Raw genomic sequence first — 54624 nt, 5'->3', positions numbered from 1 at the left:
GCGTCGATCACCTTGGCCGTCTCGTCGGGGCGCTGCCAGTAGCCGCGCATCACCTGCGGGCCGCGCACGCACAGCTCGCCCGGCTCGCCGACGGGCGCCCAGGTGCCGTCCTCACGGCGAAAGCGCACGACGGTGGACGGCGCGGGCAGGCCGATCGAACCGCTGAACGCGGCCATGTCGTTCAGGTTGACGGGGTTCATCGTGACGATCGGCGAGCATTCGGTCAGGCCGTAGCCTTCGACGACCGGCCGGCCCGTCACCTGCTGGAAGCGTTCCGCGACCGCGCGCTGCATCGCCATCCCGCCCGCCATCGCGAGCTTCAGCTTCGAGAAATCGCGCTTGCGGAATTCCTCGTTGTCGAGGAATGCGTTGTACAGCGTGTTGATGCCGGTGATCCCGGTGAACGTCTCGTTGCGGATGATCTTCATCACCATCGTCATGTCGCGCGGGTTCGCGATCAGGATGTTGCGCCCGCCGAGCCCCATGAAGATGAATGCGTTCACCGTCAGCGAATAGATGTGATACAGCGGCAGCGGCGTGAGCACGGTTTCGACGTCGCCCGATACCTGGTCGGCGATCCAGGCCTTCGCCTGCAGCAGGTTCGCGATCAGGTTGCCGTGCGTGAGCATCGCGCCTTTCGCGACGCCCGTCGTGCCGCCCGTGTATTGCAGGAATGCGAGGTCGTCGCGCGTCGTCTGCACGGGTTGCGGCTTGCTTCGCTCACCGAGCGCGAGGGCGGAGCGCAACCGGATGGCCTGCGGCAGGTGGTAGGCCGGCACGAGCTTCTTCACGTGCTTCAGCACGAAATTGATCAGGCGTCCTTTCGCATTGAAGCCGTCGGCGAGGAGGTCGCCGAGCGCGGTGACGACGATGTTCTTCACCTGCGTTTCCGGCAGCGCATCCTGCAGCGTGCGCGCGAAATTCTCGAACACGACGATCGTCTGCGCGCCGCTGTCCTTCAGCTGGTGCGCGAGTTCGCGCGCGGTATAGAGCGGATTGACGTTGACGACGATCGCACCGGCTTTCAGCGTGCCGAACAGCGCGACCGGGTACTGGAACGTGTTCGGCAGCATGATCGCGACGCGGTCGCCGGGTTTGACGCCGAGGCTTTGCAGATACGACGCGAACGCGTCGACTTTCTGCGCGAGCGTGCGATAGGTCATCGATGCGCCCGCGCTCACATAGGCGACGCGCTCGGCGAAGCGGCTCGTGCACTCGTCGAAGAACTGCACGAGCGATGCGTATTGCGTGACGTCGATGTCGTGCGGGACGCCGGGCGGATATGACGCGTACCAGATGCCGTCGGTGTTCGGCGGAACCTGGGCCGCTGCGGTTGCTGCGGAAGATGACATGACATGTCTCCGGTCTTTGCTCTCGGCGAAGGCCGGCGCTTCAGCGCCGGCCCGTGCCCCGTGCCGCACGGTCGATCGGCGGGGCGCCTCGGCGCTCCGCATGACCGCGCGTTTCAATCAAATCGTGAACAGGAAGCCGCGCGTGGCCTCGCGCGCTCAGTTCGTGGAATGCAGCGTCGCCGTATCGGCGGTGGCCGCGCCCGACGACGGCAGCCCGAACGCTTCGCTTGCGCCTGCATCGTCGAGCACGGCCGCGAAGATCGACAGTTGCGCGCTGTCGGGCATCGGCGCTTTCAGCGCGGCGACGATCAGCGACGACAGTCGCGCGATCATCTGCACGTCGTTCATCGTGCGGCCTTGCGAGAACTCGTCGATCAGGCTTTCCGTTTCGGCGCCGGCGAGCGCGCCGGAGAGTGCACCGATCGCGAAGTGCAGCCGCCAGCCGAGCTCCGTGCGCGGCAGGTGCGGCAACGCGCGCTGGAATGCGTCGAAGAAGCGGCCCGCGACGCTTGCGTAGTGCGCGGTCAGGAAGTTGCGCACGAACGGCGACGGATCGGTGTACGCGCGGCCGATCAGCCGCAGGAACCCGGGCCCGCCGCGTTCGGGATTGCGCGATGCCTTCAGCGCGGGAATGAACATCGCGCCGAGCACGTGCTCGCAGGTGATGTGCGTGCCGAGTTGCGCATCGAAGCGGTCGAGGATACCGAGGCGTTCCTGGTTGAGCTGGTCGAGCCGGCGCGACAGCATCGCGTGGATCAGCGCTTCCTTGCTGCCGAAGTGGTAGTTGACCGCGGCGAGGTTGACCGCCGCGCGCGAGGTGATCTGGCGCATCGACATCGCCTCGAAGCCATGCTCGATGAACAGGTCCTCGGCCGCATCGAGGATGCGCGCCTTCGTCCCGCCGGTCTGCCGAGTGCCGGATGACCGTGCCCCGGACGGCCGTCCCGCGGATGGCCGCCCCTCCTGACTTACTGCCATGTCCCGCCTCCCATGCCGGTCGCCCGGCCGCGAACTGGTGATTTGATTATCTGATTCAAACAGTCGTTTTTATTAAGATAAAAAAGGGCGAGCGGAGCGGGCAAGCGGGGAATCTGGACAAATTCCTCTAGTTCGATGTGCGAATGCGGAAAGTATCGCGCGCGCCTTCGACAGGGCGGGGCACGCGCGATGGTGCAATGCGGCAATGCGCGGGATCAGGCGACCGTGCTACGCGTATTGACCGATTGCGTCATGTCGATGCCGCGCCGCTCGCGGCTGAACAGGATCAGCACGGCGATCACGACGGCGACGATGCCGGCCACGAGCGCGAGCGCGAAGCTGTAGTTGTTGTTGTGCGAAACGGCGAGCGAGGCCTGCATCGTCGCGTTGCCCGACGCGAGCAGGTTGCCGAGCTGGTAGACGACGCCGGGGAAGGTCGCGCGGATCTCGTCGGGCGAGATCTCGTTCAGGTGAACCGGGATCACGCCCCACGCACCCTGCACCGAGATCTGCATCAGGAACGCCCCCGCGGCGAGGGCGACCGGGCCGCTCGAGAACGCCCACAGCGGCAGCACGGGCAGGGCGATCAACGCAGCGATGAAGATGGCACGACGCCGGCCGATCCGCTCCGAGATCGAGCCGAACGACAGGCCGCCGACGATGGCGCCGATGTTCAGCACGATCGTGATCCACGACACGGTATGCGGATCGAAATGATGCTGTTCGCGCAGGAACGTCGGATAGAGATCCTGCGTGCCGTGCGAGAAGAAGTTGAACGCGGTCATCAGCACGATCGCGTAGATCGTGAGCTTCCAGTTCTGCTGCAGCGTGGCCCCGAGGCTCGGGCGCGGACGCTTCTCCATCTGCTTCCACGCCGGCGATTCGGGCACGTGCGCGCGCACGTACAGCACGAGCAGCGCGGGCAGCACGCCGACCATGAACATCCCGCGCCAGCCGATGTACTGGTAGAACAGGCCGAACACGACGGACGCGAGCAGGTAGCCGCTCGGATAGCCGGCCTGCAGCAGCCCCGACACGAAGCCGCGTGCATGGGTCGGCACGGTTTCCATCGTCAGCGCAGAGCCGACACCCCATTCGCCGCCCATCGCGACGCCGAACAGCGCGCGCAGCACGAGCAGCGCGGTCAGGCTCGGCGCGAAACCCGATGCGAGTTCGAGCAGCGAGTAGCACGCGATGTTGACCATCAGCGTCGGGCGGCGGCCGAAGCGGTCGGCGAGCCGGCCGAAGATCAGCGCGCCTAGCGGACGCATCGCGAGTGTCAGCGTGAGCGCGAACGCGACGGCGGGAATCGTCGATCCGAATTCGGCGGCGATGTCCTTCAGCACGAAGACCATCAGGAAGAAATCGAACGCATCGAGTGTCCAGCCCAGGTAGGCGGCGATCGTCACGTTGCGTTGTTCGCGGGTCCAGCTCATGTCCGAAGTCTCCTCGTTGGCTTGCGCGCTTACGATGTGCATGCGGATGCCGGCCCGGCTTGCGCGCGGTGCGGGGGCATGGATCGAGTGTAGGCCGCGGCGCTTGGCGATGTGGGGCGCGATAACGCCGAATCGGGAATAATCCCTAGGAAATGAACTGTTTCGGATTCGGCAACGGCGCTGCGCGAAACCGGCGGCAGGCATCTGTATCATTCCGGAAGGCTGTTTGTATCTGTTTTGTAATGCGTCCGGTGAGCATCGTCACCGAATCAGGAGTCCAGATGACTGAACCTTCCGCCGCCACGCTGCCCGTGCTCGAAACTGCGCGGCTGTGGCTGCGTCCACGCGTGCTGGCCGATCTCGACGCCTGCATCGAGATGGATCGCGATCCCGAGGTCACGCGGCACATCGCGGGCCCGTGGCACGATCCCGTCGAGCATCGGCGCTTCGTCACGCACCGGATCACGCGCGACTATCCGCCGGGCCTCGGCTACTGGTCGATCTTCGAGAAGGCCGCGCCCGATGCGTTCATCGGCTGGATCCTGCTGATTCCGGACTATGCGGATGGCGCGCGCGACGTCGAGATCGGCTGGCGGCTGGTGCGTGCAACATGGGGGCGCGGCATCGCGAGCGAGGCCGCGTCGGCCGTCGTGCGCCACGCCTTCGACACCGTGCGCCTGCCGCGCGTGATCGCCGATATCGCGGAGGCCAACGGCGGCTCGTTGAACGTCGCGCGCAAGCTCGGGATGCGCCGGGTGAGCGTCGTGCACGATGGCATTCCCTACATTCGACATCGTCTCGAACGCAACGACCTGCGCGTATAGCGCGGCGCGCGCGTACGCGGGCAGTTGTCGTGGATCGTCAACCGGATGCGTATCGAGGTCATGACGTATTAACGGCTCGTGCGTTCAGGAGTATCGTTGCCGGAATTTCGCAACATGGGGTACGACCATGGCACTCGGCACCGATGTTCACCTGATTCCCGTCAAGCTGGAAGAACTGCGTCCCACGCAGATGACGGTCGGCTATCGCGAAGTCAAGGCGAAGCGCAAGCACTGGAAGGGGCTCAGCAAGCGCGCGCGCAAGACCGCGATCGAATCGCACTGGTTCCCGGCCGTGCTCGGCCCGGGCGGGTTGCACTACATCACCGATCATCATCATCTCGGCCTCGCACTGATCGAGGAAGGCGAGGCGCGCGTGAACGCGATGCTGCTGAAGGACCTGTCGTGGCTCGACGACACGATCTTCTGGCGGATGATGGAACACAACCAGTGGGTGCATCCGTTCGGCGCGGACGGCACGCGCCGCGACTACGCGAATCTGCCGAAGGTGCTGACGGGGCTCGTGGACGATCCGTACCGCAGCCTCGCCGGCGAGCTGCGCACCGCCGGCGGCTACGCGAAGGACGCGACGCCGTTCAGCGAATTCCTGTGGGCCGACTACCTGCGCCAGCACGTGTCGCTCGACCAGATCCGCAAGAACTTCGCGAAGGCGCTCGATATCGCGCTGCATCGCGCACACGAGCAGGATGCACGCTATCTGCCCGGCTGGTCGGGCGTCATCGCCGTCAGGCCCTGAGCACCTCATGACGACTGCCCCGATCCGCCCCGATGCCGGCCCGCAGCATGCCGAGCATTTCTCCGCGCTCGACGCGGCCTCGCCGCCGCCGACGCGGCGCATCGGCCTCGACGCGCTGGCCGGCCTGTCGATCGCGGGCTTGCTGATCCCCGAGGCGGTCGCGTACGCGGGGCTGGCCAACCTGCCGCCGCAGGCCGGTCTCATCGCGTTGCTGTCGGGGCTCGTCGTCTATGCGCTCACCGGCAGCAGCCGTTTCGCGATCGTGTCGTCGACGTCGTCGTCGGCTGCCGTGCTCGCGGCGACCGTGCTCGCGGAGTCGGGAATGGCGCTTGCCGCGCAGCTCGCGCTGGCGGCGGCGCTCGTCGCGATGACGGGCGTGCTGTTCATCCTGGCGGGTGCCGCGCGGCTCGGCGGCATGTCGGATTTCGTCGCGCGGCCGGTGTTGCGCGGCTTCACGTTCGGCCTCGCGCTGACGATCGTCATCAAGCAGTTGCCGAAGATTCTCGCGATTTCCGTGCAGCACAGCGATGCGCCGCATGTCGCGCTCGACCTGATCAGCGGTGCGCCTCACGCGAATCTCGCGAGCGTCGTGCTCGGCGCGACCGCGCTGGCGTTGCTGTTCGCACTCGGACGGAGCACGCGGGTGCCCGCGACGCTCGTCGTGATCGTGCTGTCGATCGCGGCCGGTTACGCGGTCGACTGGCAGCGATACGGCATTGCGATCGTCGGCCACATCGACTTCCGGCATATCGAGTTCGGCCTGCCGACCCTCGACCGCAACGCGTGGATGCAGACCGTCGAGCTTGCGTTCGCGCTGATGCTGATCCTGTATGCGGAGTCGTACGGATCGATCCGCAACTTCGCACTGAAGCATGGCGACAGCGTGTCGCCGAACCGCGACCTCGTCGCGCTCGGCTGCGCGAATCTCGTGTCCGGCCTGCTGCACGGGATGCCGGTCGGTGCCGGTTATTCGGCGACCTCGGCGAACGAAGCGGCCGGCGCGCAGTCGCGTTTTGCGGGCCTGTGGGCGGCGGGCGTGGTCGCGCTGATCGTGTGGCTGCTGCTGCCGCAGCTCGCGCGCACGCCGGAGCCCGTGCTCGCGGCGATCGTGATCTTCGCGGTCAGCCACTCGCTGCATCCGTCGGTGTTCCGGCCGTACTGGGCCTGGCATCGCGACCGGCTCGTCGTGATCGCCGCGCTGCTCGCGGTGCTCGTGCTCGGTGTGCTGCACGGGCTGCTCGCGGCCATCGGCGTGAGCCTGCTGCTGACGCTGCGCAAGTTGTCCGAGCCGAACGTCAGCGTGCTCGGCAGGCTGCGCGACAGCCATGATTTCGTCGACGTCGCGAGCCACGCCGACGCGAAGCCGGTGCCGGGCGTGCTGATCGTGCGGCCCGAGGCGCAACTGTTCTTCGCGAATGCGGACCGGATGTTGAACCGTGTGCGTGCGTTGATGAAGGCTGCGCCGGACACGCATACCGTGATGCTGAGCCTCGAGGAAACGCCGGATGTCGACGGCACGACGATCGAATCGTTGCGCACCTTTGCGGCCGAATGCGCGGCGCGCGGGTTGCGGCTCGCGCTCGTGCGGCTCAAGATGCACACGCTGCATGCATTGCGCCGCGCGGCCGACGATACGCTTCACGACGATGCGATGTCCGAACTGAGCGTCGACGAGAGCCTGCAGCTGCTGCAGGCCGGGACGCCGCCGGACGGCAGCGGCGGACCGACCGCCGCGTGACGGTGCGGTGCGCCGGTAGGTGCTATTGCGAAACTGCAGTGTCGGCAGTGCGATCGATCATGTCGGTCACCTCGGCCGCCGTCGGCGCGTAGGCGCCTGCATGTGCACAGGCGACCGCCGCGCACGCGGCCGCGTAGCGCAGATGCTCGGCGGCTGACGCGTCGGGACGCGCCAGCTGGCTTGCGAGCCAGCCGCCGATGCTCGCGTCGCCGCAGCCGACGGTGTCGGCCACCTCGGTCGGGAACGCAGGCTGGAACAGCACGGTGTCGCGATGCAGGAGCTGCATGCCCGACGCGCCGCGCGTGACGAGCATCGTTGCGTCGGGCGCCCACGTGCGCAGTTGCGCGAGCGCGGCGGCTTCATCGAGTTCGGGAAACAGCCCGCGCAGGTCCTCGTCGGACACCTTGATCCAGTCGGCGAGCCCGGCCAGCCGGCGCAGCGTGTCGCGATACGACGGCGCGGCCATCGGCGCACGGAAGTTCGGGTCGAACGAGATTCGCTTGCCGGCCGTTCGCGCGGCCTGCGCGACTTCGATCAGGCGCGCCGCGAGCGGCTCGCGCACGACGCCGAGCGAGCCGACGTGCACGATCTCGGCCGCATCGAGCGCACCGGCGGGCAGGTCCGCCGGATCGAACGCGAGATCGGCGCTGTTCTCGCCGATGAAGAAATAGTGGGGCGGCTGCTTCGACACGACCATCGCGAGCAGCGGCGCACGATCGACCTGCCGGATGAAGCGCAGGTCGAGCCCGGCGTCGGCACTCTTGCGCATCAGTTCGTCGCCGAAGATGTCGCGGCTGACCGTGCCGGCGAAGGCCGTCGGCACGCCGAGTCGCGCGCCGACGCGCGCGACGTTCCAGCATGAGCCGCCGGCGATGCTGTGCCAGTGCTGCGCGTCGTCGCGGATGAAATCGGTCAGCGCTTCGCCGAATACGATCAGGCGGGGGAACGTCGTCGTCATGTCGAAACCTTGTGCCGTGGCGTTGCGCACGGCCGTACAGCGGTTGATCCGAAAAGGCGGGCAGCTCGGGGCCGTCGCGCATGGCGACACGGCCCCGCACCGCCCGGTTGCGCGGGCGGACAGGCAGCGCGATCAGCGCGGCGAGCTCCAGCCCTTGTAGGTCTTCACGTTGTCGCGCGTGATGAGCGTCGGCTCGATCAGGATCATCGGATTGGCCGGCTTCTGGCCGTTCATGATCCCGTAGCCGACGTTGACCGCCTGCTGCGCCATGGCCCAGGGATCCTGGCTCGACGACGCCTGCACGAGCGTGTTGGACTTGAGCGCGACCTCGATGTCGGGTGCGCCGTCGACCGACGTGATCACGATGCCCGGACGGTTCAGCTGCTTCGCGGCGAGGTCGCTGCCGATCGCCTGCGGGTCGTTGATCGTGAACACCGCGTCGAGCTTCGGAAAGCGCGTCAGGTAGCCTTGCATCGCATTCATCCCGCCTTCGCGCGAACCCTTGCCGTCCTGGTCGCTCGACAGCACCTTGATGCCGGCGTTTTTCGCGAGCACGGCCTTGCAGCCGTTGACGCGATCGATCACGGCCGATACCTGCGGGCCGTTCTCGATGATCACGTTGCCCTTGCCGTTGAGTTTCTTCACGATGTAGTCGCACGCGAGTTCGCCGGCCTTCACGTTGTTGGTTTGCACGGTCGCGTTTGCGCCCGCCGCGGCGACGTCGACCGCGACGACCGTGATGCCGGCCGCCTGCGCCTTCTTCACCGCCGGCTCGATCGCCTTCGGATCCGTCGCGTTGAGCAGGATCATGTCGACGTGCGCGGAGATGAAGTTGTCGATCTGCGTGAACTGCTTGTTCAGGTCGTAGTCGGCCGAGACGGCCGTGACCTTCGCGTTCGGGTTGAGCTGCTTGGCGCGTGCTTCGGCACCCTTGACGATCGTGACGAAGTACGGATTGCCGAGCGACCCGACCGTGACGCCGATCGATTTGAGCGGCTTGTCGGCCGCGTGTGCGGCGGAAGCGCCGAAGGCGAGTGCGCAGGCGACGGCGGTCAGGGCGGCTTTGTGCTTGAGCATGTCGTTGTGTCTCCGAGAGGTTTGTTGGTGAACGGGCGCAGGCGAACCGGCCAGCGCCGCAAGGTTGAATCGACGGGAAGGGTCAGGTGCGCGCCGAGTCGCGCTGGCGATAGCGATCGAGCGCAACGGCGCCGATGATCACGAGGCCCTTGATGATGTACTGCCAGATGTCGGACACGCCGAGCAGTACGAGGCCGTTCGTCAGTACCGCGATGATCAGCGCACCGATCAGCGTACCGACGATCGAGCCGACGCCGCCGACGAAGCTCGTGCCGCCGAGGATCACCGCGGCGATCGCGTCGAGTTCGTACGACTGGCCGAGCTGCAGGCCGTTTGCCGCATAAAGCCGCGCGGCCGACATCACCGCGCCGAGCCCGGCGAGCAGGCCCGACGCCGCATAGACGAACATCTGGATCGCCCGCACGTTGATGCCCGACAGGCGCGCGGCTTCCGGATTGCCGCCCACCGAATAGATGCGCATCCCGAGCACCGTGCGGCGCAGGATGAACCACGAGATCGCGATGACCGCGCACGCGATGACGACGAGCCAGGGCACACCGAGGATCGTGCCGTTGCCGATGAACGCGAACGGCAACTGCGGATTGAACACGGTGGTGTCGTTGCCGATCAGGCGCGCAACGCCGCGCACGGCCGTCATCGCGCCGAGCGTGACGATGAACGGCGGCAGGCGCAGGAACGAGATCAGGCCGCCGTTGATCGCGCCGAACACGAGGCCGACGACGAGCGCGAACGGTACGCCGAGCCAGCCCCAGCCCGGAATGGTCGACGCGAGCAGCGCCGCGACGGCCGCGGCGGCGAGCACCGAGCCGACCGACAGGTCGATGCCGCCCGTCAGGATCACGAAGGTCATGCCGGCGGCGAGCACGATGTTGATCGACGCCTGCTGCGTGACGATCGACAGGTTCTGCAGCGTGAAGAAGCCGTCGGTCAGGAAGCCGAAGCCGATGCACAGAACCAGCAGCACCGGCAGCATGCCGGCGGTGCGGATGAGCGACTGCATGCGGGCGCGGTGATCGGCGCCGCGCAACAGCGGCGTACGGTTGCCCACCGGATGGGCCGTCGCGGAAGCGAGGTTCCGCTGCTTGGTCGGGTTGATCATGTCGGTAACCTGAATGTAAGAGTGAACTGAAAGGGCGGGCTCAGTGCGCGTCGGCGAGTTCGGCCTGCGAGCCGGTGGCGAGCGCGATGATGGCTTCCTGCGTGATGGGCGTATGCGTGTGGCCGCCGAGCTCGCCCGCGATCTCGCCTTCGCGCATCACGAGCACCCGGTCGGCGACGCCGATGATCTCCGGCAGTTCGCTCGAGATCACGATCACACCCACGCCGGCGCGGGCCAGTTCGTTGATGATCCGGTAGATCTCGGATTTCGCGCCGATATCGACGCCGCGCGTCGGTTCGTCGAGGATCAGCACGCGCGGCTTCGTTTCGAGCAGGCGCGACAGCAGCACTTTCTGCTGGTTGCCGCCTGACAGCGCGCCGACGTTGACGTTCGCGTGGGGGACGCGGATCGACAGCGATGCAATCGCGTCGCGTGCACGTTCGGCGCCGCGCGCGAGGTCGAGCGCACCGAGCCGCGCATCGCGGTTGCAGACCGAGATGTTGATGTTGTCGCGTACGCTCATGTCGAGGAACAGGCCCTGGCGCTTGCGGTCTTCGGTCAGGTAGACGAGGCCGGCGTCGATCGCGTCGCGCGGCGAGTGCGCGCCGAACGTGCGTTCGCCCACCTTCACGTTGCCGCGCACGCGCGGTTCCGCGCCGAAGATCAGCCGCGCGAGCTCGGTGCGGCCTGCGCCGACGAGCCCCGCGATGCCGAGCACTTCGCCGGCGTGCAGGTCGAGGCTGCAGCCGCGCACGCGCGCGCCGTCGGCGATGTCGCGTACCGACAGCAGCAGGTGGCCGGGGTCGTACGGCGCGTGTTCCTTCTTGTAAAAGCCGGAGATGTCGCGGCCGACCATCATCGCGACAAGACGCTCGGCCGAAAGCGATGCGCGCTCGAGCGTGCCGACATACGTGCCGTCGCGCAGCACCGACACACGATCGGACAACTCGTAGATCTCCGCCATCCGGTGGCTGATGTAGATGATCGCGAGACCTTCCTCGCGCAACTGGCGGATCAGGCGGAACAGGTGTTCGGTCTCGCGCGACGACAGCGGCGTGGTCGGCTCGTCCATCACGAGGATGCGTGCGCGGGTGTGCACGGCGCGCGCGATCTCGACGAGCTGCTGTTCCGCGATCGACAGCGTGCCGACGAGCGTGTCGGGCCCGAACGATGCGCCCAGGCGCGCGAGCACGTCCTCGCAGCCGCGTGCCATTGCCGCGCGGTCGATCGTGCCCCAGCGCCGGTTGCCGCGCCGCAATTCGCGGCCGATGTAGATGTTTTCCGCGACGCTCAGGTTCGGGGACAGGCACAGCTCCTGGTAGATCACCGCGACGCCCGCATCGCGCGCGGCAAGCGGGCCGTCGATGTCGATGCGTTCGCCGTCGATCAGGATCTCGCCGCCGGCGTCGGCGCGGTATGCGCCCGACAGGATTTTCATCAGCGTCGATTTGCCCGCGCCGTTTTCGCCCATCAGCGAGTGGATCTCGCCGGGATAGACGGTCAGGCTCACGTTGTCGAGCGCGCGCACGGCCGGGAACGTCTTGCTGATCCCGCGCATCTCGAGCAGCGGACGGGGCGACTCAGATCGCGACATGGTTGACCTCCTGCGAGTCGGTGCGGGCGCCCTTGAGGATGCCGGCCCGCGGGGAGAAGTTGAAATACATCGGCAGCGTGGCTGCGCCGATCGCGCCGGCGTCGGCGCCGAACGTGCCGCGTACGAGCACCGGCGTGCCGCGCGCTTCGGGCGCGGTGGCCACGAGCGCGGCACGCAGGCGCGTTGTCACCGCGTCGAGCAGGCCTGCGTCGGTATCGGCGTCGAGCACGACCACCGGCGCATCGACCACACACAGCACCGCACGCAACGCAGGTGCGAGCGCGTCGACGCAATCGTCGATCCATTCGTCGACGGCGGGCAGGCCGCGAGCGATGCAGGCTTCGAGATCGGCCCGGTTGTCGACCGTCTCGCCGTGATGGCGCAGATGGCGCACGAGCGCATGCAGCGACGCGCGCGCGAGCAGGATGTCCCACGGGCCACGCGGCGGCGGCGCGGAAGCGAGCCGGCTCGGCTGCACGGGAATCACGGCGATGTCGCCCGCGTTGCCGGTCACGCCGCGCAGGCAGTCGCCGTCGATCGCGATGCCGCCGCCGATCGCCGGCCCGATGAATAGATAGACGAAATCGTCGCACTGCCGGCCGTATCCGTAGAAGAGCTCGGCGATCGCGGCCGCATTGCCGTCGTTTTCGCCGAATACCGGAAGCGACAGCATGCGACCGAGGTCGCTTGCGAAATCGACGTCTTCCCACGCGCGGAACGTGTCGGGTGCGAGACCGAGTTCACGCATCCACGCGCCGAGGTTGTAGGGCTGCGCGACACCGATGCCGGTCAGGCGGGCGCGCTCGTGGGCGGGGAGCAGGGCCTGCATCGCTTCGATGTCGTGGCGGACGATCTCGAGCACGTCGGCGGGCGGGGGCAGCAGCGTGTCGTGCGAGCGGCGGCCGAGCACGTCGCCCGCGAAGTTGACGAGCGCCGTTTCGATGCGCATCCGGTCGAGATGGACGCCGATGCCGAACGCGCCGCGCGGGTCGAGGCGAATCAGCGAAGCCGGCTGACCGCGCTGGCCTTCGGTGCGGCCCGCGAATTCGATCAGCTTCGCGTCGGCGAGTGATGTGATGATGCTGCCGACCGCCGTGCCCGTCATGTTCGCGAGGCGGGCGAGGTCGGCCTTTGACGCGCTGCCTGCGCGGCGCAGCGTCTTCAGCAGCAGGCGCTCGTTGTAACGGCGCACGTTGGCCGAATTGCTGCCCTGGCCGAAGTGCGGGCTTCTCATGGCGTCTCCTTCCATGGCGCGCCGTGCAGAGGCGCATTAAATAAATCACGTTGATTTATTTAACCGCGTGAACGCCGACATGTCAGCCTAGGGAAATCCCGGTTTGAGGTGGGAGCGGGGATGGTAGTGCGGGGCATCCGGAATCGAGGATGGATCGCGGAAGCCCGGTCATTCAGGCGGAAGGTGGCGTGGGTGGTGGCATGAACCCGGGGTAGTGGGTTGTCGCCGGATTCGCAGCATGCCGTCGCGGTTTGCTTGCGCTGGCGGCGCAAATCGAAGCGGCTGGGTCTGCTCGCGAAGATGAGGGGGAGGTTTTTCCGGAGCCGGAAATGAAAAAAGGTCGGCTAGAAGCCGACCTTTTTAAAAACAGATGGTGCCCAGGAGAGGACTCGAACCTCCACGATGTTGCCACCGCTAGGACCTGAACCTAGTGCGTCTACCAATTCCGCCACCTGGGCACGTTTTGCAGTAGCTGCTTGCTGCAAAGAAGCGAAATTATAGCGCGTCTTTGGCGGCTGTCAACAGGATTTGAGGTCGCGAACGAAAATAATTTGACGGATTTGTTTGGGCATCGAGCGAGGTGCGCAAACATCGCGGGAGCGACCGACGTGCATCGTTGAACTTGTGATGGGCGGATGTGCGCGGGCTGATCCCTCCGGATGCCGGGAATGCAGGCGGGCCGACTGGAACGAGCTTTTTTAGGAAGTGGAAGGTCAGGCGAGAGGGGCTGGGTCGCACATGTGTAACCCGAGTCGCGCTTGCAAGCGCAGCCCTTCGACGCCCCGCTCGGAGCAAGCAAGCGCATTGCTTCCAGGGCTTGAAATGAAAAAAGGTCGGCTAGAAGCCGACCTTTTTAGAAAACAGATGGTGCCCAGGAGAGGACTCGAACCTCCACGATGTTGCCACCGCTAGGACCTGAACCTAGTGCGTCTACCAATTCCGCCACCTGGGCACGTTTCGCTTGCTGCGATGCGAAGACCGCTATTCTAGCGTGTCGGCGCAGCCTGTCAACACAATTTCATTCAAAGCGATAAAAATATTGCCCCTCGTGCGACGGATTCTCACGCGCCGACCGGAATCGCGCGTTTCGCGTCGAAGTTCCAGCGCTGCGCCTGACTCGTGTCGACTCGCGCCGGCAGCAGTCCGGCCGCGAGGAACGTGTCGGCGATCTTCTGCTGTTCGCCGAAGTTTTGCGCGACCACGGCGCGAACGAGATAACTGCGCCGCGCGTTCGCGCGCGCGATCGTCGCCGCGTCGAGCCCCCAGATCGGCGCAAGCGTATTCGCTGCGTCCTGCGGGTGGTCGCGCAGCCACGTGCCGGCCTGCGACAACTGGTCGAACAGGATCTGGACGACGTCGGGCCGCGCAGTGGCGAAGCTGGTCGACGCAAGGTAGTAGCGCTGGTATGACGCGAGTCCGTTGCCGTCGGCGAGAATCCGTACGTCGGGATTGCGGTCGACCGATGCGACATAGGGATCCCACGTGATCCATGCGTCCACACTGCCACGCTCGAACGCCGCGCGGCCGTCCGCGGGCGTCAGGTAGTGGATCGTCGTATCGGCCGGCCCGAGCTTCGCGCGTGCGAGTGCGGCAAGCAACAGGTAATGGCTGCCGGCCGCCTTCGTGACCGCAATGCGCCTGCCCTTGAGATCGGCGAGCGTACGCAGTGTGCTGTCCTGCTTGACGATGATCGCCTGCGCTTTCGGCGAAGGCGCTTCCTGTGCGACGTACACGAAACGCGCATGGGCAGCTTGTGCGAAGACCGGGACCGTATCGGCCACGTCGGCGCTGAAATCGACGGCGCCGATGTTGAGCGCTTCGGTCAGCGGCAATCCGCTCGCGAATTCATGCCACGACACGCGCAAGCCGAGCGGCGCCAGCGCCTGCTCGAGCGCGCCGCGCGTCTTGAGCAGCGTGATGAGTGTCGACGACTTCTGGTAGCCGATGCGCAGCACATCGGGTGCGTTCTCGGCGCGCACTCGGACGCCGGCGGCAGCGAGGCCTGCGGCCAGCATCGCGCGCGCGAATGCGCGGCGGTTCATCGGCGTCATGGATCGTGCTCCTTGTCTGGTTCGTTGCATTGAAGCGAGCCGGCTAACGTACCAACAGGGCGAGCGGACGATAACCGATAAATTCTGCTATCGATCCTGCTGGCGGGCATAAGGGCGGGGCCGCCCGTGATCGCGGCGCGTCCATGCATGTGCGGTCGATCGATGCCTTCGGGTTGCATTTTATTGCATGGTCAAATATAGTCAGCGCAGAAATATCGAAGTCAGCGATTGACGTAAGCGTGAGCAACACCCGCGCGGCACGGCGATCGCTTTTTTTCAATCACTTATCTGACTTGTCAGTTAATTTTGCTCGGCGCCGGGGCTGTTCGCGTGGCGCCCGATCAGAAGGGCATCCGATGAAGCCGTCCGAAAGTCCGGGTACGCCGGCGCCCCTGACCGGCGCCCGCTTTATGCTGGGAACGCTGGCAGTGGCGCTCGCCACGTTCATGAACGTTCTCGATTCGTCGATCGCCAACGTCGCGATTCCAACCATTTCCGGCAATCTGGGCGTGTCCATCGACGAGGGCACGTGGGTCATCACGCTGTTCTCGGCGGCCAACGCGGTGTCGATCCCGCTGACCGGCTGGCTGACGCAGCGGGTCGGGCAGGTCAGGCTGTTCGTCTGCGCGATCCTGCTGTTCGTGCTGTCGTCGGCTGCGTGCGGGCTCGCGCCCAACCTGACCGTGCTCCTCGCCGCCCGGATCGTTCAGGGTGCCGTGGCCGGGCCGCTCGTGCCCTTGTCGCAGGCGTTGCTGCTGGCTTCGTTCCCGAAGGAGAAGAGTTCGAGCGCGCTGTCCCTGTGGGGGATGACGGCGACCGTCGGGCCGATTGCCGGCCCCGCGCTCGGCGGCTGGATTACGGACAACTACAGCTGGTCGTGGATCTTCTACATCAACGTGCCCGTGGGGTTGTTCGCGGCAGCCGTGATCTGGGCGCTCTATCGCAACCGGGAAACGCCGGCCCGCAAGCTGCCGATCGACAAGGTCGGGCTGATCGCGCTGGTCGTGTGGGTCGCCGCGCTACAGGTCATGCTCGACAAGGGCAAGGATCTCGACTGGTTCAATTCGTCGACGATCTGGATCCTGACCATCGTGGCGGTGGTCGGCTTCGTGTTCTTCCTGATCTGGGAGTTGACCGAGGCGCGTCCGATCGTCGATCTCAGGCTGTTTGCACAACGAAATTTCCTCGGCGGAACGGTGGCGATTTCGATTGCGTTCGCGGTATTTTTCGCCAACCTCGTGATCCTGCCGCAATGGATACAGGGCTCGCTCGGTTATCCGGTGGTCAATGCGGGCCTCGTCACCGCGCCGCTCGGTATCTTCGCGGTGATCCTCGCGCCGATGGTCGGCAAGGTGATGCCGAAATCGGACATGCGTGTGCTCGTCACGTTTGCGTTTCTCGGGTTTGCCGGCGTGTTTTTCATGCGCTCGCGCTATACGACGGGCGTCGATACATGGACGCTCGTGGTGCCCACGCTGCTGCAGGGCATTCCGACGGCGTTCTTCAAGACGCCGCTCACGTCGATCATCCTGTCGGGGCTGCCGCCCGAGCGCATCCCGGCGGCCGCCGGCCTGTCCAATTTCGCGCGCGTCTTCATGGGTGCGGTCGGCACGTCGCTCGCGAGTACCGCTTGGAACGACCGCACGATCCTGCATCACGCGCAACTCGCCGAGCAGGGCAGTGTGAACAATCCGATCTTCGCGAGCGCGGTTGCCGGCGTGCAGAGCGCGCTCGATGCCGGTGCGCCGAAGGCACTGACGTTCCTGGAGACGACGTTGAATGCGCAGGCGACGATGCTGGGGCTGAACGACGTTTTCTGGCTGTCGTCGGTGATTTTCGTGCTGATCATCCCGTTGGTCTGGGTGACGAAGCCGGGCAAGGGGGTGGCAGCCGGAGCTGCGGCGGCCGGCGGGCACTGAGCCGGTGCGGGCGGCGCGTATGCGGGGTGCCGCGTGTCTTGAAAAATCGTGATGTCGCAATTATTGTGTGGGTCAACAATATGCGACTCAGCGAGCACGATGGAACACTACACGCCGAAGAATTTCCTGCACACCGAAAGCGTGGGGTTTGTGCTCGTGAAAGCGCGCAACCTGATCACGTCCGAGATGGATGCGGCGTTGAAGGATCTCGATATCACGGCGCAGCAGATGGGCATCCTGCTGTCCCTGCGGGCCGGCAGCGCGGCGACGCCGTTCGAATTGTCGAAGCTGCTCGGCGTCGACACCGGGCTGATGACGCGCGTGCTCGACAAGCTGGAGGACAAGGGGCTCGTCGAGCGTTCGCGCAGCGTGAGCGATCGGCGGGTGGTGAACCTCGCGCTGACCGAAGCGGGGCAGGCGGTTGCCGCGCAGATTCCGGAGATTGCGCCGAAGGTGCTCAATGCCCGCTTGCGGAAATTTTCGAAGGCCGAGTTCGACGAGCTGACCCGGCTGTTGCGCAAGTTCATCGGCGAGTAAGTCGGGCGCCTGTTTCCTGGCGCTGAGAATGAAAAAAGGCCGGCTGGAAGCCGACCTTTTCAAAAAACAGATGGTGCCCAGGAGAGGACTCGGTCACACATGCGCGACCCCGGCTGCGCTTGCAAGCGCAGCCTTTCGAGTCCTCGCGCAAAGCGCGCAGGCGCTTTGCTTCCTGGGCTTGAAATGAAAAAAGGCCGGCTGGAAGCCGACCTTTTCAAAAACAGATGGTGCCCAGGAGAGGACTCGAACCTCCACGATGTTGCCACCGCTAGGACCTGAACCTAGTGCGTCTACCAATTCCGCCACCTGGGCACGTTTTGCAGTAGCTGCTTGCTGCAAAGAAGCGAAATTATAGCGCCCCAATTAATCGTGTCAACACTTTTTTGCGATGCACCGCAAACCGGGCTTCGCCGCGCCTGCCGGCGGCATTCCCCGTCATTTGGCGACACAGGCGGGTGATAGAATGACCCGCCGCCGTCAATATAGAACTGTCTGAAGGACACCTCTATGTTGATGCCGTGCACCATCAGTCAACGCAACGAGAACAATCATCGACAAACCCTTGAGCAAATATCCGTACCCCATTCCGAGCCGTGAAGAAATTCTCGGCGTGCTGCGTACGAGCGACGCGCCGCTGGCCGCCAACGACATCGCCGAAGCACTGTCGATCAAGCGTCAGGAGCGCGAGGGGTTCTTCCGGCGTGTCGCCGCGATGGAGCGCGACGGCCAGATCCGCCTCGACAAGCGCGGCCACTACCAGTTGACCCATCCGTCGAACTTCGTCGCCGGGCGCGTGCAAGGGCATCGCGACGGCTACGGGTTCGTGATCCGCGACGACGGCCAGGACGACCTGTTCCTGCCGAACGGCGAAATGCAGAAGGTGATGCACAACGATCGCGTGCTCGCGCGGATCGTCGGCTACGATCGCCGCGGCCGCCCGGAAGGGCACGTCGTCGAAGTCACCGAGCGCGCGAACAAGCGCGTGATCGGCCGCCTGCTCAACGAGAACGGCGCGCTGATCGTCGCACCGGAAGACAAGCGCATCGGCCACGACATCCTGATCACGCAGAACGTGAAGAAGGCGAAGGTCGGGCAGGTCGTCGTCGTCGAGCTGACCGATTTCCCGAGTCGCCATTCGCAGCCGCTCGGCCGTGTCGTCGAGGTGCTCGGCGACATCGACGATCCGGGCATGGAAATCGAAATCGCGGTGCGCAAGTACGGCGTCCCGCACGAATTCAGCCAGCCGGCGCTCGACGAAGCCGCCGCGCTGCCCGACAAGGTGCGGCCGACCGACCTGCGTTTCCGCGTCGACCTGCGCGACGTGCCGCTCGTGACGATCGACGGCGAGGACGCACGCGACTTCGACGATGCCGTCTACTGCGAGCCGGTGAAGGTCGGCCGCGGCGACGGCTACCGGCTGATCGTCGCGATCGCCGACGTGTCGCATTACGTTCAGCCTGGAAGCGCGCTCGATGCCGACGCGCTCGAGCGCAGCACGTCGGTCTACTTTCCGCGCCGCGTGATTCCGATGCTGCCGGAGAAGCTGTCGAACGGCCTGTGCTCGTTGAATCCGCAGGTCGACCGTTGCGTGCTCGCGTGCGACATGGTGATCACCGGGCGCGGCGAGATCAAGGCGTACCAGTTCTACCCGGCCGTCATCCATTCGGCTGCGCGCCTCACGTACACCGAAGTCGCGGCCGTGCTGTCGAACACAAAGGGGCCGGAGGCCGCGCGCCGCGCGGACCTGCTGCCGCACCTGCAGGATCTGTACGGCGTCTACAAGTCGCTGTTCGCCGCACGGCAGAAGCGCGGCGCGATCGACTTCGACACGACCGAGACCTACATCGTCTGCAACTCGCAGGGCAAGATCGAGCAGATCGTGCCGCGCCAGCGTAACGACGCGCACAAGCTGATCGAGGAATGCATGCTGGCCGCAAACGTCTGCGCGGCCGATTTCCTGAAGCGCAACAAGCATCCGGGCCTGTACCGCGTGCACGCGGGGCCGACGCCGGAGAAGCTCGAGAACCTGCGTGCGTTCCTGCGCGGCATGGGCCTGTCGCTCGGCGGCGGCGACAAGCCGCATGCGAGCGACTACGCGGCGCTGATGGCGCAGATCCGCGACCGGCCCGATGCGCAGATGCTGCAGCCGATGCTGCTGCGCTCGATGCAGCAGGCCGTCTACAGCCCGGACAACATCGGTCACTTCGGCCTGGCCTATGAGGCGTACGCGCACTTCACGAGCCCGATCCGCCGTTATCCGGACCTGCTCACGCACCGCGCGATCTACGCGATCCTGTCCGGCAGGAAATACGTGCCGAAGGCGCCGGACGGCTTCGAGCTGAACACCGCGCTGTCGCCGCGCGCCCGTGCGATGCAGCAGGCCGACGACGAAACGCGCGGCCGCTCGCGCCCGAATACGGCGATCTGGGAAGAACTCGGCCTGCACTGCTCGGCGAACGAGCGCCGCGCGGACGAAGCATCGCGCGACGTCGAGGCCTGGCTCAAGTGCTACTTCATGCGCGACAAGCTCGGCGAGGAGTACGGCGGGATGGTGAACGGCGTCACGTCGTTCGGTATCTTCGTACAGCTCGACACGCTTTTCATCGAAGGGCTTGTGCACGTCACCGAACTCGGCTCGGACTACTTCCAGTACGACGAAATCAAGAACGAGCTGCGCGGCGAACGGACGGGCATCCGCTACCGTCTGTCGGATCGCGTGCGCGTACAGGTGAGCCGTGTCGATCTCGACGCGCGCAAGATCGACTTCCGCCTCGTGCGCGATACGCCGGTGAAGGCGCCGCGCCCGTTGCCCGCGCCGGCTTCGGCTGGCGGCGGTATCGACCGTAACGGCCCGCGTGTCCGTGCTCTGCCGCAGGCGGAAGAACCCGCGCCGCGCCGCAAGAAGGCCGCGAGCGCGTCGAGCGTCGCGGTGAACGACGCGCGCGCCGCGCGTGCCGCCGCGAAGAAGAAGGGCGGTAGTGCCGGCAACGGCGGCGGCGGTGCGGCGGCGAAGCCGACCGCGAAGAAGACCCGCGCCCGCAAGAAGTATTGAGCGTTCGGGGCGGCGCCATGTGCACGCCCTGCAGTATCGAGAGACGCCGCGTCACCGGTCATCGGCCGGCAACGCGGCGCTTTCCTTTTCCATGGATCGCGGCTGCGCGCGTCGCGCGGCCGCACGTTTGATCGAAGGTTGTTCCAGTCATGTCACGTCTGAAGGTTCTTTACGGTTTTCATGCGGTGACCGCACGTTTGCGGCACGATGCATCGACGGTTGCGGAGGTGCTGTACGACCAGACGCGCCGCGACCGCCGCATGCAGGACTTCCTGCACGCCGCGAAGGAAGCGGGCGTGCGGCTGATCGCGGCCGACGAAACGCGCCTGTGGGGCCTCGCGCATACCGAGCGCCACCAGGGCGTCGTCGCGCGTGTCGAGGACATCCCGCTCGCGCAGAACCTGTCCGAGCTGCTCGACGGGATTCAGGGCCCCGCGCTGCTGCTGGTGCTCGACGGCGTCACCGATCCGCACAACCTCGGCGCATGCCTGCGTGTTGCCGATTCGGCCGGTGCGCACGCGGTGATCGCGCCGCGCGACCGTGCGGTCGGCCTGAACGCGACCGCCGCCAAGGTGGCGAGCGGCGCGGCCGATACTGTGCCGTACATCACGGTGACGAACCTCGCCCGTGCGCTGCGCGAGCTGAAGGACGCCGGCGTGTGGGTCATCGGCACGTCGGACGAAGCCTCGGCAACGCTCTACGAAACGAAGCTCGACGGCCCCGTCGCGCTCGTGATGGGCGCGGAAGGCGAAGGCATGCGCCGGCTCACGCGCGACACCTGCGACGAAGTGATGAGCATTCCGATGGCCGGCAGCGTCGAAAGCCTGAACGTGTCGGTCGCAAGCGGCGTGTGCCTGTACGAAGCCGTGCGCCAGCGGCGCGTGAAGGGCTGACGCAGCCCGTCCCGCGCGGCTTGCGCGGGCCTCGAATGACCCGAACGACGCGTGCCGCGATCCGGTGCGGCACGCGGCCCTCCGGAGCACGCGACCGATGACCCTGTTCCGCATAGGCGCGTCCTGCGCCGTGCTGTGCCTGCTGGCTGCCTGCACGTCGCCGACGCTCGTCGAACGCGGCACCTACTATGCCGACACGAGCCTGCACGCGCGTGGTGCCGATTCGCGGATCCGCTTTCTCGTGATGCATTACACCGAAAGCGACGAGGCGAAATCGCTGCGCACGCTGACGGGCGATTCGGTCAGCGTGCATTACGTGATCCCGCCGCAGCCGCGCATCGAGCGCGGGCTGCCCGTCGTCTACCAGCTCGTTCCGGAATCGGAGCGCGCGTGGCACGCGGGCGTCAGCGAGTGGCAGGGCACGACCGAGCTGAACGCGGTGTCGATCGGCATCGAGAACGTGAACCGCGGCCCGCTCGATCCGCAGAACCGCACCTGGCAGCCGTATCCGCCCGAGCAGGTCGCCGCACTGACCCGGCTGTCGAAGGACATCGTCACGCGCTACGCGATTCCGCCGACGCGTGTGGTCGGGCACAGCGACATCGCGCCACAACGCAAGATCGATCCGGGGCCGCTGTTCCCGTGGCACGCGTTGGCGCAGGCCGGCGTCGGTGCGTGGCCGGACGCCCCGACCGTGGCGGCGCGGCTCGCCGGTCGTGATCTGCATGCGCCGGTCGACGTGCGCGAACTGCAGCTCAAGCTCGCGCGCTACGGCTACGACGTGGCCACCGACGGCGTGCTCGATGCACGTACGCGACGCGTGTTCGCGGCGTTTCAGATGCATTTCAGGCCGGCCGACTACGCAGGTGATCCGGACGCCGAAACCGATGCGATCGCGCAGGCGTTGCTCGACAAGTACTTCGCCGGCACGCAACCCGCGGACTATGCGCCCGCGGCAGGGGAGCCCTGAACCCGCACCGCACGCCGAAAAACGCGGGCCGCCATCCGACTCCGGTAAACTGGCGGTTTTCCGCAATCCCGCAGCTTTACCACTCCATGACTCAAGACGAACTCAAACGCCTCGTCGGCCAGGCCGCCGCCGATTACGTGATCCAGAACGTGCCGGAAGGCGCCGTGATCGGCGTCGGCACCGGCTCGACCGCCAACTGCTTCATCGACGCGCTCGCCGTCGTCAAGGCACGCTATCGCGGCGCCGTGTCGAGCTCGGTCGCCACGACCGAACGCCTGAAATCGCACGGCATCAAGGTGTTCGACCTGAACGAGGTCGACTCGCTGCAGGTGTACGTCGATGGCGCCGACGAGATCGACGCCGGCGGCGCGATGATCAAGGGCGGCGGCGGCGCGCTCACGCGCGAGAAGATCGTCGCATCGGTGGCCGACACGTTCGTCTGCATCGCTGACGCCAGCAAGCGCGTGCCGGTGCTCGGCGCGTTCCCGCTGCCGATCGAAGTCGTGCCGATGGCGCGCACGGCGATCGGCCGGCGCGTGACCGCACTCGGCGGCGTGCCCGTGCTGCGCGTGACGAAGGACGGTGCGCCGTACATCACCGACAACGGTAACGAGATCATCGACGTGAAGGGGCTGCAGATCGCCGACCCGCGCGGCTTCGAAGCGCAGGTGAACGCATGGCCGGGCGTCGTGACGGTTGGCCTGTTCGCCGAGCGCGGCGCGAATCTGTGCTTGCTCGGCACGGAAAACGGCGTTGAAACGATCGTTTATTCGGCTAATTGAAAGATATAGAAAGCAGTCCGTAACGGTGCGCCATGTACCGTAATGAACTGAATGTTTAAATCTTGTGGAATTCGGGGCCCGGTAGGCGCAATGCGCTTCCCGGGCCTTATTTTTAGCCGTATAAATCACCCCGTCAAAAAGAGGGATAACCCTGTCAGGTGTTTACCAGATAGCGAAATGTCCTCGAACTCATCAACTTATAGATCATAAGAACAGTCGTAACCAGGGCCGGCGGAACTGCGGAGCAGGTGTTCGCAAATCGACGCACGGGGAGGTGTCATGGAGCAGGGCAAAGACCGGTCACTGGTCGCCAAAGTGATGGATGGGCTTGTCTCGGGTATCGTCGAAGACAAGTACGGCGGCATCTTGCCGCCGCAGGACGTGCTGTCGAAAGAGTTCGATGTGAGTCGCACCGTGATGCGGGAAGCGTTGTCGATGTTGCTTGCGCGCGACATGCTCGACGTGCGTCCGAAAGTCGGCACGCGCGTGCGGCCGATGCGCGACTGGCGCATGATCGATGAAGACGTGGTGAGCTGGCGCTTCCGGGCGAAACCCGATCCGCAGTTCATGCGCGACGTCATCGAATTCCGGATGCTGATCGAACCGCGCGCGACCGCGCAGGCGGCGGTGCGCGCAACGGCGGCGGACATCGCCGGCATCCGTGAAGCGTTCGATGCATTCAAGGTGCTGCAACCGGGCGATTCCGGCTACGACACGGCGGACGAGTTGCTGCACACGCGGATCGTCCAGGCGAGCGGCAACCAGTTCTTCCAGCAGATGGCGGCGATCGTACGCGGCGCGGTGCGCCTCGTGAATCCGCGTGTCGTGCAGAAGGAGGGCGCGCACGATGTCGTGGTGAAGGCGCACGCGCGTGTGGTCGACGCAATCGAGCGGCGCGATCCGCGCGAAGCCGAAGCCGCTTCGCTCGCGCTGATCGATTTCAGCGCCGACGAGATCTCGCGCGACTTCTCCGTCGACGTGCCCATGCGCGCCTGACGCGGCGCGTTTCGCTCATCCGTGTGCCGCCGGGCCGTTTATCATGACGTCCGGCCGGCAGCGTGCCGGCCACCGTCATACGACCGACACGGAAGATCAGGATGAACGACAACGACCATCGCCCGGTGCGCTTCGGCATCATCGGCGCAGGCAGCATCGCGCGCCGCTTCGCGCAAAGCCTCGCACATGTGCCGGGCGCCACGCTCGCCGGTGCCTGGGCCCGCCGCGCAGACGCCGCGGCAGCCTTTTGCGGCGCGCACGGCGGTTCTCCTGCCGCAAGCCTCGAAGCACTCCTCGCGAGCGATATCGACGCGGTCTACATCGCGACGCTCCATGACAGTCACGCGCAGTACACGCTGGCCGCGCTTGCCGCCGGCAAGGCCGTGCTGTGTGAAAAACCCGCGACGCTGAACGCGGCGCAGCTCGACACCGTGCTGCAGGCGGCACGCGACGCCGGGCAGCTTTTCATGGAGGCGATGAAGCCGCCGTTCTTCCCGCTGTACCGTCAGTTGCGCGCGCACCTGCAGGACGATCCGATCGGCGAGATCCGGCTCGTGCGGGCAGGGTGCGCGTCGTCGTCGGTACCCGGCGATCATTCCGTCTATCGCCTCGATCGCGCGGGCGGTGCGCTGCTCGATATCGGGATCTACGAGGCCTTTCTCGCGGTCGACTGGCTCGGTGCGGCGCTCGACGTACAGACGCTCGGCCGCGTCGGCGCGACGGGTGTCGACCTGTTCGCGAGCCTGAACAGCGTGCATGCGCACGGCGGGATCGCACAGCTTTTTTGCGGGCTCGACGTGATGGGACGTGGAGATGCCCTGATCGCCGCAGCCGGCGGCCACGTGACGATTCACGAGAAGTGGTGGAACCCGGTGCGCGCGACGATCAGCTATGCGGACGGGCGCACCGTCGAACTCGACGCGCCGGCTGAAGGCGGCGGATTGAACTACGAGACCGCACACTTCTGCGACCTGCTGCGCGCGGGCAAGACCGAAAGCCCGATCATGACGCACGATCATTCGCGGCAGATGATCGCGATGACCGACGCCGCGCGAGCGGCGCTCGGCGTGCGCTATTCGGGCGAGTAAGCGGGAAGGAAGGCGCCGGGCGCACGCGGGCGGCCCGGCGAACGGCCGGTGCTCAGTGCCGCGACGGCAGCGACAGGCGTTTTTCGTACCAGCGCTGCACCCATTCGAGGATCTGGCACAGGATCCAGTACACGGCTGCGGCGGCGAGATAAAGCGGCAGCGGCTGATAGGTCGCCGCGATCACTTCCTGCGCGCTGCGCAGCAGTTCGGTCACGGTGATCACGGACACGAGCGACGTGTCCTTGATCAGGCTGATCAGGCTGTTCGACAGGCTCGGCACCGCGATGCGCAGCGCCTGCGGACCGATCACGTAGCGCAGCGTTTGCCCCCACGACAGCCCGAGGCTGTACGCAGCCAGCCATTGACCGCGCGCGATCCCGTTGATCGCGCCGCGCATGCTTTCCGACATGTAAGCCGCGACGTTCGCGGACAGCGCGATGACGCCGGCGGGCGTCGGGTCGAGCGAGATACCGAGGCTCGGCAGCCCGTAATAGATGACGAAGATCTGCACGAGCAGCGGCGTGCCGCGCATCAGGCTCACGTACGCGCGTGCCAGCCACGCAAGCGCGTTGACCCAGATGCGTTCGAAGCCGTCGAGCGCTTCGCTTTGCCGGATGCTCATCATCGCGAGCACGACGGCGCCAAGCAGGCCGAACACCATCGACAGCACGGCGAACTTGACGGTCAGCACGGCACCCTGGGCGAGCACCGGCAGCGATTGGACGAGCAGGGACGTTGTCGACATGGAATACGAATCGAATGCGTGCGCGAAAGCGCAATCATAAACCGGACGAATAAAACAAAGGGCGGCATCGTCACGGATGCCGCCCTTTCCGGCCCGCTGTCAGGCGGGAAATGCAGGCGTACTTACTTGATCGGTTTCGTCACGTCGATGCCGAACCATTTGTCCGAGATCTTCGTGAACGTGCCGTCGGCCTGAAGTTGCGCCATCGCGTCGTCGATCGCCTTCTGGAACTTCGGGTTGCCCTTCTTGAACGGGATGCCCGACGGGTTCGCCGAGCCGACGTTCGCGCCCGGGCGCAGCGGCAGTTGCGAATTCTTCGTCAGGTACGCGAGCATCAGGCGGTCGTTGAGCGCGGCGTCGAGGCGGCCTGCCGCGAGATCGCGCAGGTACTCGGGCGCACCCGGGTACGTCTTCACGTCGATGCCGGGCACCGACTTCGCCATGTCCATGTAGTTCGTGCCGAGCGCGACGCCGAGCTTCTTGCCCTTCAGGTCATCCAGCGACTTGAACTCGCGCGTGTCGTCCTTGCGCTGGATCAGCTGCGCGGACGAAAACGTGTAAGGCGGCGAGAAGTCGAGCGTTTCCTTGCGCTTGTCGGTGATGCCGACCTGGTTGGAGATCACGTCGAACTTGCCGGCTTGCAGGCCCGCGATGATGCCGCTCCATTCGGTCGTCACGAATTCCGCCTTCACGCCGAGCTTCGCGGCCACGGCTTTCGCGATGTCGACGTCGAAGCCGACGAGCTCGCCTTGCGGGTTTTTCGAGTTGAACGGCGGGAACGTGCCTTCGAGGCCGACCCGCAGCGTGCCGCGTTGTTTCACCTGGTCGAGGAGGTCGGCCGCATGCGCGGTGGCGGCAGCGAGCGACGTGCCGATCAGGCCGGCAACCAGCAGCTTCTTCAGCAGCGCAATCTTCATCGTGTGTTTCCTTGCCCTGTCCGGGTCATTGATTCTGGTAATGAGGGCCGATGATAGCAAAAATGCAATCGACCTCTAAATACCGTTTGTTTATGCCTATATTACGCGGCGCGTTCGCTGGCGACGGCCTTCACGCACTCCGCGACGAGCGCGGGGCCGCGGTAGATGAAGCCCGTATAGAGCTGCACGAGCGCTGCGCCGGCCGCGAGCTTCGCACGGGCGTCCTCGCCCGAGAAGATGCCGCCGACGCCGATGATGGGCACTTCGCTGCCGACTTCGGCGTGCAGCTTGCGGATCACTTCGTTCGACGCGTCGAACACGGGGCGGCCCGACAGGCCGCCGGCTTCGTCCGCATGCGGCAGGCCCTGGACGGCCGCGCGCGACAGCGTCGTGTTGGTGGCGATGACCGCCTCGATCTTGTGGCGCAGCAACGTGTCGCCGATTTCCTTGACCTGTTCGTCGTCGAGATCGGGGGCGATCTTCAGCGCGAGCGGCACGAGCTTGCCGTGCAGGTCGGCGAGGCGCTGCTGCTTGTCCTTCAGCGCCGCGAGCAGCGCGTCGAGCTCGCCCGCGCCCTGCAGCTGGCGCAGGTTCTTCGTGTTCGGCGACGAGATGTTGATCGTTACGTAGCTCGCGAACGGGTACACGCGCTCGAGGCAGTACAGGTAATCCTCTGCGGCACGCTCGATCGGCGTATCGGCGTTCTTGCCGATGTTCAGGCCGAGGATGCCCCGATAGCGGGCGGCCTGGACGTTCTTCACGAACTGGTCGACACCGTGATTGTTGAAGCCCATCCGGTTGATCAGCGCCTCGGCCTGCGGCAGGCGGAACATCCGCGGGCGCGGGTTGCCGGGCTGCGGGCGCGGCGTGACCGTACCGACCTCGATGAAGCCGAAGCCGAGTGCCGCAAGGCCGTCGATGGCCGCGCCGTCCTTGTCGAGGCCTGCCGCGAGGCCGACCGGGTTGCGGAACGTGAGCCCCATCACGGTGCGCGGCGCGTCGGGCACGCGGGCCGACAGCGCGCAGGCAAGGCCCGTGCGGCCGGCCGCGCCGAGCGCGCGCAGCGTGAGGTGGTGAGCGTCTTCCGCATCCATCTTGAACAGGGATGCGCGGGCCAGCGGATAAAGGGAACTGAACACGGGAATAGGGCGGACAGCCGGAATGGATGACAACCCGCTATTTTACCGGGAGTTGAGCGGCAGGGGCGCGCTTCGCGACCTCGCCCCCGCAGCGCGCGTCAGCCCGAGCCGGAATGTCCGCCCGGCAATGGCGCGCGGGCCAGTGCCGCGTCGACGGGCGGCAGGTCGATCCGATCCGGATCGAGTATCTTCCAGCGGCCGTCGATCAGCCCTTCGAGCGGGTGGAAGTTCGCCTTGTAGGCCATCTTCGGGCTCTCGCGGATCCAGTATCCGAGATACACGTAGGGGAGGCCGAGGCTCTTGGCTTGTTCGATCTGCCACAGGATGTTGTAGGTGCCGTAACTCGTGTGCTGGTCGTCGGGCTCGAAGAACGTGTAAACGGACGACAGCCCGTCGCCGAGGATGTCGATCATGCTGACCATGCGCAGCCTGCCGGGCTCGCCGCCCGGTGTGTCGAGGTCGCGGAATTCGACGAGGCGCGAATTGATCCGGCTCTGCAGCAGGAATTGCTCGTACTGGTCGCGGCTGTCGCGATCCATGCCGCCGCCCGCGTGGCGCGCGGACTGGTAGCGCATGTAGAGCGCGTAGTGCTCTTCGTCGTAGTGCAGCGGCGAAACTGTCGCGACGAGCGTGCGGTGCCGCTTCCACATCCGGCGCTGCGTACGCGACGGCGCGAACGCGTCGACGGGCACGCGCACCGGCACGCAGGCACGGCAGCCGTCGCAGTACGGGCGGTATGTGAAGACGCCCGAACGCCGGAAGCCGGCCTTCACGAGCTCGGTATAGATGTCGGAATTGATCAGGTGGCTCGGCGTCGCGACTTGCGAGCGCGCGACGCGGCCGTCCAGATAGCTGCACGGATAGGGCGCCGTTGCATAGAATTGCAGCGCCGAAAGCGGTGAAAGCGGCAGCTCAGTCGGATGAGTCATGGGCAGCTCTCGTTGCAGGGAGGGAGTGCCGCGCTAGCGCTCGATCCCGGAGGGGGGCACCGTTTCGGCGCGGCCCGTCAGCGTGGCGAGCACGCGCTTGTCGAACTGCCACGGAATCGGCGGTTCGGCTACCGCGCTGCGCACGTGAGCGACAAAGGCCTTGCGTGCGATCTCGCGGCCGCCGAGCGACGCTAGATGCGACGTATTCTGCTGGCAGTCTATCATTTCCAGCCCCTGCTCGCGAAGGTGCGCGACGAGCGTGGCCAGCGCGATTTTCGATGCGTCGGTCGCGTCCGCATACATCGACTCGCCGAAAAACATCCGCCCGAACGACACGCCGTACAGGCCGCCGACGCGTCGCCCGTCGTGCCAGGTCTCGATGCTGTGCGCGTTGCCGGACCGGTAGAGCGACGTGTATGCATCAATGATCTCGGCCGTGATCCATGTGCCGCGCTGGCCGCGGCGCGGCGCCTGCGCGCAGGCGCGCATCACGCCCGGAAAGTCGTGGTCGACGCGCACTTCCCATTCGGGCTCGCGCAGCACGCGCTTCAGCGTCTTGCGCAGCGAAGGCGACACCTTGAACTCGGCCGGCACGAGGATCATGCGCGGGTCGGGGCTCCACCACAGCACGGGCTGGCCGTCCGAATACCACGGGAAGATGCCGCGCAGGTATGCGTCGATGAGGCGCGACGGCAGCAGGTCGGCGCTCGCGGCGAGCAGCCCCGGCGCGCCGGTCGCGGGGCCGAGCGCGCGTTCGATGGACGGAAACGGATCGTCCGGGCCGAGCCAGGGGACCATGGGGCGAGGGCTCAGCCGTTGCGCAGCGAGCGGAAGATATCGCCGGTGTGCACCCCGTAGTCGCCGGCGGCGCGATCGGCGAAGAAGAATCGCAGGGTCTGGCTGACGGTCGGGAACGCGATTTCGTCCCACGGGATGTCGGCTTCGTCGAACAGCTTCACTTCGAGGCTTTCCTCGCCGGCTTCGAATCCCGGATCGGTGAGCCGCGCGAGGTAGAACAGGTGGACCTGGTGCACGTGCGGCACGTTGAGCAGCGTGAACAGGTTCTGCACCTCGACGCGCGCACCGGCTTCCTCGAGCGTTTCGCGCGCGGCGGCTTCGGCCGTTGTCTCGCCCATTTCCATGAAGCCCGCGGGCAGCGTCCAGAACCCGTAGCGCGGTTCGATCGCGCGGCGGCACAGCAGGATCTGATCGCCCCAGACCGGGACCGTTCCGACGACGTTGCGCGGATTCTGGTAGTGGATCGTGCCGCAGTGATCGCAGACGAAGCGCTCGCGGTTGTCGCCCGGAGGAATGCGCGCGATGACTTCGTGACCGCAGACGGAGCAGAATTTCATGTCGAGTGGAAGGGACGAGGTGATGCGAGTGTATCACCGGGTCGCGGCATTCTTGAACGCCTGCGCATGCCGGCCGCGTGTCGCGCGAAGCGGAAGGTGCCGATGCGCGAAGAGGGGAGGGAAATGCGACGGAAAAACAAAAAGCCCGGCACTGAGCCGGGCTTTTTGCATGAATCGGGACGTTGGTTGCGGGGGTAGGATTTGAACCTACGACCTTCGGGTTATGAGCCCGACGAGCTGCCAGACTGCTCCACCCCGCGTCCGTCGAAGAAATGAATTATAAGGAGTAACCCGAACGTGTGCAAGCACTTTCTGACAATCGCGTGTCGTGTCTTGTAGGGACGGTACGTTGGGCGCGTGCGCTAGAATCGAACGGTTTGTTTCGCCTCTTCGCCAGCGACGCCATGCGCGATCGCATCGGCGCCGTTGCAACTCTCATTACTGCATCGACGGATTCATGGACATCGCTCACGATCTGCAATCGATCGGCGCGCAGGAACAGGCGCTCGTGTTTCCCCATTTCGACCCGGCCCGCGCGTGGGCGCTCGGCAACCGGATGCATGCGCTCGCGGCGTCTCGCGGCCATGCGGTCGCGCTCGACATCGTCACGTTCGGCCAGCCGCTGTTCTACGCGGCGCTCGCCGGAGCCACGCCCGACAACGCCGACTGGGTGCGCCGCAAGCGCAACGTCGTCGCCCATTTCCGCCGCAGTTCGTACGCCATCGGCCTGCGCATGCAGCAGGCGGGCGCGACGCTGGCGGACAAGCACGGGCTGCCGATCGCCGAATATTCGGCGCACGGTGGATCGTTTCCGCTGACCGTCGCCGGCGCCGGCGTGATCGGCTCGATCACCGCGTCCGGGCTGCCGCAGCGCGCGGATCACGAATTCGTCGTCGAGGTGCTGTGTGCCGAGCTCGGCCACGACTACGCCGTGCTGGCCCTCGCAAGGAACTGAGCGATGCAGCTTCCCGGTTACGCATGGCTCGCGATCGCGATCGTCGCGGAAGTGGTCGGCACGTCCGCGCTGCGCGCGGCGGACGGCTTCACGCGCTTCTGGCCGTCGGCGCTCGTCGTCGCCGGCTACGGCATCGCGTTCTACTGCCTGTCGCTCACGTTGCGCACGATGCCCGTCGGCATCATCTATGCCGTCTGGTCGGGTGCCGGCATCGTGCTGATCACGCTCGTCGCGATGCTGCTCTATCGCCAGGTGCCGGACCTGCCGGCCGTGATCGGCCTCGGCCTGATCATCGCGGGCGTCGTGGTGCTGAACCTGTTTTCGAAGATGCAGGCGCACTGAGCGTGCGACTGCCATTTGCCGGATGGCCCTCATGACCGATTCCACTCCCACTTCCGCTGCCGTTTCCGCCGAATCCGCCCAGCCCGACGTACGCGCGTATGTCGCGAACCGCATCGGCTTTCTCGAACTGAACCGCCCGAAGGCGCTGAACGCGCTGTCGGTCGGCATGATCCGACTGATGCAGCAGGCGCTCGACGCGTGGCGCGACGATCCCGAGGTCGTCGCGATCGTCGTGCACAGCCCGCATCCGCGCGCGTTCTGCGCGGGCGGCGACGTGCGCTTCTTCCATGACGCATGGCAGCGCGGGGACCGCGATGCGGTCGATACGTTCTTCATCGACGAATACACGCTGAACCACGCGATCTTCACCTATCCGAAGCCTTACATCGCGCTGATGCACGGCGTCGTGATGGGCGGCGGCATGGGCATTTCGCAGGCGGCGCGCCACACGGGCGGCCTGCGTGTCGTGACCGACTCGACGAAGATGGCGATGCCGGAAACGCGTATCGGCCTGTTCCCGGACGTCGGGATGAGCTGGTTCCTCGCGCGCACACCCGGCGCGATCGGCCGCTATCTCGCCGTGACCGGCGCGACGCTCGACGCGGCCGGCGCGCTGTACGCGCAGCTCGCCGACGTCTATCTGCCCGATGCCGCGCTGCCGGCGCTGCTCGACACGCTGCGCCACGCGCGCATCGACAGCGGCGAGCAGGCCGTCGCGTGCGTAGCCGAGGCGGCCGCCGCACACAAGGTCGTGCCGACGCCCGACACGTCGGCGCTCGCCGACGCGCGCGCGGGGATCGACCGGCATTTCGCGCAGCCGGACATCGGCGCGATTCTCGCGTCGCTCGACGCCGAGCAGGATTGCGCGGCCGTCGACGGATGGGTCCAGAAGGCGACCCATGCGATGCGCGAACAGTTGTCGCCGCTGTCGATGGCCGTGTCGCTGGAAGTCGTCGGACGTGCACGCGGCGCGACGATGGCCGATTGCCTGCGGCGCGATCTCGACCTCACACGCTCGACGTTCGCGCGCGGCGACGTGATCGAAGGCGTGCGCGCGCTGATCGTCGACAAGGACCACCAGCCGGTCTGGCGCTTCAAGTCGTCCGCCGATATCGATCGTGCAGACGTGCTCGCGATGTTCGACAGCCCGTGGACACCTGACACGCATCCGCTGCGGAATCTGCAGGACTGACGTCGGGCCGACCGACGCGCGAGCCGGAAACGAAAAGGCCGCCTGCAGGTGCAGGCGGCCTTTTGCATGGATGTCGACCGCCCGGCGGCCGAAGGGCGTGGCGCTTGCGCCCGCGTTACTCGTCGCCGGCGTCGTCCGACATGAACGCACGCATGAACACGAGCGCGCCGAAGCCCCATACCGCGTTTGCCGCGAAGCCGGCGGCGAGCACGGGCATCATGTTGCCCGACGGCCAGATCCCGCGCAGCGGATCGATCGCGAACACGCGGGCGGCCGTCAGCACGATGCCGCCGAACACCAGCGCGCCGATCCACGATGCCTCGCGTTCCGGCGAGACGCGCAGCAGCCACGCCATCGGGATCGCACAGCACGCGCTGATCAGCGCATTCGCGACAAATTCAGGAATGCCGAGCGGCGCGAACGGCTGCGTGGAGAAGCCGGTTGCGGCGATCAGGTCAGCCGTATGAAGGAGTGCGAGCGTGGCTTCGCGGAAGAACAGGGCGGCCAGGAAGCCGGACAGGAATGGCAGGATGACTTTCTGCATCGATGAGTGCACCGCGGGCGCGCACGGCCGGGGCTGTACGCGCGGAGTTATTCGGATAGGTGCGCCATTATAGGGCCCGCCCGCGGTGATATTCGCTCCAGCGTCGTGCTAATCACGAAAGCGGAAAACCTAAGCTCAAAAAAATCGTTCCAAAGCCCTGTACCGATCCCTAGACTGATTTCCCAGAAACAGCCGTGCAATCGCGTCCTCGCCCGCTGCACGGCCTGACCGGCGAACCATCCCGATTCGAACGCACACCATGCATGCGCCGCTGATCCGCGACGCGAGCAGGGCGGTGTTTTTTCAAATTCCGGCAAGGACAGTCAAGCAGGAGCAGCAGATGAATGTGTTCTGGTTTATCCCCACGCACGGCGACAGCCGCTATCTCGGTACGGCCGAAGGTGCACGCGCCGCGGATTACGATTACTTCAAGCAGGTGGCGGTTGCGGCCGACACGCTCGGCTACGAGGGCGTGCTGCTGCCGACCGGCCGTTCCTGCGAGGATGCGTGGGTCGTTGCGTCGAGCCTGATCCCGGCGACGCAGCGCCTGAAGTTCCTGGTCGCGATCCGTCCCGGTATCGCGTCGCCCGGGCTGTCGGCACGGATGGCCGCGACGTTCGACCGTCTGTCGGGCGGCCGCCTGCTGATCAACGTCGTGACGGGCGGCGATGCCGCCGAACTCGAGGGTGACGGCCTGTTCGCCGATCACGACACGCGCTACGAAATCACCGACGACTTCCTGAACATCTGGCGCGGGCTGCTGTCCGCGTCGCACGACAACGGCGGGTTCGACTACATCGGCAAGCACCTGCAGTCGAAGGGCGGCAAGGCGCTGTATCCGCCCGTGCAGCGTCCGCATCCGCCGTTGTGGTTCGGCGGTTCGTCGCCGGCCGCGCATCAGATCGCGGCCGATCACATCGACACCTACCTGACCTGGGGCGAGCCGCCCGAGGCTGTCGCGAAGAAGATCGCCGATATTCGGGCCCGCGCGGAAGCCCGCGGCCGCAAGATCAAGTTCGGGATTCGTCTGCACGTGATCGTGCGCGAGACCGAGGACGAAGCATGGCGCGACGCGGAGCGCCTGATCAGCCGCCTCGACGACGAAACCATCGCCCGCGCGCAGAAGGCGTTCGCGAACATGGATTCGGAAGGCCAGCGCCGGATGGCCGCGCTGCACGGCGGCAAGCGCGGCGGCCGCGAGACACTCGAGGTGTATCCGAACCTGTGGGCCGGCGTCGGCCTCGTGCGCGGCGGCGCGGGTACCGCGCTCGTCGGCAATCCGGAACAGGTCGCGGAGCGCATGCGCGAATACGCGGATCTCGGCATCGAAACCTTCATCCTGTCCGGTTATCCGCACCTGGAGGAGTCGTACCGTTTCGCGGAACTCGTGTTCCCGCTGATCAAGGGCAACGGCGCGGCGAAGGCGACCGGCCCGCTGTCCGGCCCGTTCGGCGAGATCGTCGGCAACAGCTATCTGCCGAAGGCAGCCCAGAGCTGAGTGACAGGAGGCCTGCGATGACAACGAAAACGTCGGCGACGGGCGCGGCCCTGGCCGCCCGCGCATGGCGCGGCGTCGCGCCGTGGCTCGTGCCGCTCGCGCTGCTGGTGGCATGGGAAGTCGGCGCCCGCATCGGCTGGCTGTCGACCCGCGTGCTGCCCGAACCCGTGGCGGTCGTGCGAGCGGCCTGGTCGCTCGTGACGTCGGGGGAAATGTGGGCGAACGTGAAAGTCAGCACATGGCGCGCACTGTTCGGTTTCGCGATCGGCGGCGGTGTCGGCCTCGCGCTGGGGCTCGCGACCGGCTTGTCGAAGGCGGCCGAGGTCGCGCTCGATTCGACGATCCAGATGATCCGCAACATTCCGGCGCTCGCGATGATTCCGCTCGTGATCCTGTGGTTCGGCATCGACGAGAAGGCGAAGCTGTTCCTCGTCGCGCTCGGGGTGTTCTTTCCGGTCTACATCAACACGTACCACGGGATCCGCTCGGTCGACGCCAACCTGATCGAGATGGCGAAGAGCTATGGTGTGCGCGGCTTTGCGCTGTACCGCGACGTGATCCTGCCCGGTGCGCTGCCGTCGATTCTCGTCGGCGTGCGCTTCGCGCTCGGGCTGATGTGGGTGATGCTGATCGTCGCGGAAACGATCTCGGCGCAGTCGGGCATCGGCTACATGACGATGAATGCGCGTGAATTCCTGCAAACCGACGTGGTGGTGGTCGGCATCCTGCTGTACGCGGTGCTCGGCAAGCTGGCCGACGTGCTGGCGAAATGGCTCGAGCGCGTGACGCTGCGCTGGCACCCGGCTTATCAATCAGGAGCAAAGGCATGAATGCGACGACTTCGGCGGCCGCCTACGGCCCGCTTGCCGGCGCAGACCTCGAGGTCGAACTGGCGCAGGCGCGTGTCACGGACGGCGACGCGCGGGATGCGGCGATCCTCGACCGTGACGGCAGTGCGTCCATCGTTCCGCTCGCGCGGCGGCGGGCAGGAAGCCCGGCACCCGACGACGCGGTGACGCTGTCGGGTGTCAGCAAGCGCTTCGGCGCACGCACGGTGCTCGACGACGTCGAGCTCGGCATCGCACGCGGCAGCTTCGTCGCGATTGTCGGCCGCAGCGGCTGCGGCAAGTCGACCCTGCTGCGTCTCGTTGCCGGGCTCGAGCAGCCGAGCAGCGGCGCGCTCGTGACGCGTGGCGAAGGCGGCGGCGTGCTCGACACGCGGATCATGTACCAGGATGCGCGCCTGCTGCCATGGAAGACCGTGCTGCAGAACGTGATGCTGGGCCTCGGACGCGGCGCGCGCGACAAAGCGCGCGCGGTGCTCGACGAAGTCGGCCTGCTGGAGCGTGCGAACGACTGGCCCGCGCAACTGTCGGGCGGCCAGCGGCAGCGTGTGGCACTGGCCCGCGCGCTTGTTCACCGGCCGCAACTGCTGTTGCTCGATGAGCCGCTCGGCGCGCTCGACGCGCTGACCCGCATCGAGATGCATGCACTGATCGAGCGGTTGTGGCGTGAGCATCGGTTCACCGCGCTGCTCGTCACGCATGACGTGCAGGAAGCCGTCGCGCTCGGCGACCGCATCCTGCTCATCGAGCAGGGGCGCGTGGCGCTGGATCAGCCGGTGCCGCTCGACCGGCCGCGCGCCCGCGCATCGGCCGCGTTTGCGGCGCTGGAGGACCGCGTGCTGAAACGCGTGCTCGCCGGCGGGCCCGGTACGGACGTACAGGGCGAGGTGCACGAGGCAGACAACGTTCGACCGGTCGGGCAGATCCGCTGGGCCGTTTAAATCCGGGCGGCAGCGGCCGCCCGTTCTGAGATCTTTTTCTTCGGAGCGATCAACCTGATGAGCATCACTGCAATCAACGTACGTAACCAGTTCAAGGGCAAGGTGAAGGAGATCATTCGCGGATCCGTGGTCTCCGAGGTCGACGTCGAGACGCCGTTCGGCATCGTCACGTCGGTGATCACGACCCGGTCGGTCGACGAACTCGAACTGAAGGTCGGCGCGGAAGTCGTCGCGCTCGTGAAATCGACCGAAGTATCGATCGCACGCCTCTGAGCGCGTGTCCCGCGCCGGTGCGGCGCCGCGGGCAACCTGCCCGTTGGCGCCGCCCGGCATTTGCGCAGCGCGTTTGCCTTGGTATTCGACGTCCGGACGAAGTGCTAGGATGGAGCGACACCGATGCCGGAGGCCACGCATGACCCCCATCCTTTCCCCCGAAGCCATCGAGGCGCTGAAGTGGATCGACCAGTTCGGTGAAAGCCGGCCGGTTCCCGCTGCGTTCGACGACGTCGTCTACGCGTTGCTGAACGAGGGGCTGATCTATCAGGCTGCGGCCGACCGGGTCGACCTGACGGCCGATGGCAAATCCTTTTTGTCCAACGAATACGATTGAGCGCACGGCGCCGGCCGCGCGGGCGGCCGGCGCTGCGTCGCCACGGGAGCGTGCGATGGAACCGAGAGGCAGCGACCTCGGCGATTTCAGCGAGCCGTACCGCGGCTACGAGATCGAGGTGAAGACCGAGCAGGTCTGGGACGGCGAGCATGCGCATTACCGCGTGCTGCAGGGCGATGCCGTGCGGATCGACTGGCGGCTCGTCAAGGTGGACGGGATCCTGCTGACCGAACGACGCGTGATCGAGCGCGTGCTGGACGAGGCGCGGCGGGCGGTCGATGCGGAGCTGGGCGAGGGGTAGCGTGCATGCCGGGCAGGCCTGCCCGCTGTTGCGGTAAAATGCCGGGTTGTTTCCGCGCCGTCTGGCCTGTTGCCCGAAATCCATGTCCGTACCGTCCTCGCTTCCTCCTCGCCGCGTATCCGTCGCGCCCATGCTCGACTGGACCGACCGTCATTGCCGTTCGTTCCACCGGACGCTGACGCGCGATACGTGGCTGTATACGGAGATGATCACGACGGGCGCGCTGTTGTTCGGCGATGCCCAGCGGCATCTTGCGTTCACGCCGAACGAATCGCCGGTCGCGCTGCAGTTGGGCGGCAGCGAGCGCGACGATCTGGCGCGCGCGGCGAAGCTCGGCGAGCAGTGGGGCTACGACGAAATCAACCTGAATTGCGGATGTCCGTCCGAGCGTGTGCAGCGCGGCGCGTTCGGCGCGTGCCTGATGAACGAGCCGCAACTCGTCGCGGACTGCGTGAAGGCGATGCGCGATGCGGTGTCGGTGCCGGTCACGGTCAAGCACCGGATCGGTGTCGACGCGGTCGAGGACTACGCATTCGTGCGCGACTTCGTCGGCACGGTGGCCGAGGCTGGCTGCGAAACGTTCGTCGTGCATGCACGCAATGCGATCCTGAAAGGGTTGTCGCCGAAAGAGAACCGCGAGATCCCGCCGCTCAAGTACGACTATGCGTATCGGTTGAAGCGCGATTTTCCTTCGCTCGAGATCGTCATCAACGGCGGCATCACGACGCTCGACGAGGTTGCGCAGCATCTCGAGCATGTCGACGGCGTGATGCTCGGCCGCGAGGCGTATCACAACCCGTACGTGCTCGCGGAGGTCGATGCACGCTTCTATGGATCGACGGCAGCGACGCCGACGCGCGAAGAGGCCGAGGCGAAGCTGATCGAATACTGCGCGGCCGAACTGAAGCGCGGCACCTACCTCGGCGCGATCGTGCGGCATGCGCTCGGACTGTATCGCGGGATGCCCGGTGCACGTGGCTGGCGTCGTGTGCTGTCGGACAACAAGAAGCTCGCACGCGGCGATCTGGCCGTGTTCGACGAGGCGCGCGCGCATCTGAACGAGGCCGAAGAAGTTTTTGAAAAAAAAGCTTTGCAAGATTCAAAAGTGTTCGTATAATCTTGTTCTTCGCTGCTGAAACACAAAAGCAGCGAAGAACAAAAAGCAGTAACAGTGGTGGCTGTAGCTCAGTTGGTAGAGTCCAGGATTGTGATTCCTGTCGTCGTGGGTTCGAGTCCCATCAGCCACCCCACCGAATGCATTAACAAAACAGGCGCTTAGGCGCCTGTTTTGCTTTGCGGGAGGCAATCAGGCGCAATAGCGTCGATTCGAGCCTCGTCGTCCCCCTCCAGAGCGTTCTGCTCGCCATCCATCCATTTTGCGCATCCAGTCGGGAACAACTCGGTGTCGTGCTTGAGCTGTATCGCTCACACGAGCGGGTCATTCCGGCCAACGGTATCGCGATCGCGTAGACATGCCGAGTGTCGTACTTCGTGCAGTCGAAAATTGCGGTGCCGGGAATCCGAGTGAATGAACGCAGCCGCGCCAATGCGCCGAAAGGAGCGGGCGGTCAAATTTCCGGTTGCGTTTTGCGCGCGCTATTGGCGGAGCGGCGTTCTACGGTAAATTGATGGGCTCCACAGGATTTGGAATTCGAGGCTTCTCGGGGAATCCATGCGGTCAAAGAGTAAACCCGTTGCCCAGGCAACGGAACGGCAAACCGATTCAAGGCCAAAGATTACGGTCATGACGACTCTCAGGGTGGTGAGGGCGTCGTTTTATCTGCTCGCTGGAGTCGCGCCGGCGATGCCCCTGCTGATCTTGTCGTGGCTTGTGTTTATCCATTTTTTGCTGGATTGGACCGTGGATTGGCCTATAGCATGGTCTTTTCTTTTTTCCACCGCAGGCGGCATCGGCTTGCTTCTCGCAACTTGCGTTTTGCCGCAAAAGGCGCGAATCAAATACGTTGCGGGAGTCAGCGTTCTGTTGATCTGCGGGAGCGTCGTCAGCTTGCCGTCGGCCATTGCCTCGTTCGAAAAAATCATCGATAACCACCGAATCGGTTATCACATGCACCCGGTGGATTTTGGTGACTTTGCCCTCATCGCGTGCAACGTCGTGGCGATCGTGTATCAGCTGGAGGTGCTTGCAGCACTGCTTGTAAGACGCTTGGCCAGGGTTCCCGCCCGATAGGTTCCGATCCGCGTCATCCTCGCAACGTCATCGCGCTGTTTCCCTTTCTTGAGCAGGTGAGTCAGGCGCTGAAGCTGGCGCAAGATGCTGGATGCGCTTCGGCCTTCATCTATCAAAACGTCGTCGCCGCTATTCGGACGGCAAGCGCATGGCGATGGAGTACGGCGCAACAGGTCGGGATTGTTGCTTTTGGGCGTCCTGCCAGACGCGCATTCGAACGTAGCGAATGCCGCGAAAAGCAAACCCGTCCTCAACGATCGACCACATTGCTCGCGATTCCCGCCTGAACCGATCGAGTGTTTCGAAATACCACCCACGACCACAAGGCGCCGCCAGCCACCTTGGCGACGAACTGCAACGCGGCGATCGTCGGAAACACGGCCCCGAACGCAATAAGCGGAAAGATGATGGAGTCGACAGCCGCACCCGCGACGTTCGCGCCGTTTGCGCGCGCCAGTATCGGAAAGCGACGTGCGAGTTGAAACACGACTGCGCTCGCCACGGCTGCCGAACCGAACGCCACCAGGGACGCGACGGCGATTTCCTTGGCGGCGGGATTGAGTGCATAACTGACGACACCGGCGGCCGCGATCAACGCAAACATTCGCGACCAAAGCGCGCGGCCTCGCCAATCGAGGTGGAGCCGGTCTCGAATCGCGAGATCGAGGCCGATCAGCAGGAACGCGATGATCGGTGTTGCAGCCGGCCCGAAATGAGCGACCATCAGGTTGGCGACGGCGACCGCTGCGATATAGATCAAGACGTACATGATTCCCTTGCGGTAAAGAGTGCGCTGCGTCGATTCGGAGCCGAAGTTTGCCATACATGGCCGATTGGACAGGATATCGCCACAGTGCCGCCGGTATTCGTCAATCCATCGTCGATGCGAGATTGTATGGCCGTATTCAGTCGACGTGATGTTGCGCAATTTCCTTTTTCGACTAAGGTTCTCGCTCCCGGTGCCGTTATCTTTCCTGGACAGCCCTCGTGCCTCGAATGCTGATCCGTTTTCTTGCCTGCTCGCGTTTCGCGTGAGCAGGCTTTTTTCGTTTATGGCGGAATGAGACAGGGACTTGGCGCGAGCCGACAGCGCGCAACAGTCTTACATTGGTGTAACGTATCGACTTCCTCGTGCCCTCATGCTTTGCAGGGCCGTTCGATCCCGACAGCCAATGACAGTGTCGGGATTTTTTTTGCCTGTGCCTCGTTGTTTTGGCAACGAACTGCAGTGGTGCACGAACCCGGCATGGCGTCCGGCAGACAACTGCTGACGCGATCGCGTCAGGCGTGACGGAGGCGAACGCCTGCAAACATCACGAGCCAACGTGCGGCGACGGCGCTTGCAAGGTACGCGACGATAACCTGCGCGTGGCGACATCGAGCCTTGCGCGCCTCCACGCGGTATATTTCGCGGCGAGACGTTCCGATCAAGAGAACAAGTGGAAGGAGTGACCACCGATGCCGGAAACCCGTGCCACGCTGCGTGCCGCGACAGCGCAAGACGCACGGCACATCGCCCGCCTGCACACACTGAGCTGGCAAACTGCATACAGCCATATCTTGCCGGCGACCTACCTGTCCGACGAGGTGCCGACGGAACATGCGACCCGGTGGCGGCAATATTTCGATCGCAACGAAAACGAGCGGGGCCTGGTGCTGATCGCCGAGGCGGACGGCGAGCCCGTGGGATTCGTCAGTGCCGAGCGCCCCGTCGATCCGGCGCTGGGCGTGCTGCTCGACTGCCTGCACGTCCATCCTTCGCATCACGGAGGCGGCACGGGCAAGCACATGATCGAAGCCGTCCGTGCATGGGCGCGAACGCTCGGCGTGCACCAGGTCCATCTGAAGGTATTGGCGGGCAACGAGCGCGCGATCGGTTTCTACGAGCACAACGGATGGCAACTGGCGGGTATCGAAACGAGCCGCATCGGCCAGACGGAAGTCACCGACCGGATCTATGCGATACAGGCCTAGCCACCTGGCCACATTCGAGCGAACGGCCGCATGATGCGCGGCCATCGCCGGGCGAAAGCCGAACGTACTTCACGGTGACACGCCGCAGTACCGCACGAGCAAATCGGCTTCCGTCTCGTGCACTTCGACGGGCAGGGTCGTTGCACCTGCATAGGCAAGATAGCGAGCGCGATGCTGGCCGTTCCGGAACGACGCGACGCCGACCTTCGACAGCCCGGGGATGCCGAGCAGCGTTCGCGTTCTCGTCTCGCGAAACGTGATGTACGGCATGTCCGGAATCCTGTCCTGTTCAGGATCGAGGAATTCGCGAATGCCCGCGGCTTTTCCTGGGGCCCAGTAAAGAACAGGCGGCAACACGTAGTCCGTCGTGTCCCGGTTGGCACATGCCAGCAGTTTCGGCAGGTCGATCGTCACGACCCGGTGTCGCGTATCGTCGCACGAGAATACCCGCTTGAGGTGCGTATGGGCATACGGAGTGTGCCCGGGAAGCTGGACAATCCAGACCTCTACGCCATTTTGTTGTGCGCGGGCGAGTGCCATTTTTTCCTCTGGTATTGCAAGCGGCCGTCTTGGCCGGAGTTTAGCAGTGCGATTGCGATGGCGAAGCAGGGCAATACCCGGTACAGGAAAGCGCCGAGGGGAGTGGTGGGCAAATCAAGTACAGTCATGTGTCGGCGATCGTTATCGACAGGTTATGAGAATATCGTGATCCCGCCAGCGGGAATGATCCGTCGCGCGAATTTCATGCAGAATTCACACTGTTTCGCGAAACCCGGCAAGCCCGGATGATCGCAAGAACAGAGAGGGTGGATTGACCGGAGAAAACCATGTCGTCGAAACTTGAGATCGAATATCTCGATTACTGTTTCACCGCGACGCTCGAAGTCAGGGAGTCCGGTCGGACGGGCGTTGTCGATTGGCATCTCGAATCCGCTTCGCGAAGCAAGACACTTGCGTGGACCGTATTCGACCGCTATCTCGAGCGGAATGATTTCGCGGATGAAGAGGATGCGCGTGCCAATATCGTCGACTGGCTGGAGCGGCTGGCCGCTTCGGGATTGGGTGCTTCCGCGGAAATGGCGAAGGCGAATATGGTCGTTGCCGGCGCGTTGGTGACGGGCGCATCGACTGCATCGAACGCGTCAACGACATCGACCACATCGACCACATCGACTGCCGAAATCGTCGGCGAAACCGTCATCGACATCGCCAGCGATCTCGATTGGATCGAGATGGTTGCCGAATGGCTTTTCAGCTGACCGGTATGAGGACGAAACCCGGCTGTCATGACGCGGGCCCTTGTGTTCGCGAAACATGGTTTCAAAAAAAGATGCAGAAAAAATGAAGCCTGAATCGTGTCGATCGGAAAAATAGAATAAACCTGCTTTGACAGCAGCCGCGACTTACCGGAGACTTGCGCCGGGCCTGAAAATATCCGCTTGCATTAAAACAAGATCAAATTCCAGACATGAAAAGAAGAGCGCTGCTGACGGCGGGCGCGATCGTCGTCGTCGCCGGCCTGACAGGCTGCACGGCAATGCTGTTCGAAGATGGCCGATATGAAGAGACGGTCGACCGATTTCTCGTCAGCGAGGACGGCAAGAAATTCGTCGTGCTCGGCGAGAAATATCACTACATCTTCGATATGCCCGAGCATCTCGGTGCCGTGCTGGCATCGCCCTACCGCAAGTCGATCAACGCGTCGCTCTATGAATTCGTCGCGCAGGGCAGCAAGATCTCGGGCAAGTTCCGGCTCCGGCTCCGTCGCGCCGATATGACCGACGAGGGCTGGGACCGCGCGCTGGAGGACGGCTTCACGATGTGCGGGAGCAGGGATCTGGAGATGAAGGGGGAACTGGCCGGTTCGCGTTATCTGGCCGATGGTTTTGCACAGGGCAAGACGTGGTCGTCGTTTGCGCATTCGTACAAGATCGACGTCACCGATCGCATCACCACGGCGGGCAAGGCCGTGCGCGTGTTCGCGACCCCGGTCACGCTCGCGGCCGACGGCGTGATGATGATCGGGGCGGTGGTGCTGTCGCCTGTCATCGTGGTGTTGCTCGCGCCGGTCGCGGGCGTCGCGCTCGGGCCGTGACGCGATCCGCGCGGCACGCGAGCGTGCCGGTTGCCGCGGCATTGTCACCAAATGGTGAGTTGCCGCACAGATCGTTGCGCGGCCGGCGCTCACAATCTGGCCGGTTGACCGTTCTTCCCCGGCCCGGTCAACCATTTCCCCGCTCGCTCGCGCAGGAGCGGGGGCTTTTTGCCCGTCCGACGCCGCAAGGCCGCGTCGGCGGAACCGGACAGGCGTTCGGCGGGCAGCGCAATCGCACCGGTTGCGTGTCCCTGCATCCGATCGCCTGGTCCGCACGTATCGCTTTCCTCGTGCCTGAGCGAACCCTCAGGCCCATCGCCGGTTTCGGCCGGTGATGCCTTGGTCCCGGCGGCGCGCATCAATGCCGCCGGGATGTTTTTTGCGCCGGATGCGTTGCGTCACGTCGCTTGCGGCGGGCAGGTCAACCCGCTCGGCCAGCCTGTTCGACGCTGGTTTCCCATCCGTCGTATTCCCCTCCGAACGAATGTACCTCGCGATTGATCGCGACCGTATGGCGTGTGATGTCGGCCAGTGCCATGGTGCCCTCGTGCGAGAACCGTACGGCCGACTTGCCGTCCTCGGTGGGGGCGACCGATTCGACCGGATAGCCTTTCGCTTCGGCCCAGTCCGCGAACTGATGCGCGTCGCTCTGGTCGGGGAAGTACGCCCAGTGCATCACGCGCCGGCTGACATCGCCGGCGTCGCCTTTCTTCCGCAGTTCGTCCAGCACGCGCATGTCGCGCATGATCTGCCGGTCGTCGTCGGTCGGGTAGAGCGTCTGCCAGTACGCTTCCTTGTCCGGATCGTCCTGGTGCGCGTACTGCAACGCGTAGGTCGTCTGATCGGCCAGCGCGTCGATGATCTCCGCCGCGGCTTCTTCGTCGAGCGATACGTAGAAAAGGAAATCCCGATGGCCGTCGACGGTGATGCGGCCGACCTGCACACCACCTTTCGCCGTGATCGTGGCGTCCAGCAGGTCCTCGATCTTCGCGAGATCGGCGAATTCGTCGCCGGTCGGCAGGCCTTCCGGCGTCGGATGCGCAAAGGGGACGCGCACGCTGAGCAGCGACGTGCGCGGATCGCCTTCCGCGATTTCCGCAAAGTCGTGGTTGAAGCTGATGAAAGCCTGACGGTCGCCCATTCTGGCAGGGAAGGTTCCCCAGGCGTCGGTCATGTGTTTCTCCCGTGCACGATTGTCTGTTGACGGTTGTAAAGCGTCCCAATGTATCATCGAAAATCGCGTTGACCGGAGGGGCGCACATGATCGCGAGTCTGGGCATCCTGGTGCCGGTCGAAGACGATCGCTTTCGGGCGGTGGTGGATTTCTATCGTCTGGCGCTTGCGCTGCCGGTTCACTCCGAAGGCGTGTCGGCCGCGGGGAATCCGTGGCACCGCTTCGTGATGGGCGGAGCAACGCTGACCGTTCACACCGGCAGCGGCGGCAGGTTTCCGTATCCGGAGTTTCGACCGACCGGCCACGGCATTGCGCTGGCCGTCGAAGTCGCGCATGTGTCGGAAGCCGTCGCACGGCTCGAGTCGTGCCGCGTCGGCATCCTGAACGAGTGGGACTACGGCGACGGCACGGTTGCGATTTCCGTGGCGGACCCGGCGGGAAACGTCTGCGAGATCTGGGGCCGTCCGTGACCGTGCATCGGTACGGCGGGCCGCAAAAATATTCGAAGGAGATGCCGATGTCGATGTTTGCGGTGAATGGTGTGCGAATCGATCCGCTCAGCGCGCGCGTGACGCACGTGCGCTGGGCGGCCGTGAATCCGTCCGACCGGTCGTGGGCGGCGACGCCGAGCGAAGCGCCGGTGGCGGACGTGGCGCGCGTGCTCGCGTCCGGCAACGATGTCCGCGCAATCTTTTCGGCATCGGACGCCACCGCGATCGGGCCCCGGCTCAAACGCGTGCTGTATCGCGATGCATCGGAAGGCATCGAGCTCGACATCGATGCAACGAACGAATCGCGCACGTTGCGCGATCTGCCGCAAATCTGACCGAAGCGGCATGCGCCGTCGCATGAATGGCGGCACCTGGCCGAACGGTAGCTCGCACGACGTCGATCGCGAGGAGTAGTATTGGACGATCGTCGTGCCGCATGGCCGGTTGTGCCGAACGGTTTGACGGGTCACGCGATCTTCGGCGAGCCGTTACCGGAAGCGAACTTCGCAAACGCGTACGAGATCATGTCCAGATCCCTCATCGCTCCGTGGGCATCCGCGCTTTGTCTGGCGCTGTCGGCTTGCCAGACGGCGTCCGAGCCGCCTCCGCTGCCGTCGCCCGACACCGCGTCGGCGGCCGCAGCCGTTCCGGCATCGTCGCCAGCCGCGCCGATCCGTGGCATCGGTCTGGCGCCTCATCTGGCAGGGCAGAGTCACTGGGCCACCGGTCAATGCACGACCAACGGCACCGTCAAGGTGTGCAACTGAATATGACTGGTGCCGGCCGCGTACTGCCCGTTCCGCGTGGACGAGTGCGTGCTGCCGTGCGTCGATGCGTACCTTTTTCAATCACGATCATTTCCCGTCGGCACGCCGACCGTTTCAGCGCATCGACGGGGTGTCCAACTTCGATCACCCGGCGGCCGTCGAGGTGAGCGATCGCACAATGAAAGACGCACTTGAATCCATCGATTCCGGCTGGCACGTCGATCCGGTCGCGGGAACGATCATCGGCCAGTTGCCGGTGACGCTGGCGGTTGACAGCCGGAGCCTGAAAAGAAGGGCGATCGCGTGCATGGTGCTGGCCGCGGCAAGCCTGTGCGGTTATGCGGCCGCTCCGGCACTCTGGCCGGTAGCGGCGCTGGCCGGATTGCTGGCGCTGGCGGGGGCCGCCTTCTTCGTGTCGTCGCGACGCAGGATGGTGCTGCATGTCGACGAGACGGGTTTCAGGCTGATCGGAGGCGTACGCGAACAACCCGCCACGCCATGGCGTGATGTCACCGAATTCCGGATCATCAGCGTCGCAGGCAATCGCTACATCGGCTACCAGTTCTCGGCGCATTCGTCGCGCATCAGGGTGCCGGGCGGCGTGATGCTGCCGATTGCCCGGTTTGCCGATCTTCCGCTCGATGCGGTGGCAGGACTGCTCGAGGCATGTCGGCGGCAGTTCGGCATGCCGGACAACGAGGCCGATCGAACGGGCGGGTGACGCCCGATGCGGCGACCCCGGGCGTCCTGATACTCGAGAAAAAAATGCAGGGCGCCGTGTCGATTTTCGCCGGGGTCGTCCGTCGTAGCATCGGAGGCGTGCGCATCGCGCGTCCGTCCCGATTCCGATACGACAACCGACCGAAGGAGCGACACCCATGTCCACGTCCGTCAAACCGATCCCGGAAGGGATGCGTACGCTGACGCCGCACCTGATCTGCGCCGGCGCAGCCGCAGCCATCGACTTCTACAAGCGCGCGTTCAATGCGAGCGAACAGTTTCGCCTGGCGATGCCTGACGGCCGGCTCGCGCACGCGTGCCTCGTGATTGGCGATTCGACACTGATGCTGGTGGATGAAATGCCCGAACACGGCGCGCTCGGGCCGAAGGCCCTGAAAGGCACGCCGGTCTGCCTGCACCTGTACGTGCCTGACACGGACGCCGCGATCGCGAAGGCGGTCGCGGCCGGCGCGACGGTGACGATTCCTGCCGCAGACATGTTCTGGGGCGACCGCTACGGACAGGTCGAGGATCCGTTCGGACATCGCTGGTCGCTCGCGACGCACCAGCGCGACCTGACGCCCGAGCAGATCGCGGAGGCGATGGCCAGCGCGCCGCCGTGCGGCAGCTGACACAGCCGCGCCCCCGCAGTTGAACGGTAGGGCGGCGGCATGCGCCCGCGCTCACGCGCCGGCCGACCTGCCGCGCTGCTTGTGCTCGTACATCCGTTGGTCGGCCGATGCGAGCAGGCCGGCCACGTCGTGATGGTGCGCGGAGTCGTAGTCGACGTGCCCGACGCTGAACCGGATGTCATAGCCGCGCGCGTCGGCCGTGTTGCGCAGCGCAAGCGCCTGCGTCACGCGGTCGACCGGCTCGGCGACGTCGGCCGGATCGGTGGCACTCAGCAGCACGACGAACTCGTCGCCGCCAAGTCGTGCGATCACGTCGCTGTCGCGCAGTGCGCCCGTCAGCGTGTCGGCAAATGCCTTGAGCGCGCGGTCGCCCTCGGCATGGCCGAAGCGGTCGTTGATCGCCTTGAAATCGTTCAGGTCGAAGAACAGCAGCCCCGCGTGACGACCCAGGCGATCGCACAGGCTCAGCACGTGGCGGGCCAGGATCTCGAAGCCGCGGCGGTTCGTCAGCTGGGTGAGCTCGTCGGTGGTCGCGAAATGCAGCGCGGCGATCTCGCGTTCGGTCATGTGGGCGAGATCGCCGAGCAGCGCGAGCTCGTCGGGTTCGAGCGAGCGCGGCCGCGTGTCGATCAGGCACAGCGTACCGATGGGCGCGCCGTTCGGTGCCGCGAGCGGCCGGCCGGCGTAGAAGCGGATGCCGGGCGCGCCGGTGACGAGTGGATTGTCGTGGAAGCGATCGTTGTTCAGCGCATCCTGGATCACCATCGTATTGCCCGCGAGCAGCGCATGGGAGCAGAACGACACGTCGCGCGACGTTTGCGTGACGTCGAGCCCGGCATGGCTCTTGAACCACTGGCGATCGTCGTCGACGAGGCTGACGAGTGCGATCGGCACGTCGAACAGCCTGCGTGCAAGACGCGTCAGGCGATCGAACCGTTCTTCGGGCGGCGTGTCGAGGATCGAGAGCGAATGAAGCGTATCGAGCCGGGCCGCCTCGTCGGCCGGTTTCGGTGCAATTTGCATGGGTCGTGTCCTTTGTCCCGGCTGCGAGGCCGGTCACGGGATCGTATGCCGGACAGTATCGCGCATTGCGCGGCGCATCGCCATGCCGGCAATCCGGAAGCGGGCGGTTTCGGCTTGGCCCGGATCGTTGCAGATGCGGTGAGAAGCGGGCGTCATGGGCCCGCGTTTCGCCCCGATGCGCAATCCGGTGCGCGACGTCTCAAGGTGCCCGGCGCAGTGCCGTAAACAGGGCGAGTCCAATCGTTCATCGCCTCCCACTCCACCATGGTTCGAATTCTGTACGCGGGCTATCTCGCGTTTGCGCTGTATCTGCTTTATCCGATGGTCCAGAACACGCTGGCGTTCGGCGTCGTATGTGTGAGCAACGCGCTGCCGGGCGGCGCCAGCGGCTTGTCGACGTCGTCGGTACGCGGCGCGGGTGCGCATGCGAATCGCTGCACGCCGATGACGCAGGCCGGTGCCGCGACCGGGCGGACGGCTGAAATCCATTAAGCAAGGCGACGCGTTGGCCGTTCGGCCGAATTGAGCTTCGCGCGATGCTCGCCGATCATCTGCAACACGGCGGATCGAACACGGGGTGAGCGCGGCGCGTGTCAGTAGCTGGAGCGGTACGGCGTGCCCTGGTCGAAACGGCTTTGCCAGTGCGTGAGATAGCGCGACGCGAGTTGCGGGTTGTTCCACACCACGACGACGTTCTCGGAATTGCGGCTGGCCGCCGACGCGCTGTAGTTGAACGAACCCGTTTCGACGTGCTCGGCGTCGATCACGAGGTACTTGTCGTGATGGATCGCATAGGCGTCGATCGTGCGTGTCGGGATGCCTGCGTTGACGAGCAGGTTCAACGCCTGCTTGCTGCTCTTTGCGCGATTGCCCTTGTCGTCGACCACCACCGCGACATTCACACCGCGTCGCTTGGCGGCGAGCAGTGCGCGCGTGACGGGCGGCGACGTGAACGAATAGGCGGCGACGCGGATCGAACTGCGCGCGGCGCCGATCGCTTTCAGCACCAGCGCTTCGGCACCGCCATCGGGCGAAAATGCCGATTCGACGACCTGTGTTGCGGGCGCTTCGTGAGTGGGGGCCGGTAGCCACTGCGACACGAAGTCGATCGCCTGCTGGAGCAGCGATTCGCTTTGCGTCTTGCCGAAAGCGGTGAACGGTGTGGCGAGCAGGGAGGCGGCGAGACAGGCAGCGGCGAGGCGATTGCGCGACAACATCTTGGACAGCGAATAATTTCGAGACAGCGGGCCGTGAGTGTAACGCACACGTGGCGGCCCGGTCACGTGCGGATGCAACGGGATGACGCATCGCGAAGACCGGCGATGGCAGAGGCGGTGACGCAAAGTTGCGTTGTGCGGGATCCGTATGCGCGATCGGGGCGATCGGCGGATGGGGGCGATGGCAGCGCGTGAATGCGCGTGCGGCGGCAGCAGGGTGTCGGTGTGCAAGCCGTGCGAGAGTGCAACCAGGCAGGCTCGCTGGAACCGGCGACAGCAACGCGAACGCAACGAACGATCCGTGTGCGTCACGCGTTTCCGTATGCGCGATGCGTCAGTCCTCGGCCGCAGCCCTTCCGGCAGCTTCGGCTGCGACCCATCCGGGGCCACGCTCCGGCTGCACGTCGCGCGCGTCGAGCGGCTCGCCGCACGCCGAGCATACGGTGACCGCGTGCATCAGATGGCCGCAGGTACGGTGACGCAACTGCACTGGCGGCCCCTGGCCGTCGTCTTTCCAGCGGTCTCCCCATGCGGTCAGCGCAAGCAGGGTCGGGTAGAGGTCGAGGCCCTTGTCCGTCAAACGATATTCGAAACGCGGCGGGCGTTCCTGATAAGCGCGCTTGGCCAGCACGCCTTCGTCGACGAGCCGCGCGAGCCGCTCCGCCAGCACATGGCGCGTGACGCCGAGCTGGGTCTGGAACGCGTCGAAACGGCGGCAGCCGAGGAACGCGTTGCGGAGGATCAGCATGGTCCAGCGGTCGCCGAGTACGGCAAGCGTACGCGCGACCGAACAGTTCAGCGTGCCGATGTCATCCCATTTCATCGTCGAGTCTCTTGCGGCGGTTCAGCGAAATAGCGGGCTCGATTATAGAACCCGCCTTCGACTGCAACGAGCCCGGCCACGTTGACAACGACCGTGATCGTTGTGAATAATCAGTTCCAATTTGGAACTTACTCGCGCGGCGACGCGCTTTCAACCCGGAGACAACCCGATGAACCCGCTTTCCCTGTCTGGTCTCGATCTGCTGCGCGCAGCGGTATCGGGCGATGCGCCGCTCGCGTCGATTACCGAGACGATCCCGATGCGTCCGCTCGACGTCGAGCTCGGTTATGTGAAATTTTCGGCGCGGGCGGACGGCCGGCACCTGAACCCGCTCGGCGGCGTGCACGGCGGGTTCGCGGCGACGGTGCTCGATTCGGTCACGGGGTGTGCGGTGCATTCGATGCTTGATGCGGGCGTCGGCTACGGTACGGTCGATCTGCATGTGAAGATGCTGCGGCCCGTGCCGCGCGACGTCGAGCTGGTTGCGGAAGGGCGCGTGATTCACCTGTCGCGTTCGCTGGGCGTTGCCGAGGGCACGCTGAAGACGCCGGACGACAAGATCGTCGCGCATGCGTCGGCGACCTGTTTCATCCAGCGGCCGCAGTAACGGCGGCTGCTATGCCTTCGTTCGGGCCCTGCGCGTGAACGCTCGCACCTTTACCGAAGGCCGCCTGTAAGCGTGTGCGGCGCCTGTCTGAAGCGGTCGCTTCAATGTGATAGCGTTCCTGCTTTCCACTGACGCGACGGGAACAGCATGGAATACCGCACACTTGGCGATTCGGGCATCGAGGTCAGCCTGATCGGCCTCGGCACGATGACGTGGGGCGAGCAGAATTCGGAGCGCGATGCGCACGAGCAGATCGACTACGCGATCGGGCAAGGCGTGACGCTGATCGATGCCGCGGAGATGTATCCGGTGCCGCCGAAGCCCGATACGCAGGGGCGCACCGAACAGTACATCGGCACGTGGCTCGCGCAGCATCGCGCGCAGCGCGAGCGCATCGTGCTTGCGACGAAAATCGCGGGGCCGGCGCGGCAGCCGCACAATCCGCGCCATATTCGCGGCGAAGGCAACCAGTTCGACCGGAAGAACCTGACCGAAGCGCTCGACGGCAGCCTCAAGCGCCTGCAGACCGACTACGTCGATCTTTATCAGCTGCACTGGCCCGACCGCAGCACGACGACGTTCGGCCGTCCCGCCTATCCGTGGGTCGACGACGCCTACACGGTGCCGATCGAGGAAACCCTCGGCGTGCTCGCGGAATTCGTGAAGGCCGGCAAGGTACGCGCGATCGGCGTGTCGAACGAAACGCCATGGGGCGTCGCGCAGTTCCTGCGCGCGGCCGAGAAGCTCGGGCTGCCGCGCATCGCAAGCATCCAGAATCCGTACAGCCTGGTGAATCGCACGTTCGAGAACGGGCTGTCGGAGTTCACGCATCGTGATGGCGTCGGCCTGCTCGCGTATTCGCCGCTCGCGTTCGGCTGGCTGTCCGGCAAGTACGAGAACGGTGCGCGTCCGGCCGGTGCGCGCATCACGCTGTTCGAGCGTTTCCAGCGCTACAGCAAGCCGCAGGCCGTCGAGGCGACGTCGCGCTATGTCGCGCTCGCGCGGCGTCACGGGCTGTCGCCCGCGCAGCTCGCGCTGGCGTTCGTCAACAGCCGGCCGTTCGTGCGCAGCAACCTGGTCGGCGCGACGTCGCTCGAGCAGTTGAAGGAGAACATCGGCAGCGTCGACGTGAAGCTGTCCGACGAGATCCTCGCCGAGATCGACGCACTGCACGAACTGCAGCCGAACCCGGCGCCGTAAACGGCGCGCGGCCCGCGCGGCGACGATGCCGCGCCGGGCCGCACCGGCGGCGCGTCACCGCGCCGTCGTTTCTTCCGTTATCGCATCTTGAGCCGGGTGCGCGCGACGAACAGCGCGACGAGGCTCAGCACCGCACACCCCATCAGGTAGAGCGCCGGCGACAGCCGGTTGCCGGTTGCGCTGATCAGCCAGGTGATGACGAACGGCGCGAAGCCGCCGAACAGCGTGACCCCCGTGTTGTAGCTGACCGCGAGCCCCGTTGCACGCGTCTGCGACGGGAACAGCTCGGCCATCAGCGCCGGCAGCGCGCCGCAGTACATCGCCTTCAGCGCGCCGATCCAGACCAGTGCGGCGAGCATCGTCGCGAACGACGCGTGGCGCGTGAGCCAGGCGAACGTCGGCCACACGCTGACGAGCATCAGCACGGCCGCGGCCGCCATCATGCGGATCCGCCCCGTGCGATCGGACAGGTGGCCGATGACCGGCGTGACGAGCGTGAGCACGAAACCGGTCGCGAGCGTCGCCGCGAAGCCCGTCGACGCGGGCAGGCCGAGCTGCTTGATCGCATAGGTCGGCATGTACAGCACCATGTAGTTGATCGCGGTCGAGATCACGAGTGCGCCGATCGACAGCAACAGCCGCAGCTTCTGATCCGCGAACAGTTCGCGCACGGGCGCTTCCGAGCGTGCCTGCGTCTTGAACTCGACGCCTTCGTCGACGTAACGGCGGATGTACAGCCCGACCGGGCCGATCGCGAGCCCGAACAGGAACGGCACGCGCCAGCCCCAGCTTTCGAGTTGCGCGGTTGTCAGCGTGGACGTCAGCAGCGCACCGAAGCCCGACGCGAGCAGCGTCGCGAGGCCCTGGCTCGCGAACTGCCAGCTCGACATGAAACCGCGCCGCTGCGGCGCGTGCTCGACGAGGAACGCGGTCGAGCTCGCGAATTCGCCGCCCGCGGAAAAGCCCTGCATCAGCCGCGACAACATGATCCCGAGCGGCGCAAGTATGCCGATCGATGCGTAGGTCGGCATCGACGCGATCAGCAGCGTGCCGGCCATCATCATCGCGATCGACAGCAGCAGCGACGCCTTGCGGCCCGCGCGATCCGCGTACGCGCCGAGCACGAAGCCGCCGATCGGCCGGATCAGGTAGGACAGCCCGAACGTGCCGAGCGTGAGCATCAGCGACGTCGCTTCGCTCGTGGCGGGGAAGAACAGCTTGGCGATCGTCACCGCGAAGAAGCCGTAGACGATCAGGTCGAACCATTCGAGTGCGTTGCCGATCGACGCCGCGAAGATGATGCGCCGGATCTTCGCGGCGCTGGGGTGGGCGGCTTCCTGCGAGGTCAGGGTGGTCGTGTTCATCGTGTGGGCAGATCCCGTGAAAGGGGCGAAGCGCGTTACAGGGTGGCGCCGGCCGCGGCGGGCGCCGCGCGGCGAACGGTCGGGGCGTCCTCGCCGAGATCCCAGAAGAGGCCGGCCATCATCTGCAGCCCCTCGCTGACGACGCTCGCGAGCAGGTGCTCGTCGGGCGCGTGCTGCGAGCACGCGGGGTACGAATGGGGTACCCACAGGGTCGGCAGCCCGAGCGTGTCGGCGAACACTTCGTTCGGCAGCGTGCCGCCGAGATTCGGCAGGATCGCGGGTTTCTTGCCGGTGGTCCGCGCCAGCGACGCGACCGCCCAGCGGACCCACGGATCGTCCGGCGACACGCGCGTCGCCGGTGCACCGCGCTCGACGTCGATCTCGATGTCGGCGAAGCCGTGCGCATCGAGGTGCGTGCGCAGGTGCGCATGCAGCGCCTGCCAGTCGGTGCCGACGACGAAGCGCAACTGGCAGTGCGCATACGCGGCGGGCGGGATCGCATTGACGGGGTGCTCGGGGTTGCCGGCCTTGAATGCGAGGATCTCGAACGTGTTCCAGCCGAACACACGCTCGGGCGCGGTGAGGCCGGGCTCGCCCCAGCCGGCGTCGAGCGCCGGATCGCCGGGGCCGCCGCCGACGCAGAGATCGGCGAGCGCCTCGCGCACGGCGGCCGGGATCGG

The 54624-nt window shown here is 65.6% G+C and carries 57 protein-coding genes and 5 tRNA genes (1 of these 62 only partly in view); 34 read left to right on the top strand and 28 right to left on the bottom strand.

All coding sequences use genetic code 11. The annotated features are described in order from the left end of the window. From DPV74_RS16520 to DPV74_RS16510, 3 genes are all read right to left on the bottom strand, one after another. On the bottom strand, window positions 1-1352 hold the 5' portion of the coding sequence (locus DPV74_RS16520; RefSeq protein ID WP_027787656.1) for an AMP-binding protein. 403 nt of this gene lie to the left of the window's left edge; the window shows 1352 of its 1755 coding nt (coding positions 1-1352); its start codon is at window positions 1350-1352; the stop codon falls past the left edge of the window. Between the two features lie 156 nt (window positions 1353-1508). Beyond that, the gene (locus tag DPV74_RS16515; protein WP_027787655.1) at window positions 1509-2330 is read right to left on the bottom strand and encodes a TetR/AcrR family transcriptional regulator; all 822 of its coding nucleotides are present in this window, start codon (window positions 2328-2330) and stop codon (window positions 1509-1511) included. Between the two features lie 215 nt (window positions 2331-2545). Continuing rightward, a complete protein-coding gene (locus DPV74_RS16510; protein WP_027787654.1) occupies window positions 2546-3766 on the bottom strand; it encodes an MFS transporter in 1221 nt (406 codons plus the stop codon). 281 nt (window positions 3767-4047) lie between these two features. Between DPV74_RS16510 and DPV74_RS16505 the strand changes: the two genes are divergently transcribed. The 3 genes from DPV74_RS16505 (at window position 4048) to DPV74_RS16495 (ending at window position 7082) form a co-directional block, all read left to right on the top strand. Continuing rightward, complete coding sequence (locus DPV74_RS16505; RefSeq protein WP_119337587.1) at window positions 4048-4590, top strand: GNAT family N-acetyltransferase; 543 nt, start codon at window positions 4048-4050, stop codon at window positions 4588-4590. A 127-nt stretch (window positions 4591-4717) separates the two neighbouring features. Beyond that, window positions 4718-5344, top strand: a complete 627-nt coding sequence (locus tag DPV74_RS16500) for a ParB-like protein (RefSeq protein ID WP_027787652.1) — start codon at window positions 4718-4720, stop codon at window positions 5342-5344. Window positions 5345-5351: 7 nt separating this feature from the next. Further along, complete coding sequence (locus tag DPV74_RS16495; RefSeq protein WP_060318195.1) at window positions 5352-7082, top strand: SulP family inorganic anion transporter; 1731 nt, start codon at window positions 5352-5354, stop codon at window positions 7080-7082. Between the two features lie 22 nt (window positions 7083-7104). Here DPV74_RS16495 and DPV74_RS16490 read toward each other — a convergent pair whose 3' ends face one another. The 8 genes from DPV74_RS16490 to DPV74_RS16455 all read right to left on the bottom strand — a co-directional run bounded on the left by DPV74_RS16490 (window position 7105) and on the right by DPV74_RS16455 (window position 15116). Continuing rightward, window positions 7105-8040, bottom strand: coding sequence for a carbohydrate kinase (locus DPV74_RS16490; protein WP_091921531.1), 936 nt, complete (start codon window positions 8038-8040; stop codon window positions 7105-7107). A gap of 132 nt (window positions 8041-8172) precedes the next feature. Beyond that, window positions 8173-9117, bottom strand: coding sequence for an ABC transporter substrate-binding protein (locus DPV74_RS16485; RefSeq protein WP_060358178.1), 945 nt, complete (start codon window positions 9115-9117; stop codon window positions 8173-8175). 82 nt (window positions 9118-9199) lie between these two features. Next, a complete protein-coding gene (locus DPV74_RS16480) occupies window positions 9200-10237 on the bottom strand; it encodes a hypothetical protein (RefSeq protein WP_021161550.1) in 1038 nt (345 codons plus the stop codon). A gap of 40 nt (window positions 10238-10277) precedes the next feature. Next, window positions 10278-11831 (bottom strand): sugar ABC transporter ATP-binding protein, encoded by a 1554-nt coding sequence (locus tag DPV74_RS16475; RefSeq protein ID WP_021161551.1) that lies wholly within the window; start codon window positions 11829-11831, stop codon window positions 10278-10280. Then, window positions 11818-13065, bottom strand: a complete 1248-nt coding sequence (locus DPV74_RS16470) for an ROK family protein (protein WP_119337586.1) — start codon at window positions 13063-13065, stop codon at window positions 11818-11820. Before DPV74_RS16470 ends, DPV74_RS16475 begins: the two co-directional genes overlap by 14 nt. 371 nt (window positions 13066-13436) lie before the next feature. Further along, window positions 13437-13523 (bottom strand) — tRNA-Leu (locus DPV74_RS16465). A 407-nt stretch (window positions 13524-13930) separates the two neighbouring features. Next, window positions 13931-14017: transfer RNA gene (locus DPV74_RS16460), tRNA-Leu, on the bottom strand. Window positions 14018-14126: 109 nt separating this feature from the next. Next, window positions 14127-15116 carry an aliphatic sulfonate ABC transporter substrate-binding protein gene (locus DPV74_RS16455; RefSeq protein ID WP_119337582.1) on the bottom strand — a complete coding sequence of 330 codons (990 nt, stop codon included), beginning with the start codon at window positions 15114-15116 and terminating at the stop codon, window positions 14127-14129. Window positions 15117-15472: 356 nt separating this feature from the next. On the opposite strand from DPV74_RS16455, the gene DPV74_RS16450 reads away from it, so the two are divergent. Both DPV74_RS16450 and DPV74_RS16445 read left to right on the top strand, forming a co-directional pair. Continuing rightward, the gene (locus DPV74_RS16450; RefSeq protein WP_119337581.1) at window positions 15473-17035 is read left to right on the top strand and encodes a DHA2 family efflux MFS transporter permease subunit; all 1563 of its coding nucleotides are present in this window, start codon (window positions 15473-15475) and stop codon (window positions 17033-17035) included. A 99-nt stretch (window positions 17036-17134) separates the two neighbouring features. Beyond that, window positions 17135-17572, top strand: a complete 438-nt coding sequence (locus tag DPV74_RS16445) for a MarR family winged helix-turn-helix transcriptional regulator (RefSeq protein ID WP_119337580.1) — start codon at window positions 17135-17137, stop codon at window positions 17570-17572. A gap of 225 nt (window positions 17573-17797) precedes the next feature. Here the strand turns inward: DPV74_RS16445 and DPV74_RS16440 are convergent. Beyond that, a tRNA-Leu gene (locus tag DPV74_RS16440) sits at window positions 17798-17884 on the bottom strand. A gap of 250 nt (window positions 17885-18134) precedes the next feature. On the opposite strand from DPV74_RS16440, the gene rnr reads away from it, so the two are divergent. The 6 genes from rnr (at window position 18135) to DPV74_RS16410 (ending at window position 25353) form a co-directional block, all read left to right on the top strand. Further along, window positions 18135-20624 (top strand): ribonuclease R, encoded by a 2490-nt coding sequence (gene rnr / locus DPV74_RS16435; RefSeq protein WP_119337579.1) that lies wholly within the window; start codon window positions 18135-18137, stop codon window positions 20622-20624. A 149-nt stretch (window positions 20625-20773) separates the two neighbouring features. After that, the gene (gene rlmB, locus DPV74_RS16430) at window positions 20774-21517 is read left to right on the top strand and encodes a 23S rRNA (guanosine(2251)-2'-O)-methyltransferase RlmB (RefSeq protein WP_021161555.1); all 744 of its coding nucleotides are present in this window, start codon (window positions 20774-20776) and stop codon (window positions 21515-21517) included. A gap of 97 nt (window positions 21518-21614) precedes the next feature. Further along, on the top strand, window positions 21615-22487 hold the full coding sequence (locus DPV74_RS16425) for an N-acetylmuramoyl-L-alanine amidase (protein WP_119337578.1): 873 nt from the start codon (window positions 21615-21617) through the stop codon (window positions 22485-22487). A gap of 86 nt (window positions 22488-22573) precedes the next feature. Further along, window positions 22574-23269, top strand: coding sequence for a ribose-5-phosphate isomerase RpiA (rpiA, locus tag DPV74_RS16420; protein ID WP_027787641.1), 696 nt, complete (start codon window positions 22574-22576; stop codon window positions 23267-23269). A gap of 279 nt (window positions 23270-23548) precedes the next feature. After that, a complete protein-coding gene (locus DPV74_RS16415) occupies window positions 23549-24265 on the top strand; it encodes a FadR/GntR family transcriptional regulator (RefSeq protein ID WP_027787640.1) in 717 nt (238 codons plus the stop codon). A 101-nt stretch (window positions 24266-24366) separates the two neighbouring features. Next, window positions 24367-25353, top strand: a complete 987-nt coding sequence (locus tag DPV74_RS16410) for a Gfo/Idh/MocA family protein (RefSeq protein ID WP_119337577.1) — start codon at window positions 24367-24369, stop codon at window positions 25351-25353. A gap of 52 nt (window positions 25354-25405) precedes the next feature. Here the strand turns inward: DPV74_RS16410 and DPV74_RS16405 are convergent, their stop codons facing one another. The 7 genes from DPV74_RS16405 to DPV74_RS16375 all read right to left on the bottom strand — a co-directional run bounded on the left by DPV74_RS16405 (window position 25406) and on the right by DPV74_RS16375 (window position 30698). Beyond that, window positions 25406-26098, bottom strand: coding sequence for an amino acid ABC transporter permease (locus tag DPV74_RS16405; protein WP_027787638.1), 693 nt, complete (start codon window positions 26096-26098; stop codon window positions 25406-25408). 122 nt (window positions 26099-26220) lie between these two features. Beyond that, a complete protein-coding gene (locus DPV74_RS16400; protein ID WP_027787637.1) occupies window positions 26221-27015 on the bottom strand; it encodes a cystine ABC transporter substrate-binding protein in 795 nt (264 codons plus the stop codon). 101 nt (window positions 27016-27116) lie between these two features. Next, entirely contained in the window at window positions 27117-28154 is a 1038-nt protein-coding gene (locus DPV74_RS16395) for a quinone-dependent dihydroorotate dehydrogenase (RefSeq protein ID WP_027787636.1), read from the bottom strand. Between the two features lie 98 nt (window positions 28155-28252). Further along, on the bottom strand, window positions 28253-29083 hold the full coding sequence (locus DPV74_RS16390) for an arginyltransferase (protein ID WP_021161560.1): 831 nt from the start codon (window positions 29081-29083) through the stop codon (window positions 28253-28255). Window positions 29084-29116: 33 nt separating this feature from the next. After that, on the bottom strand, window positions 29117-29881 hold the full coding sequence (gene aat / locus DPV74_RS16385; RefSeq protein WP_119337576.1) for a leucyl/phenylalanyl-tRNA--protein transferase: 765 nt from the start codon (window positions 29879-29881) through the stop codon (window positions 29117-29119). An 11-nt stretch (window positions 29882-29892) separates the two neighbouring features. Further along, window positions 29893-30438 carry an NUDIX hydrolase gene (locus tag DPV74_RS16380; protein WP_021161562.1) on the bottom strand — a complete coding sequence of 182 codons (546 nt, stop codon included), beginning with the start codon at window positions 30436-30438 and terminating at the stop codon, window positions 29893-29895. Window positions 30439-30621: 183 nt separating this feature from the next. Beyond that, window positions 30622-30698, bottom strand: a tRNA-Met gene (locus DPV74_RS16375). Window positions 30699-30895: 197 nt separating this feature from the next. Here DPV74_RS16375 and DPV74_RS16370 point away from each other — a divergent pair. Genes DPV74_RS16370 through DPV74_RS16360 form a run of 3 tightly spaced genes read left to right on the top strand, consistent with a single transcriptional unit; the run spans window position 30896 to window position 32927 of the window. Beyond that, a complete protein-coding gene (locus DPV74_RS16370; protein WP_027787634.1) occupies window positions 30896-31393 on the top strand; it encodes a heme-degrading domain-containing protein in 498 nt (165 codons plus the stop codon). A gap of 3 nt (window positions 31394-31396) precedes the next feature. Beyond that, complete coding sequence (locus tag DPV74_RS16365) at window positions 31397-31735, top strand: multidrug efflux SMR transporter (protein WP_021161565.1); 339 nt, start codon at window positions 31397-31399, stop codon at window positions 31733-31735. 31 nt (window positions 31736-31766) lie between these two features. After that, window positions 31767-32927, top strand: coding sequence for an enoyl-CoA hydratase/isomerase family protein (locus tag DPV74_RS16360; protein ID WP_060358174.1), 1161 nt, complete (start codon window positions 31767-31769; stop codon window positions 32925-32927). A gap of 115 nt (window positions 32928-33042) precedes the next feature. Here the strand turns inward: DPV74_RS16360 and DPV74_RS16355 are convergent, their stop codons facing one another. Continuing rightward, window positions 33043-33471 (bottom strand): hypothetical protein, encoded by a 429-nt coding sequence (locus DPV74_RS16355; protein ID WP_006484223.1) that lies wholly within the window; start codon window positions 33469-33471, stop codon window positions 33043-33045. A 340-nt stretch (window positions 33472-33811) separates the two neighbouring features. Between DPV74_RS16355 and ssuD the strand changes: the two genes are divergently transcribed. The 9 genes from ssuD (at window position 33812) to DPV74_RS16310 (ending at window position 39857) form a co-directional block, all read left to right on the top strand. After that, on the top strand, window positions 33812-34969 hold the full coding sequence (ssuD, locus tag DPV74_RS16350; RefSeq protein WP_027787631.1) for an FMNH2-dependent alkanesulfonate monooxygenase: 1158 nt from the start codon (window positions 33812-33814) through the stop codon (window positions 34967-34969). 17 nt (window positions 34970-34986) lie between these two features. Further along, on the top strand, window positions 34987-35799 hold the full coding sequence (ssuC, locus tag DPV74_RS16345; protein WP_059526339.1) for an aliphatic sulfonate ABC transporter permease SsuC: 813 nt from the start codon (window positions 34987-34989) through the stop codon (window positions 35797-35799). Further along, entirely contained in the window at window positions 35796-36755 is a 960-nt protein-coding gene (locus DPV74_RS16340) for an ATP-binding cassette domain-containing protein (RefSeq protein ID WP_060372668.1), read from the top strand. Before ssuC ends, DPV74_RS16340 begins: the two co-directional genes overlap by 4 nt. 57 nt (window positions 36756-36812) lie before the next feature. After that, window positions 36813-37028 carry a molybdopterin-binding protein gene (locus DPV74_RS16335; protein WP_006476104.1) on the top strand — a complete coding sequence of 72 codons (216 nt, stop codon included), beginning with the start codon at window positions 36813-36815 and terminating at the stop codon, window positions 37026-37028. Between the two features lie 139 nt (window positions 37029-37167). Further along, window positions 37168-37365 carry a hypothetical protein gene (locus tag DPV74_RS16330; protein ID WP_114176916.1) on the top strand — a complete coding sequence of 66 codons (198 nt, stop codon included), beginning with the start codon at window positions 37168-37170 and terminating at the stop codon, window positions 37363-37365. A 55-nt stretch (window positions 37366-37420) separates the two neighbouring features. Next, window positions 37421-37666 (top strand): hypothetical protein, encoded by a 246-nt coding sequence (locus DPV74_RS16325; RefSeq protein ID WP_027787627.1) that lies wholly within the window; start codon window positions 37421-37423, stop codon window positions 37664-37666. 130 nt (window positions 37667-37796) lie between these two features. Then, window positions 37797-38783, top strand: coding sequence for a tRNA dihydrouridine(20/20a) synthase DusA (dusA, locus tag DPV74_RS16320; protein ID WP_021161571.1), 987 nt, complete (start codon window positions 37797-37799; stop codon window positions 38781-38783). Window positions 38784-38840: 57 nt separating this feature from the next. After that, window positions 38841-38916, top strand: a tRNA-His gene (locus DPV74_RS16315). A 494-nt stretch (window positions 38917-39410) separates the two neighbouring features. Beyond that, window positions 39411-39857 (top strand): hypothetical protein, encoded by a 447-nt coding sequence (locus DPV74_RS16310; RefSeq protein WP_119337575.1) that lies wholly within the window; start codon window positions 39411-39413, stop codon window positions 39855-39857. 250 nt (window positions 39858-40107) lie between these two features. On the opposite strand, the gene DPV74_RS16305 is transcribed toward DPV74_RS16310, so the two are convergent. Next, entirely contained in the window at window positions 40108-40785 is a 678-nt protein-coding gene (locus DPV74_RS16305) for a VUT family protein (protein WP_240439989.1), read from the bottom strand. Between the two features lie 530 nt (window positions 40786-41315). Between DPV74_RS16305 and DPV74_RS16300 the strand changes: the two genes are divergently transcribed. Further along, window positions 41316-41831, top strand: a complete 516-nt coding sequence (locus tag DPV74_RS16300; protein ID WP_060172114.1) for a GNAT family N-acetyltransferase — start codon at window positions 41316-41318, stop codon at window positions 41829-41831. A 69-nt stretch (window positions 41832-41900) separates the two neighbouring features. Here DPV74_RS16300 and DPV74_RS16295 read toward each other — a convergent pair whose 3' ends face one another. Further along, window positions 41901-42371 (bottom strand): hypothetical protein, encoded by a 471-nt coding sequence (locus tag DPV74_RS16295; RefSeq protein ID WP_119337574.1) that lies wholly within the window; start codon window positions 42369-42371, stop codon window positions 41901-41903. A gap of 287 nt (window positions 42372-42658) precedes the next feature. On the opposite strand from DPV74_RS16295, the gene DPV74_RS16290 reads away from it, so the two are divergent. Both DPV74_RS16290 and DPV74_RS16285 read left to right on the top strand, forming a co-directional pair. After that, a complete protein-coding gene (locus tag DPV74_RS16290) occupies window positions 42659-43090 on the top strand; it encodes a hypothetical protein (protein ID WP_119337573.1) in 432 nt (143 codons plus the stop codon). 209 nt (window positions 43091-43299) lie between these two features. Then, entirely contained in the window at window positions 43300-43926 is a 627-nt protein-coding gene (locus DPV74_RS16285) for a hypothetical protein (protein ID WP_119337572.1), read from the top strand. Window positions 43927-44347: 421 nt separating this feature from the next. Here DPV74_RS16285 and DPV74_RS16280 read toward each other — a convergent pair whose 3' ends face one another. After that, window positions 44348-45100, bottom strand: a complete 753-nt coding sequence (locus DPV74_RS16280) for a DUF695 domain-containing protein (protein WP_119337571.1) — start codon at window positions 45098-45100, stop codon at window positions 44348-44350. A gap of 86 nt (window positions 45101-45186) precedes the next feature. On the opposite strand from DPV74_RS16280, the gene DPV74_RS16275 reads away from it, so the two are divergent. From DPV74_RS16275 to DPV74_RS16255, 5 genes are all read left to right on the top strand, one after another. Beyond that, entirely contained in the window at window positions 45187-45570 is a 384-nt protein-coding gene (locus tag DPV74_RS16275) for a VOC family protein (RefSeq protein WP_048020670.1), read from the top strand. A 47-nt stretch (window positions 45571-45617) separates the two neighbouring features. Beyond that, window positions 45618-45926, top strand: a complete 309-nt coding sequence (locus DPV74_RS16270) for a phosphatidylserine/phosphatidylglycerophosphate/cardiolipin synthase (protein ID WP_119337585.1) — start codon at window positions 45618-45620, stop codon at window positions 45924-45926. 189 nt (window positions 45927-46115) lie between these two features. Next, entirely contained in the window at window positions 46116-46358 is a 243-nt protein-coding gene (locus DPV74_RS16265) for a hypothetical protein (protein WP_081052453.1), read from the top strand. Between the two features lie 178 nt (window positions 46359-46536). Then, entirely contained in the window at window positions 46537-47079 is a 543-nt protein-coding gene (locus DPV74_RS16260) for an aspartyl-tRNA synthetase (protein ID WP_119337584.1), read from the top strand. 157 nt (window positions 47080-47236) lie between these two features. After that, a complete protein-coding gene (locus DPV74_RS16255; RefSeq protein ID WP_027787493.1) occupies window positions 47237-47710 on the top strand; it encodes a VOC family protein in 474 nt (157 codons plus the stop codon). Window positions 47711-47761: 51 nt separating this feature from the next. On the opposite strand, the gene DPV74_RS16250 is transcribed toward DPV74_RS16255, so the two are convergent. Next, window positions 47762-48733 carry a diguanylate cyclase gene (locus DPV74_RS16250; RefSeq protein WP_119337570.1) on the bottom strand — a complete coding sequence of 324 codons (972 nt, stop codon included), beginning with the start codon at window positions 48731-48733 and terminating at the stop codon, window positions 47762-47764. 264 nt (window positions 48734-48997) lie between these two features. Between DPV74_RS16250 and DPV74_RS16245 the strand changes: the two genes are divergently transcribed. Next, window positions 48998-49225, top strand: a complete 228-nt coding sequence (locus DPV74_RS16245; RefSeq protein WP_060172123.1) for a hypothetical protein — start codon at window positions 48998-49000, stop codon at window positions 49223-49225. A 101-nt stretch (window positions 49226-49326) separates the two neighbouring features. Here the strand turns inward: DPV74_RS16245 and DPV74_RS16240 are convergent, their stop codons facing one another. Continuing rightward, on the bottom strand, window positions 49327-49950 hold the full coding sequence (locus DPV74_RS16240; RefSeq protein ID WP_060172125.1) for a phospholipase D family protein: 624 nt from the start codon (window positions 49948-49950) through the stop codon (window positions 49327-49329). 334 nt (window positions 49951-50284) lie between these two features. Next, on the bottom strand, window positions 50285-50773 hold the full coding sequence (locus DPV74_RS16235; RefSeq protein WP_060084825.1) for a helix-turn-helix domain-containing protein: 489 nt from the start codon (window positions 50771-50773) through the stop codon (window positions 50285-50287). Between the two features lie 169 nt (window positions 50774-50942). On the opposite strand from DPV74_RS16235, the gene DPV74_RS16230 reads away from it, so the two are divergent. Together DPV74_RS16230 and DPV74_RS16225 are read left to right on the top strand one after the other, a co-directional pair. Further along, window positions 50943-51380, top strand: a complete 438-nt coding sequence (locus tag DPV74_RS16230) for a PaaI family thioesterase (RefSeq protein WP_059700144.1) — start codon at window positions 50943-50945, stop codon at window positions 51378-51380. Between the two features lie 147 nt (window positions 51381-51527). After that, on the top strand, window positions 51528-52580 hold the full coding sequence (locus DPV74_RS16225) for an NADP(H)-dependent aldo-keto reductase (RefSeq protein ID WP_059623479.1): 1053 nt from the start codon (window positions 51528-51530) through the stop codon (window positions 52578-52580). Between the two features lie 77 nt (window positions 52581-52657). Here DPV74_RS16225 and DPV74_RS16220 read toward each other — a convergent pair whose 3' ends face one another. Together DPV74_RS16220 and DPV74_RS16215 are read right to left on the bottom strand one after the other, a co-directional pair. Beyond that, window positions 52658-53944, bottom strand: a complete 1287-nt coding sequence (locus tag DPV74_RS16220) for an MFS transporter (RefSeq protein WP_119337569.1) — start codon at window positions 53942-53944, stop codon at window positions 52658-52660. Between the two features lie 35 nt (window positions 53945-53979). After that, a partial coding sequence (locus DPV74_RS16215; protein ID WP_162923059.1) for a peptidase dimerization domain-containing protein occupies window positions 53980-54624 on the bottom strand: 645 nt, incomplete at its 5' end.

Source organism: Burkholderia sp. HAN2018 (genome assembly GCF_024704855.1).
Taxonomy (GTDB): Bacteria; Pseudomonadota; Gammaproteobacteria; order Burkholderiales; family Burkholderiaceae; genus Burkholderia; species Burkholderia cepacia.
The sequence above is the reverse complement of the archived record's forward strand: the minus strand, read 5'-3'. Positions and strand labels throughout refer to the sequence as shown.

Bases quoted from the DNA above. Each gene is read 5' to 3' on its own strand.
- DPV74_RS16515 (WP_027787655.1), bottom strand. From the start codon at position 2,330: ATGGCAGTAAGTCAGGAGGGGCGGCCATCCGCGGGACGGCCGTCCGGG.
- DPV74_RS16510 (WP_027787654.1), bottom strand. From the start codon at position 3,766: ATGAGCTGGACCCGCGAACAACGCAACGTGACGATCGCCGCCTACCTG.
- DPV74_RS16505 (WP_119337587.1), top strand. From the start codon at position 4,048: ATGACTGAACCTTCCGCCGCCACGCTGCCCGTGCTCGAAACTGCGCGG.
- DPV74_RS16500 (WP_027787652.1), top strand. From the start codon at position 4,718: ATGGCACTCGGCACCGATGTTCACCTGATTCCCGTCAAGCTGGAAGAA.
- DPV74_RS16495 (WP_060318195.1), top strand. From the start codon at position 5,352: ATGACGACTGCCCCGATCCGCCCCGATGCCGGCCCGCAGCATGCCGAG.
- DPV74_RS16490 (WP_091921531.1), bottom strand. From the start codon at position 8,040: ATGACGACGACGTTCCCCCGCCTGATCGTATTCGGCGAAGCGCTGACC.
- DPV74_RS16485 (WP_060358178.1), bottom strand. From the start codon at position 9,117: ATGCTCAAGCACAAAGCCGCCCTGACCGCCGTCGCCTGCGCACTCGCC.
- DPV74_RS16480 (WP_021161550.1), bottom strand. From the start codon at position 10,237: ATGATCAACCCGACCAAGCAGCGGAACCTCGCTTCCGCGACGGCCCAT.
- DPV74_RS16475 (WP_021161551.1), bottom strand. From the start codon at position 11,831: ATGTCGCGATCTGAGTCGCCCCGTCCGCTGCTCGAGATGCGCGGGATC.
- DPV74_RS16470 (WP_119337586.1), bottom strand. From the start codon at position 13,065: ATGAGAAGCCCGCACTTCGGCCAGGGCAGCAATTCGGCCAACGTGCGC.
- DPV74_RS16455 (WP_119337582.1), bottom strand. From the start codon at position 15,116: ATGACGCCGATGAACCGCCGCGCATTCGCGCGCGCGATGCTGGCCGCA.
- DPV74_RS16450 (WP_119337581.1), top strand. From the start codon at position 15,473: ATGAAGCCGTCCGAAAGTCCGGGTACGCCGGCGCCCCTGACCGGCGCC.
- DPV74_RS16445 (WP_119337580.1), top strand. From the start codon at position 17,135: ATGGAACACTACACGCCGAAGAATTTCCTGCACACCGAAAGCGTGGGG.
- rlmB (WP_021161555.1), top strand. From the start codon at position 20,774: ATGTCACGTCTGAAGGTTCTTTACGGTTTTCATGCGGTGACCGCACGT.
- DPV74_RS16425 (WP_119337578.1), top strand. From the start codon at position 21,615: ATGACCCTGTTCCGCATAGGCGCGTCCTGCGCCGTGCTGTGCCTGCTG.
- rpiA (WP_027787641.1), top strand. From the start codon at position 22,574: ATGACTCAAGACGAACTCAAACGCCTCGTCGGCCAGGCCGCCGCCGAT.
- DPV74_RS16415 (WP_027787640.1), top strand. From the start codon at position 23,549: ATGGAGCAGGGCAAAGACCGGTCACTGGTCGCCAAAGTGATGGATGGG.
- DPV74_RS16410 (WP_119337577.1), top strand. From the start codon at position 24,367: ATGAACGACAACGACCATCGCCCGGTGCGCTTCGGCATCATCGGCGCA.
- DPV74_RS16405 (WP_027787638.1), bottom strand. From the start codon at position 26,098: ATGTCGACAACGTCCCTGCTCGTCCAATCGCTGCCGGTGCTCGCCCAG.
- DPV74_RS16400 (WP_027787637.1), bottom strand. From the start codon at position 27,015: ATGAAGATTGCGCTGCTGAAGAAGCTGCTGGTTGCCGGCCTGATCGGC.
- DPV74_RS16390 (WP_021161560.1), bottom strand. From the start codon at position 29,083: ATGACTCATCCGACTGAGCTGCCGCTTTCACCGCTTTCGGCGCTGCAA.
- aat (WP_119337576.1), bottom strand. From the start codon at position 29,881: ATGGTCCCCTGGCTCGGCCCGGACGATCCGTTTCCGTCCATCGAACGC.
- DPV74_RS16380 (WP_021161562.1), bottom strand. From the start codon at position 30,438: ATGAAATTCTGCTCCGTCTGCGGTCACGAAGTCATCGCGCGCATTCCT.
- DPV74_RS16370 (WP_027787634.1), top strand. From the start codon at position 30,896: ATGGACATCGCTCACGATCTGCAATCGATCGGCGCGCAGGAACAGGCG.
- DPV74_RS16365 (WP_021161565.1), top strand. From the start codon at position 31,397: ATGCAGCTTCCCGGTTACGCATGGCTCGCGATCGCGATCGTCGCGGAA.
- DPV74_RS16360 (WP_060358174.1), top strand. From the start codon at position 31,767: ATGACCGATTCCACTCCCACTTCCGCTGCCGTTTCCGCCGAATCCGCC.
- DPV74_RS16355 (WP_006484223.1), bottom strand. From the start codon at position 33,471: ATGCAGAAAGTCATCCTGCCATTCCTGTCCGGCTTCCTGGCCGCCCTG.
- ssuD (WP_027787631.1), top strand. From the start codon at position 33,812: ATGAATGTGTTCTGGTTTATCCCCACGCACGGCGACAGCCGCTATCTC.
- ssuC (WP_059526339.1), top strand. From the start codon at position 34,987: ATGACAACGAAAACGTCGGCGACGGGCGCGGCCCTGGCCGCCCGCGCA.
- DPV74_RS16340 (WP_060372668.1), top strand. From the start codon at position 35,796: ATGAATGCGACGACTTCGGCGGCCGCCTACGGCCCGCTTGCCGGCGCA.
- DPV74_RS16335 (WP_006476104.1), top strand. From the start codon at position 36,813: ATGAGCATCACTGCAATCAACGTACGTAACCAGTTCAAGGGCAAGGTG.
- DPV74_RS16330 (WP_114176916.1), top strand. From the start codon at position 37,168: ATGACCCCCATCCTTTCCCCCGAAGCCATCGAGGCGCTGAAGTGGATC.
- DPV74_RS16325 (WP_027787627.1), top strand. From the start codon at position 37,421: ATGGAACCGAGAGGCAGCGACCTCGGCGATTTCAGCGAGCCGTACCGC.
- dusA (WP_021161571.1), top strand. From the start codon at position 37,797: ATGCTCGACTGGACCGACCGTCATTGCCGTTCGTTCCACCGGACGCTG.
- DPV74_RS16310 (WP_119337575.1), top strand. From the start codon at position 39,411: ATGACGACTCTCAGGGTGGTGAGGGCGTCGTTTTATCTGCTCGCTGGA.
- DPV74_RS16300 (WP_060172114.1), top strand. From the start codon at position 41,316: ATGCCGGAAACCCGTGCCACGCTGCGTGCCGCGACAGCGCAAGACGCA.
- DPV74_RS16295 (WP_119337574.1), bottom strand. From the start codon at position 42,371: ATGGCACTCGCCCGCGCACAACAAAATGGCGTAGAGGTCTGGATTGTC.
- DPV74_RS16290 (WP_119337573.1), top strand. From the start codon at position 42,659: ATGTCGTCGAAACTTGAGATCGAATATCTCGATTACTGTTTCACCGCG.
- DPV74_RS16285 (WP_119337572.1), top strand. From the start codon at position 43,300: ATGAAAAGAAGAGCGCTGCTGACGGCGGGCGCGATCGTCGTCGTCGCC.
- DPV74_RS16280 (WP_119337571.1), bottom strand. From the start codon at position 45,100: ATGACCGACGCCTGGGGAACCTTCCCTGCCAGAATGGGCGACCGTCAG.
- DPV74_RS16275 (WP_048020670.1), top strand. From the start codon at position 45,187: ATGATCGCGAGTCTGGGCATCCTGGTGCCGGTCGAAGACGATCGCTTT.
- DPV74_RS16270 (WP_119337585.1), top strand. From the start codon at position 45,618: ATGTCGATGTTTGCGGTGAATGGTGTGCGAATCGATCCGCTCAGCGCG.
- DPV74_RS16265 (WP_081052453.1), top strand. From the start codon at position 46,116: ATGTCCAGATCCCTCATCGCTCCGTGGGCATCCGCGCTTTGTCTGGCG.
- DPV74_RS16260 (WP_119337584.1), top strand. From the start codon at position 46,537: ATGAAAGACGCACTTGAATCCATCGATTCCGGCTGGCACGTCGATCCG.
- DPV74_RS16255 (WP_027787493.1), top strand. From the start codon at position 47,237: ATGTCCACGTCCGTCAAACCGATCCCGGAAGGGATGCGTACGCTGACG.
- DPV74_RS16250 (WP_119337570.1), bottom strand. From the start codon at position 48,733: ATGCAAATTGCACCGAAACCGGCCGACGAGGCGGCCCGGCTCGATACG.
- DPV74_RS16245 (WP_060172123.1), top strand. From the start codon at position 48,998: ATGGTTCGAATTCTGTACGCGGGCTATCTCGCGTTTGCGCTGTATCTG.
- DPV74_RS16240 (WP_060172125.1), bottom strand. From the start codon at position 49,950: ATGTTGTCGCGCAATCGCCTCGCCGCTGCCTGTCTCGCCGCCTCCCTG.
- DPV74_RS16235 (WP_060084825.1), bottom strand. From the start codon at position 50,773: ATGAAATGGGATGACATCGGCACGCTGAACTGTTCGGTCGCGCGTACG.
- DPV74_RS16230 (WP_059700144.1), top strand. From the start codon at position 50,943: ATGAACCCGCTTTCCCTGTCTGGTCTCGATCTGCTGCGCGCAGCGGTA.
- DPV74_RS16225 (WP_059623479.1), top strand. From the start codon at position 51,528: ATGGAATACCGCACACTTGGCGATTCGGGCATCGAGGTCAGCCTGATC.
- DPV74_RS16220 (WP_119337569.1), bottom strand. From the start codon at position 53,944: ATGAACACGACCACCCTGACCTCGCAGGAAGCCGCCCACCCCAGCGCC.